We start from the raw sequence: 57,671 nt of genomic DNA, 5'->3' as shown, positions 1-57,671 counted from the left end.
TTTGAATGAAGTATAGCTATTTTTAAATTTTCCATTTCATCATTTGATAAATTGTACTTTTCTACAATTATATTTTGCCATTTCTTTGGAATATTTCTTTTTCCTGTCTCTACCATAGACAAATAGGATGTAGCAACATTCAATTTCTTTGACATATCTTCAAGAAGTTCATTATTGTCATGTCTTAATTTTCTTAAGAATATACCAAATTCTGTAACATTTGAAAGTTTCATATAGGTCATACCCCTTTCTAACTATATAATATCACTTAATAAAAAGATAATCAATATATTTCACAATATATGTGAATATATATTGTGAAAAAATAATTAATTTATACTAGGTATATATAAAGTAATCTATACTACCTGCTAATCTTGATACATATTCTTGGATTACTGTTGTAGAAATGAATATTTTTTACATAAAAAAGTAAAGTAATTTTTTATAATAACTGTTTATATAAAATAAAATTAGGGAATATATTAAAAAAATCTTATTAAATATACTAAAATAATAAATCATTTTATTGATGTAGTGTTAAAAATGATTTATTATATAATAGTATAGTTTTTATATATAGGGGGATAGATATGGAAATATTATTGTTTGATAATGATGTTAACTTTGGAATGAATTTAAAAGAAGTAGTAGATAATATCTTGATTAAAGAGAGCTTTGACTGTGACATAGTGAAGCTATATAGAAATGCAGAACTATTCTTAAGAGATATTAAAAAAGAAAATAAAATAAGAATATTTTTTATAGGTATTAATTTTGTTTATAATTTAAATAAGAATCTGTGCGATGGATTATGGTTAGCACAACAAATTAGAAATTCAGATTATGTAAGTCCTATTGTATTTCTTTCAAGTTATATAGAAATGGGTAGTAGCATTTTTGCCTACAAACTTGCACCTATGGATTTTATATCAAAACATAACATGGATACTCTTGAGGAAAGAGTAAGAACTTGTATTAAAATTGTTCACAATAGATATACGAAAAAAATAGATTATGAAGAAAACTTTTTTACTATTTATAAAGAACATGAACTTTGGAGAATTTCATTTGATAAAATAATATATTTTGAGACAAGTAGCCAATCTCATAAGATAAAAATTGTAACTGTAGATTATGAAATAGAAGTTTATGATAGTTTAAAAAATATCATAGATTTAGATCCTCGTCTATTTCGTATACATAGATCATTTATAGTTAATTGTCAATATATAAAATTGTTAAATATAAAATATAAGTATGTGGAAATGATTAATGGGGATAAATGTCCTGTAGCTGATTCGTCTTTGCAAGTAATAAAAAAACTGTTTGCTGTAAGACAGTGCTAGTTTGATACATTTTTTACAAAAAAGGGCTGTTATATAATAATTCTAAATTATTATATAACAACCCTATTATTTATAGTATTTCTAATCATATTTTCCTATTCCTGTTGGCCTCTATAATTGATTTCTTTCATTTATTACCATAAATTCTTTGTCAAAAACTCTAACCTATTCACTTTCTAATTCTTTCGAATCAAATTCAACTTTACCAAATTTTTTTGAATATTTTATAGCATTATTAATAATTTAATCTAAAATATATGCCTTCTATTTAGAATTCTTAGTGAGATAGCTTCTTTTTTACAAAAATATATAATATATAATGTATTCTGTTATTTCCTAAAAACCAAATATGTTGCCTTTAAAGCCATTTATTTTTATAAAAAACTATTTTTTATAAAAATAAATGGCTTTAAAGCAAAAAAGGGCTCAATTAAGAAATCTATTCTATATTTTGGAATTTAAATTATATAATATTATTAAAATAAAGTTTAAAAGTTATTTAAAATGATGTAAGGAGAGGTTTTATGTGAAAAATATTAGAAATACTATTTCTAAAGTATTAGTGATATGTCTTATTTTGACAAGCATTTTATTTAGTGGTGGTACTTATGCTGAAAGTTTAGCTGGATATTCAAATCAAAAGATAACTACTATTAATTATCAAGTTCCTATAGAAAGACCTGAAGATTTTCTTAAAGACAGAGACAAAGCTATAGAATGGGAAAAATCAGAGGCTGAAAGAATCGAAAAGGGATTTGGAAAAGCAGAAAAAGAATCTTTAACAGAATATAAGAAAAATTCAGGAGAGATAAGTAAATATTCTAGAGAAAGAAATTATTTTTATGATTATCAAATGGAAGCGAATCCTTTTGAAAAAGAGTATAAAGAGATTAAAAGTACAATATCAAAAAATAAATTAGATAAGCCTATGTATGTTTATTATTTTGAATCAGCTGATAAATTCGCTTTTAATGGAGAAATTAGAGGAAATTCAGAAAGTGAAATTAGTCTAGAAAATTTTAATAAATTTAAAGATACTGTACAAGATAGGTTATTTAAACAAGATGGATTTAAAGATGTATCTTTATATGAACCAAGTAAAGAAGATAGTAAACCTACACCTTTATTTGTACATTTGAAGCTTCCTAAAGGAACTGGAATGTTACCATATCAAAATAATGAATCAGTAAGTACATTAATAGAACAAGGATATAGTGTAAAGGTTGATAAAACAGTTCGTGTAGTCATAAGTGGAAAACAGTACATAAAGGTTGAAGCATCCTTAGTAAATAGTCTTGATTTTAAAGATGAAGTAGGTAAAGGAGATGCTTGGGGAAAAAGTAATTATAGTGATTGGGCAAAAGAATTAAACGCAAGTCAGATTGATGCATTACAATATTATATGGTAGCTCAAGGATATAAAGGTATTAATGATTATTTAATAAAAAATGGACCAGTAAATGATCCTAATCCACAATTAGATGCTTATATAAACAATATTGAAAGTGCATTAAAAGGTAAACCTCTTCCATCTAATTTAACTGTATACAGAAGATGTGGAGCTCCTGAGTTTGGCTTAGAAACTTCATCACCTGGATATAATTTCAACTTAGAAGCAAATGTAAATACATTTAAAGAGAAATGGGAAGGTCAAATATTAACATATCCAAATTTTATAAGCACAAGTATAGGTAGTATAAATATGAATGGATTTGCAGCTAGAAAAATAATACTACGCATAAATATGCCAAAAGGTTCTTCTGCTTCATATGTATCATCTTTTCCAGGATTAGGAGGAGAATTTGAATTTCTTTTAAATCGTGATAGTAAATTTAAGATTAATAAAGTTGATACCTATAAAGATGGTACTACGACAAAAGTAATTGTTGATGCAATATTAGTAAATTAATGTTTAACAAGTAATTAAAATAAACTTTTAATACAAGGGGGAGAAATAATGAAAGTACAAATGAAAAACAAAAAGATATTAAGTTTTTTAACACTTACAGCTATAGTTAGTCAAGCTTTAGCATATCCTGTATATGCACAAACTACTACAAATAATTATGCAAATCAAAAAAGAGAAGTAGCAAGTGAAGATACGATTCCAAGCAATGGATTAATGGGCTATTACTTTGCAGATGAGCACTTTAAAGACCTAGAATTAATGGCTCCAATACAAGATGGTAATTTAAAGTTTGAAGAAAAGAAAGTAGACAAGCTTTTGGATAAAGACAAATCAGATGTAAAATCTGTACGTTGGGTAGGAAGAATAATTCCTTCAGAAGATGGTGAATATACATTATCGACTGATAGAGATGATGTGTTAATGCAAGTAAATGCAAAAGGTGATGTGTCTAAAACACTTAAAGTCAATATGAAGAAAGGTCAAGAATATAAAGTCAGAATAGAATTACAAGATAAAAATTTAGGTTCAATTGATAACTTATCATCGCCTAAACTTTATTGGGAATCAAATGGTAGTAAAACAATTATACCACAAGAAAATCTATTCTTAAGAGACTATTCTAAAATAGAGAAAAATGACCCATTTATTCCTAATAATAATTTCTTTGACCCAAATTTAATGTCTGACTGGGAAGATGAAGACCTGGATACAGACAATGATAATATTCCAGATGCATATGAAAGAAATGGTTATACTATTAAAGATTTGATTGCTGTAAAATGGGAAGATAGTTTTGCAGAGCAGGGATATAAAAAGTATGTATCAAATTATTTAGAACCAAATACTGCTGGAGATCCATATACAGACTATGAAAAGGCTTCAGGTACATTTGATAGAGCTATAAGTAAAGAAGCAAGAGACCCATTAGTTGCAGCATATCCAATTGTCGGAGTTGGTATGGAAAAATTAATTTTATCTACAAATGATCATGTTTCTACAGATCAAGGAAAATCAGTTTCTAGATCTACTACAAACAGTAAAACTGATGCAAATACAGTTGGTGTATCTGTCACTGCTGGATATCAAAATGGATTTACAGGTAGTGTAACAGCAAATTATTCTCATACAACAGACACTTCAACTGCTGTACAAGATAGTAATGGAGAATCTTGGAATACAGGTTTACAAATAAGTAAAAGTGAATCAGCATATATAAATGCAAATGTTAGATACTATAACACTGGTACTGCACCTATGTATAAAGTAACACCAACGACAAACTTAGTTTTAGATGGAGATACACTATCAACTATTAAAGCACAAGAAAATCAAATTGGCAATAATTTATCTCCTAATGAAACATACCCTAAAAAAGGTGTATCTCCTTTAGCACTTAATACAATGGATCAATTTAGTTCTAAACTAATACCAATAAATTATGAACAACTTAAGAAATTGGATGCTGGAAAAGATATTAAACTAGAAACAACACAAGTAAGTGGAAATTTTGGTACAAAGAATAGTCATGGACAAATTGTAACAGAAGGAAATAGCTGGTCAGATTATATAAGTCAAGTAGATAGTATTTCTGCATCTCTTATATTAGACACAGGAAGCCAATCTTATGAAAGACGTGTTGCCGCTAAAGATTCATATGATCCAGAAGATAAAACTCCACAATTAACAATTGGAGAAGCAATTGAAAAAGCTTTTGGTGCTACTAAAAAAGACGGATTATTATATTTTAATGGAGTAGCAATTGATGAGAGTTGTGTCGAACTTATATTTGATGACTATACAGCTGATACAATTAAAGAGAGATTAAAAACTTTAGATGATAAAAAAATATATAATGTTAAACTTGAAAGAGGTATGAATATACTTATAAAAACACCTTCATATTTTACTAATTTTGATGGTTATAGTAATTATCCTAATGCATGGACTAATACTGATACTACAAATCAAGATGGTTTACAAGGTGCAGCTAATAAATTAAAAGGACAAACAAAGATTACAATACCAATGTCTAAGTTAAAGCCTTATAAACGTTATGTTTTCAGTGGATACTCAAAAGATCCTTCAGGTTCTAATTCAATATCTGTAAACGTAAAGGCAAAAGAACAGAAAACAGATTATTTAGTACCAGAAAAAGATTATACAAAATTCAGTTATGAATTTGAGACAGAGGGAAAAGACTCTTCAGATGTAGAGATAACATTAAATGGTAGTGGTACAACATTCTTAGATAATTTATCTATTACAGAGTTGAATAGTACACCAGAAATACTTAAAGAGCAAGATGTTAAAGTTCCAACTGATCAAGAAATAATAGATGCACATAAGACATATTATGCAGATTTTGAATGGAACACAACTACTGGACAATCTTATTTTAAAGGATATTATTTTAAACCTACTGATACTAATAAAGATGCACTTAATTATATTAATAAATACCATGTATATGCAACTCTTGAAAATGGAGTGTATAAAGATATTGGTACTAGAGATAAAGAAATGCGTAATTATGGAGGAGATGAAAATCAACCTAAAACTAATTATATAAACTTGAAAACTTATGATACAGATTTGGCAAAGATATTAACATATAAACCAATGAAGATATATGCTGTAACTCCTGATAACAGAGAGATATTAGTTTATGAATACCATAAATAAGCAAGCTTAATTTTATAAAAATATAATCCCCAACAAACACTATATTTTACCTTATAAAGCAAGCTGATTAAACAGGCTACTTTATAAGGTGTTTTTATGTAGTAAAAAATATATAATTATAAGTTTTTACTTAATGTTATTACTAGATTTTTATTATACCGACTTCATCAGCAAAAAAATAAAGTAATTTAAAACTATTTCTTGCGATTTAGTTAATGTGAAATATAATGAAAGATTAGTATTTTCAATGCTCTTGATTATATGAGATACTAGAAATTACAGTGAACTGTGAACTACCATACACTTAATTAACCTATGGCTAATTTGAAGTAGTGGCTTCTTGGTCAAGATAACTATTGCTATCAGTATCACCAAGCTAACTCCGAAGTTCCTTCGGTTGGTGTATCAACACTAATAATACCGACTTTTCTCTCGGCAAGAGTCACCCTCGTTGGATTGTGAATGAACTAAACATATAGATTTCATGGCTTGGTTTTCGCTCCATCTATATGTGGCGATTGGTTGAATATTTTATGGTACTAACCTTTTCTAGTACCAACCTTATATATTCAGTTTGAAAAGTTCTAAACGTATTATTAGTATACGACAAATCAAGGTGAAAAACAATTTATTGATTGAACTTACATCCTCCACCTCCTACGGTGAGTAAGAGGAATTTCGACTTATAGTTAAATAATCTAATCAAGATATGAATATTTTAAACTTAGAAGAAAAAATGTAAAAAGCGACTAATAATAAGTGTTCCATATCTAATAAGTTCTTACAAGATGTAAAAGGTTTGTAGTAAATAAAAATAATTTATATATTGTATTCTGTATAATTACATTTCCTGAAATAATACTTATCTTGCCTAAAAAAAATATTTAATATAAAATAACTCATTGTTTTGTAATATAGATGATTAAAGCAAATAATGGTGTTAATTGTGAAATATAACTAATATTTTTATATTTAAACTGTATAATATTATCAGAATAAAGTTTAAAAGTTATTTAAAATAATGTGAGGAGGGATTTTATATGAAAAAGATTAGAAATTATATTTCTATAGTATTAGTGTTATGTCTTATTTTGACAAACATCTTATTTAGTAGTGGTACTTATGCTGAAAGTTTAGCTGGATATTCAAAGCAAAATGCAACTACCATTAACTATAAAGCTCCTATAGAAAGACCTGAAGATTTTCTTAAAGACAGAGACAAAGCTATAGAATGGGAAAAATCAGAAGCTGAAAGAATCGAAAAAGGACTTGGAAAATTAGAAAAAGAAGCTCTAACAGAATATAAGAAAGATTCAGTAGAGATAAGTAAATACTCCAAGGAAAGAATGTATCTTTCAAGTCAAGAACTATTAGAGCATCCTTTTGAAAAAGAATATAAAGACCTTAAAAGTGCAATATCAAAAAATAAAATAGATAAACCTATGTATATTTATTATTTTGAATCTGCTGATAAATTTGCTTTTAATGGAGAAATTAGAGGAAATTCAGAAAGTGAAATTAGTCTAGAAAATTTTAATAAGTTTAAAGATACTGTACAAGATAGATTATTTTCCCAAGATGGATTTAAAGATGTATCTTTATATGAACCAAGTAAAGAAGATAGTAAGCCTACACCCCTATTTGTACATTTAAAATTACCTAAAGGAACTGGAATGCTACCATATCAAAATAATGAATCAGTAAGTACATTAATAGAACAAGGGTATAGTGTAAAGGTTGATAAAACAGTTCGTGTTGTTATAAGTGGAAAACAGTACATAAAAGTTGAAGCATCTTTAGTAAATAGTCTTGATTTTAAAGAGGAAGAAGAAAAAGGGGATGCTTGGGGAAAAGAAACTTATGCTGATTGGCAATCAAAATTGAGTAAGTCTGAAGAATTTGCTCTAGAATACTACAGAAAAAGGGGATATTCAGTAATTAATAATTATCTAATTTCAAATGGACCAGTAAATGCACCTGATCCAGTAATAGATGAAGAAGTAAGAGGTATTGAAAGTGCATTAAAAATTAAACCATTACCAAGTAACTTGACAGTATATAGAAAAGCTGGTGCTCCTGAATTTGGTTTAACAGTTACATCACCTGAATATAATTTTAATTTAGAAGCAAATGTAAATGCATTTAAAGAAAAGTGGGAGGGTAAAACTTTAACATATCCAAACTTTGTTAGTTCTGCCATAACTAGCTTAAAAAACTCTACATTTGCTTCTAGAAAATTTACTATTCGTATGCGTTTACCTAAAGGTACTAATGCAGCGTATATTTCAAATTTAAATGGTTCTCGTAGTGAGCGTGAATTACTTGTAGATCATAATAGTACATTTAAAATCAATAAAATTGATACTTATAAAAGTGGGACTACAACAAATTTAATTCTTGATATGTCATTAGTAAATTAGTTTTTTATACAATTTAAATATGTTTATTTTTAGTATGCGGTATGACATTTTAGTGTTATATCGCTTTTTATATATTATACATTGACCACTATTCTTGTCTATGAAACAGACAAGAATAGTGGTCAATGTATGAACTCATGTACAATCATATAAAATTATGAAAGCTAATGTTAAAGCGTATATTGTATAATTATTTTCTGATATATTCTCTAATGTATTTTTTTTATAAAAAGTCTTTATAAAGTTTATTCATCAATTGTATGTTTAGAGTTTTTAAGAGTCTATTAATACTCTATAATTAGCACTTAAAGAGCAACCAGTATTGTTAAAGAATTTTTCTATCTTTTCTTTTGTTTCATAGTGATAAGAAGGTTTTTAAAATAAATTTCTAGATTTAAATAATATATTTCTACTAGGATATTTATATAAACTAATTAAAGAAGTTGCAATTCATGGATATAAAGATAGGTGATATGATAGAGTAGAACTTTCTTCTGTTTTTGTAGTAGATTCAATTTAACAAGATATTTGGAAAAGTAGCATTCTAAAAATATATCTAATTAAAATTTTTATTAAATATTTTAATTAGACATATTTTTAGAATTATTAATATACAAATACCTAAACTACTTACAACTATAGAGTATTCATTTATTCATCCAGCTCCTTTACTATTTCTATAAAATGTTTAAACTTTTCTTTTTCCAATAAAATTTTCAATTTTAAAGTTTAAGTATTCTCTCTTTCTAACTACAATTTTATAATATGTGTATCTATCAATTTTTTCAGCTGATAAAAATTCTTTTTTAACCAACTCTGATAATAAGGTAAGTGTTGTAGATGTTTTCCAATTATATTTATTTTCCATGACTTCTTTAGAAATCACTTCATCATTTTTTCCCAAATAAATTTCATTACCTTTAACTCCGCTTGTGATATTATTTTAATAATAAGACACCCTCCTAGAATATATTGCAATTTTATACTTACAAAATGAAAATAAGTTATATTAATAAAAAATCTTGTCTATTAAGATAATTTTACATGAATAATTAAGAATATTCTATATAAGGTTCGATATCAGTCATTACAAAAATAATGACCTCTTAAAATCCTGTAAGAAAGGAATATTTTTTATTGCTTTATAATTTATCCTATGCTAGATTACATCGTCTTAAAATCGAAATTTATATTTAGTTATTAAATCATAAAAAATATCATAGAATTAAATATTCTATGATATTTTTTATAATATATTGATATTAATAGGTTATACTATTTATTTATTTATAAATTTCAGTTGTAACTCAGTGAAATCATATTTTTATTTAGTTTTCAATGGTATAATTAACATATAAAGTTTTTTAAGAAAGGTGATTTTTTATGACTGGTTTTATAAGAATTGTAAATAAAAAGTATATAGTCTACTTAGAATATAAGGATGAACTTACTGGAAAGAAAAAACAAAAGAATATGGGTTCTTTTACTAAAAAAAGAGAAGCTAATAAAAGGCTCGCAGAAGTAAAAGATAGTATGTATAAAAATAATATACTAATTCCAAATAATATTTTGTTTAAACATTTTTTAAAAGCATTCATAGAAGAATATAAATCTAGATGGTCAATAACTACTTATAGTAAATATATCAATATATGCAATAAATACATAATAACACATCTTGGTAAAATGAGATTACAAGATATTGATACAATACATATACAAAATTACATAAATACCTTGTCAGATACTCTAAGTTCTAAAACTTTAAAAATACATATTAATATAATGAAACTTGCATTTGAAAGTGCATTTGCTTTAAGAATAATTGATAAGAATCCAACTAAAGGAATAGATTTAATTAAATCAAAGAAGTTTAAAAATGAAATTTATAATGAAGAACAAATAATAAGATTATTAGAAGCTTGTAAAAATACTACTTTAGAGCTACATATAAATTTAGGTGTTGGTCTTGGTATGAGAATATCTGAAATATTAGGTCTTTCATGGGAAAATGTAGATTTCGAGAGAAAAATAATTTCAATAGAGAAAATTACTGCAAAAGTTAATGGAGAAGTTATACTAAAAGATACTAAAACTGAAAGTTCAATCAGAAAGATATCTACTCCAGATGAGATAATGAATCTCTTATTGAAACATAAATTAGAGCAAGAAAGAGAGTTACTAAATAGCAGTATTAAAAATAACTATAATCTATTGTTCATTAATAAGAAAGGGAATCCTATAGATGAAAGTGTTATAAGTCATAGATTTAGAAGATTCCTGGAGTATGAGCAACTTCCTCATATTAGGTTTCATGATTTAAGACATTCACATGTCACATTACTTATGAACTCACATATACCTATAAAGGTTATTTCAGAAAGAGTTGGACATTCAAATGTTAATACCACTCTTAATATATATTCTCACGTACTTGATAAAATGGATAGAGAAGCTTCTGATAAAATAGCAAGTAAATTATACAAGGATGAATCATAAGGCGGATTTTTTCAAAGCTCTACAAATCGAAAATAAAGCTTCACTTTTAAAACATTAAATTATAAATAAGATTCAAAATTATATTTAGAAAAAATATTATCTCAATATCAAGTTAAATTAAAAAAAGTATCTTAGGAGTGCATTCTAATTACATTCAGTGCCAATATTTCTTTATAACTTGAAAACTTTGTTTATAAAGTGTGAGAGTATTTCTATTTCAAGTTTAATACTATATATTTTTTATTAAAGTTTTCTATAAGAGATTTATAATTAGCATATATTATATTTTACTTTAAATATTCATTTAGACTTTCAACATAAGCCTTGCTATTAAGTAATCTTTATCTTTACGCCTAATGCTTGTTTCAATTTACTTATTTACATTATATAGTTTAAATATAAAAATATTATCATCTTTTCATGATTTATATACTTCTCTGCTTTAATTAGCCTTTTTCTGTACAAAATATACTATTTTAATAAAAATTAAGATTTATAAGCAATAAAAATAGATTTTCAGGAATTATAAATATTCAGTATATTATATACATATAATTAATAAAAAAAGAAGTATAATATATAAAATTTTATACTTCTTTTTTTATTAATTATATGATAATATTTTCTTTTATTTTAAGTAGTTTTCTTATATCTTTCAAATATTTATCAGATATAGAGCATTTATCTCCATTAGACATTTTCATAAACTTTCCTTTTATATTTAGCGAAAGTATATGCTGATTATTAACTATAAAGGATTTATGTATACGAGATAAGCAAGAATCTAAACATTCTATACTTTTCAAAGTCTTATAAACATAAATTTCATCTTTTGTGGTTACAATTCTTACTTGATGAGATTTAGAGCATGTACTAATATAGATTATCTCACTCAATGGAATTCTCCAAACTTCAAAATCTTTATGAATAGTAAAAAAATTTTCTTTATAATTTATCTCTTTAAAATACCTTTCATGAGAAGTTTTAATACAAGCTCTTATTTTTCCTTCAGCAGTATCCATATTATGTTTAGATATAAAGTCCATAGCTTCAAGCATATAATTAAAAATACTCATACCTATTTCTACATAATTTGAAAGAAATATAATAGGGCTAACATAGTCATTTTTTCTAATTTGTTGAGCCAACCATAAGCCATCACAAATATCTTCATTTAGTTTATATTCAAAATCAACTCCAATAAAAAATATTCTTACTTTATTTTTCTCATTAATATCTCTTAAAAATAAATCTGCATTACGATATAATTTTACAATATCATTATCAAATCCATCTTTGATTAGTATCTTATTTATACAATCTTTTAACTTTCTTCCAAAAGCAACATCGTTATCAAATAATAATATATCCAATATAATTCCTCCCACAACAATAAAAACTGAAAATTCAAAAAAAAGATTTTTTAAAAAATCATTATGCAGTGTTTTTTAAAATATACTACATTAATAAAGTGTTTTACTTTTATAATATATCATAAATCAAAAATATTCAACCTATTTATTAAGTATATTTAAATATTATTCTAGTTTTATCATTTAAATTAATATTTTATTAAGTATTTTTTATCTAATATTGCAACTTTATTATTTTTTATTTCATAAATGTTGTCAAATCTCTAAAAATATAATCATTATAAGTATAAAGGGAGATGATTTTATGCAAAAGTCTTTTTATGAATTAATTATTTTATCAAGAAGCAACTCAGTAGATGACTTGCAAGAAATTCTAATTATGTTTAAGCCATTAATAAAAAAACTTAGTAAATTTTTACATTATGAAGAGGGAGAAACAGACTTGATAATATTTTTTATTGATTTAATAAAAAATATTAATTTAAAAAAAATAACAAATAAAAGCGATGCTATTATAGTCAAGTATATTCATAAATCACTATTAAATAAAATGTTTCAGTTGTCTAAAAGATATTCCAAAATGAAGTTTCAATTTGTAGAATTTGATGAAAAACTACTAAATATGAAAACTGATTATCAAAATAAGTGTACTTTTGAAGAAGATATTTGCTTCATTGACTATATTTTTGGCGAATTATCTGGTATTCAAAGAAAAGTAATTTTTTATAAATATTTAAAGGGATATTCTGATAAAGAAATATCAGTGAAATTAAAAATATCAAGACAGGCTGTTAATAAAGCTAAAAATAGAGCCTTTAAAAAAATAAAAAAAGACTATGAAAATTTTTTAAATTTATAATTAATATTGATATAAAATATATTGATCCTATGCAGAAATAACTTAATTTTTATATTATAGTTACAAAAGGTTTACATATTTATCTTAAGCAACATCGTTATCTAATAGAAGAGCAAATTAATCAGATGAGCATCTTCAATTTAAAATGTTAGGAAGTGAATGTATATGAAAACTTAAATTAATATTAATATACCCTGCAGATAGAAAGAAGAATATGTAATAAACTTTCACCATTTATATCGATACAAAATATATTGATCCTATGCAGAAATAACTTAATTTTTATATTATAGTTACAAAAAGGTTTACATATTTATCTTAAACAACATCTTTATCTAGTAGAAGAGCAAATTAATCAGATGAGCATCTTCAATTTAAAATGTTAGGAAGTGAATATATATGAAAACTTAAATTAATATTAATATACTCTGCAGATAGAAGGAAGAATATGTAATAAACTTTCACCATTTATGTACTTAGTTCCAATAAAAATATAATAGTAAAGGAGAAATTTTTATGAGCTTAGTTAACAGAAAGCAGTTAGAAAAAATGGCAAATGTAAAATTTCGTACTCAAGAAGATGAATATGTAGCAATATTAGATGCTTTGGAAGAGTATCATAATATGTCAGAAAATACCGTAGTTGAAAAATATTTAAAATTAAAAGATATAAATAGTTTAACAGATGCTTATATAGATACATATAAAAAGTCTGGAAGAAATAAAGCCTTAAAAAAATTTAAAGAATACTTAACTACAGAAGTAATAGAACTGAAGAATAGTAATTTAACTCCAGTTGAGAAAAATTTACACTTCGTTTGGATTGGAGGTCAAATAAGTGATACTGCAATTAATTATATAAATCAATGGAAAGATGTAAACAGTGATTATAATACTAATGTTTTTTATGATAGTAATGCATTTTTGATAAACACATTGAAAAAAACTATAGTGGAAGCAACAACAAATGATACACTTGAATCATTTAGTGAAAATTTAAATGACCCTAGATTTGACCATAATAATTTTTATAGAAAACGTATGGAAATGATTTATGATAAACAGAAAAATTTCATAAATTACTATAAAGCTCAAAGAGAAGAGAATCCTGAACTTATAATTGATGATATTGTAAAGACGTATCTTTCAAATGAGTATTCAAAGGAGATAGATGAACTTAATGCCTATATTGAAGAATCTTTAAATAAAATTACACAGAATAGTGGAAATGATGTTAGAAACTTTGAAGAATTTAAAAATGGAGAGTCATTCAAATTATATGAACAAGAGTTGGTAGAAAGATGGAATTTAGCTGCTGCTTCTGACATATTAAGAATATCTGCATTAAAAGAAATTGGTGGTGTGTATTTAGATGTTGATATGTTACCAGGAATACAACCAGACTTATTTGAGTCTATAGAGAAACCTAGTTCAGTAACAGTGGATTTTTGGGAAATGACAAAGTTAGAAGCTATAATGAAATACAAAGAATATATACCAGGATATACTTCAGAACATTTTGATATGTTAGATGAAGAAGTTCAAAGTAGTTTTGAATCTGCTCTAGCTTCTAAGTCAGATAAATCAGAAATATTCTCATCACTTGGCGATATGGAGGCATCACCACTAGAAGTTAAAATTGCATTTAATAGTAAGGGTATTATAAATCAAGGGCTAATTTCTGTGAAAGACTCATATTGTAGCAATTTAATAGTAAAACAAATCGAGAACAGGTATAAAATATTGAATAATAGTTTAAATCCAGCTATTAGCGAGGATAATGATTTTAATACTACAACGAATACTTTTATTGATAGTATAATGGCTGAAGCTAATGCAGATAATGGTAGATTTATGATGGAACTAGGAAAGTATTTAAGAGTTGGTTTCTTCCCAGATGTTAAAACTACTATTAACTTAAGTGGCCCTGAGGCATATGCGGCAGCTTATCAAGATTTATTAATGTTTAAAGAAGACAGTATGAATATCCATTTGATAGAAGCTGACTTAAGAAACTTTGAAATCTCTAAAACTAATATTTCTCAATCAACTGAACAAGAAATGGCTAGCTTATGGTCATTTGACGATGCAAGAGCTAAAGCTCAATTTGAAGAATATAAAAGGAATTATTTTGAAGGGGCACTTGGAGAAGATGACAATCTTGACTTTTCTCAAAATACAGTAGTTGACAAGGAGTATCTTTTAGAAAAAATATCTTCATTGGCAAGAAGCTCAGAGAGAGGATATATACACTACATTGTTCAGTTACAGGGAGATAAAATTAGTTATGAAGCAGCATGTAACTTATTTGCAAAGACTCCTTATGATAGTATACTGTTTCAGAAAAATATAGAGGATTCAGAAATTGCATATTATTATAATCCTGGAGATGATGAAATACAAGAAATAGACAAGTATAGAATTCCAAGTATAATTTCTGATAGACCTAAGATTAAATTAACATTTATTGGTCATGGTAAAGATGAGTTTAATACTGATATATTTGCAGGCCTTGATGTAGATTCATTATCCACAGAAATAGAAACAGTAATAGATTTAGCTAAAGAGGATATTTCTCCTAAGGCAATAGAAATAAATTTATTAGGATGTAATATGTTTAGCTACTCTATCAATATAGAAGAGACTTATCCTGGAAAATTATTGCTTAAAGTTAAAGATAAAATATCAGAATTAATGCCATCTATAAGTCAAGACTCTATTATAGTAAGTGCAAATCAATATGAAGTTAGAATAAATAGTGAAGGAAGAAGAGAATTATTAGATCATTCTGGTGAATGGATAAATAAAGAAGAAAGTATTATAAAGGATATTTCATCAAAAGAATATATATCATTTAATTCTAAAGAAAATAAAATTATAGTAAAATCTAAAAATTTACCTGAGCTGTCTACATTATTACAAGAAATTAGAAATAATTCTAATTCAAGTGATATTGAACTAGAAGAAAAAGTAATGTTAGCAGAGTGTGAGATAAATGTTATTTCAAATATAGATACACAAATTGTTGAGGAAAGGATTGAAGAAGCTAAGAATTTAACTTCTGACTCTATTAATTATATAAAAAATGAATTTAAACTAATAGAATCTATTTCTGATGCACTATGCGACTTAAAACAACAGAATGAATTAGAAGATTCTCATTTTATATCTTTTGAGGACATATCAGAGACTGATGAGGGATTTAGTATAAGATTTATTAATAAAGAAACTGGAGAATCTATATTTGTAGAAACTGAAAAGACAATATTCTCTGAATATGCTAATCATATAACTGAAGAGATTTCTAAGGTAAAAGATACTATATTTGATACTGTAAATGGTAAGTTAGTAAAAAAAGTAAATTTAGATACTACACATGAAGTAAATACTTTAAATGCTGCATTTTTTATACAATCATTAATAGAATATAATAGTTCTAAAGAATCTCTTAGTAATTTAAGTGTAGCAATGAAAGTTCAAGTTTATGCTCAATTATTTAGTACTGGTTTAAATACTATTACAGATGCAGCCAAAGTTGTTGAATTAGTATCAACTGCATTAGATGAAACTATAGACTTACTTCCTACATTATCTGAAGGATTACCTGTAATTGCAACTATCATAGATGGTGTAAGTTTAGGTTCAGCAATCAAAGAGCTAAGTGAAACGAGTGACCCATTATTAAGACAAGAAATAGAAGCTAAGATAGGTATAATGGCAGTAAATTTAACAGCAGCTACAACTGCAATCATTACTTCAGCCCTAGGAATAGCTAGTGGATTTAGTATACTTTTAGTTCCTTTAGCAGGAATTTCAGCAGGTATACCAAGTTTGGTAAACAATGAGCTTATACTTAGAGATAAGGCAACAAAGGTTGTAGATTATTTTAAGCATATTTCATTAGCTGAAACTGAGGGAGCATTTACTTTATTAGATGATAAAATAATAATGCCACAAGACGATTTAGTAATATCAGAAATAGATTTTAATAATAATTCAATAACTCTAGGTAAATGTGAAATATGGAGAATGGAAGGAGGTTCAGGTCATACAGTAACAGACGATATAGATCACTTCTTTTCATCACCATCAATAACATATAGAGAGCCATACTTATCTATATATGATGTATTGGAAGTACAAAAAGAAGAACTTGATTTGTCAAAAGATTTAATGGTATTACCTAATGCCCCAAATAGAGTATTTGCTTGGGAAACAGGATGGACACCAGGTTTAAGAAGTTTAGAAAATGATGGTACAAAACTGTTAGACCGTATAAGAAATCACTATGAAGGTGAGTTTTATTGGAGATATTTCGCTTTTATAGCTGATGCTTTAATAACAACATTAAAACCAAGATATGAAGATACTAATATAAGAATAAATTTAGATAGTAATACTAGAAGTTTTGTAGTTCCAGTAATAACTACAGAATATATAAGAGAAAACTTATCATATTCTTTCTATGGTTCAGGAGGAACTTATGCATTGTCTCTTTCTCAATATAATATGGGTATAAATATAGAATTAAGTGAAAGTGATGTTTGGATTATAGATGTTGATAATGTTGTGAGAGATGTAACTATAGAATCTGATAAAATTAAAAAAGGTGATTTAATAGAAGGTATTTTATCTACACTAAGTATTGAAGATAATAAAATCATTTTAAATAGCCATGAACTTAATTTTTCTGGAGATGTAAATGGCAGTAATGGATTTGTTTCTTTAACATTTTCAATTTTAGAAGGAATAAATGCAATTATAGAGGTTGATTTATTATCAAAATCATATAAATTACTTCTTTCTGGCGAATTAAAAACATTAATGTCAAATTCAAATTATATTCAACAGAAAATAGATTATATAGGATTCAATAGTGAATTGCAGAAAAATATACCTTATAGCTTCGTAGATGCTGAAGGAAAAAAGAATGGTTTTATTAATGTTTCAACAAAAGAAGGTTTATTTGCATCTGAATTATCTGATGTAGTTCTTATAAGTAAGGTTTATATGGATAATAGTAAACCTTCATTTGGACATTATAGTGACATTTTGAAAGATGTTAAAGTTATAACTAAAGATGACATTAATATATTAACAGGTTATTATCTTAAGGATGATATAAAAATATCACTTTCTTTTACTCTACAGGATGAACACACTATAAAATTAAATGGAGTACATTTAGATGAAAAAGGAGTAGCTGAGATTTTAACGTTTATGAATAAAAAGGTTGGTACAAATACTTCAGATTCTTTAATGAGCTTTTTAAAAAGTATGAATATAAACAATGTTTTCAGCCACTCATTACAAGATAAGGTTAATTTAGTGTTAGAGACTAATTTTATAATAAGTGGTATGACTTCTATTGGTCAGTTCGAGTTTATTTGTGATGAAAATGATAATATACAACCATATTTCATTAAGTTTAATGCTCTAGATACTAAATATACTTTATATTTAGGAAATAGACAAAATATGATAGTAGAACCAAATTATGATTTAGATGATTCTGGAAATATATCTTCAACTGTTATTAATTTCTCTCAAAAGCATCTTTATGGAATAGACAGTTTTATTAACAAAGTTATAATTTCACCAAATTTATATACAGATGAAATAAATATAACACCTGTACATGAAACAAATAATACTTATCCAGAAGTTATTGTATTAGATGCAAATTATATAAGTGAAAAAATAAAGGTTAATATCAACGATTTATCTATACGATATATATGGAGTAATGATGGTAATGATTTTATTCTCATGTCAACTATTGGAGAAGATAAAGCATCACAAGTTAAAATAAGATTCGCTAATGTTTTTAAAGGTAATACCTTAGCAAATAAGCTATCTTTTAACTTTAGTGATAAGCAAGATGTATCTTTAAGTGAAATAATCTCAGCATTTACACCTTCAAAGTATGAGGATGGATTTAGTAGCTATAAATTGGGTCTGATTTCTTTCTATAATGAGAAATTTTATATTAATAACTTTGGAATGAAAGTATCTGGATTAATATATATTAATGATTCATTGTATTATTTCAAACCACCAGTAAATAATTTGATAACTGGATTCACGACTGTAGGTGATGATAAATACTACTTTAATCCAACTAATGGTGGAGCTGCTTCAATTGGAGATACAATAATTGATGACAAAAATTATTATTTCAACCAAATTGGAGTGTTACAAACAGGTGTATTTAGTACAGAAGATGGATTTAAATATTTTGCTCCAGCTAATACACTTGATGAAAACCTAGAAGGAGAAGCAATTGATTTTACTGGAAAATTAATTATTGACGAAAATATTTATTATTTTGAAGATAATTATAGAGGAGCTGTAGAATGGAAAGAATTAGATGGTGAAATGTACTATTTTAGCCCAGAAACAGGTAAAGCTTTTAAAGGTTTAAATCAAATAGGTGATGATAAATACTATTTCAATTCTGATGGAATTATGCAAAAAGGATTTGTTAGTATAAATGATAAGAAACACTATTTTGATGATTCTGGTGTTATGAAAGTAGGTTATACTGAAATAGATGGCAAGTATTTCTACTTTGCTGAAAACGGAGAAATGCAAATAGGAGTATTTAATACATCAGATGGATTTAAATATTTTGCTCATTATAATGAAGATTTAGGGAATGAAGAAGGTGAAGCACTTTCATATTCTGGTATATTAAATTTCAATAATAAAATTTACTATTTTGATGATTCATTTACAGCTGTAGTTGGATGGAGAAATTTAGATGATGGTTCAAAGTATTACTTTGATGAAAACACAGCAGAAGCATTTATAGGTTTTTCATTAATTAATGATGAGCAATATTACTTTAATGAAGATGGAATTATGCAAGTTGGATTTGTCACTATAAATGATAGGGTCTTTTACTTCTCTGATTCTGGAATTATAGAATCTGGAGTACAAAATATAGATGATAATTATTTCTATATAGATGAGAAGGGTATAGTTCAAATTGGTGTATTTGATACTTCAGATGGATATAAATACTTTGCGCCTCCTAATACTGTAAATGAAAATATTTATGGACAAGCAGTTGAATACAGTGGTTTAGTTAAAGTTAATGAAGATGTATATTATTTTGGAGAAACATATCTAATTGAGACTGGATGGATCTATGATATGGAAAATGAAAGTGATAAATATTATTTCGATCCAGAAACTAAAAAAGCATATAAAGGTATTAATGTAATTAATGATACAAAATATTATTTTGATGAGAATGGTATAATGAGAACAGGCCTTATATCATTTGAAAATAATCATTATTATTTTAATGAAGATGGTGTTATGCAATCTGGTTATATAAATATAGAAGATAAGATGTTCTATTTTAGTGAAGATGGAATTATGCAGATTGGAGTATTTAATACACCAGATGGATTTAAATATTTTGCACATCAAAATACTCTAGATGAGAATTTTGAAGGAGAATCAATAAACTATACTGGTTGGTTAGATTTAGATGAAAAGAGATATTATTTTACAGATGAATATATTGCAGCAACTGGTTCAGTTACTATTGATGATGAGGAGTATTATTTTGATCCTGATACAGCTGAATTAGTGGTCAGTGAATAAATGTTAAATATATCCCTCTATATTTAAATATATAAAAATAAACAAAATGATGCACTGCATAAAGTGTTCTATCTAATATTAAGATTTACCAATAAAAAGGTGAGCTACAATGAATACACAGTAGTTCACCTTTTTATATTGTAATAGTACAAAATATTTTTTTAATATAAAGTTAGGAGGCGTTATTAATATGACAATATCTTTTTTATCAGAAAATATATTTATAAAGTTAGTAATTTTAACTATATCATTTGATACATTATTAGGATGTTTAAGTGCAATAAAAAACCGTAAATTTAATTCTAGTCTTGGAATAGATGGAGGAATAAGAAAAGTAGCAATGATAGCATGTATATTTTTTTTATCTGTAGTTGACATTCTTACAAAGTTTAACTTTTTATTTATGTTCCCACAAGAATTGATTGATTTTTTAAAATTAAATCATCTTGGAATATCTGAGTTTTTTTCTATTCTGTTCATTTTATATGAAAGTGTAAGTATATTAAAAAATATGTATTTATGTGGATTACCAGTACCTAAGAAATTAAAGGATAAAATAGTATCTTTACTAGATGCAATGACAGATGAATTGAATGTTAAGGGGGGAAAATAAAAAATAATGGTAGATATAATAAAAATGCTAACAAAGAAAAAATGTTATCAAAATAAGAATAATCCTAGATTTATCGTAATCCATGAAACTGATAATGAGGATAAGGGATCAGATGCTAAGAGACATGCACATGTTATGGAACTACACTAGTATCAATATAGAAATATGTGTAAATCATGATGGAAATTATTCAAAAGCACGACAAAATACAATAGATTTAACAAAAATATTGATGAAAGATTTAAATATATCAAATGATAAAGTAATTAGACATTATGATGCTAAGAGAAAATATTGTCCTCGTAAGATGCTTGATAATCCAAAGTTATGGATAGATTTTAAGGATAAGATAAAAAATAGTGAGGGGGCAAATAAAATGATTAAACATACAGTAATTTGTTTCATCATATAATTATGCAAAAAATAAAAGTATAGATAACAGTTTTTTGAATGAACTAGCAGAGTTTTTTTCTTTACAGAAACACTTTTTATTCATAATAAAGTAAATATAAAAAAACTAGAAAATAATAAATTTAGTAGATACCCTTTATCTGAAGAACATTTAGATTCAAAACGTCTAAAATGTTTATGGAGAAATAACAAACCTGTAGCAGATGAATTTGTAAAGTATTTAGACAATCCAAATAATATAAGTAAAATATTAGAATACCTTGAAGAAGAAACTAAACAAATACCTTTATTTAAAGATCAATCTAACTTAGAAAACTATAGGCTTCTTTTTTTTAAAGACTTTATCCTAACTAAAGACCCTTATATAGCAATGATTAATGAAAAAATAGATAGTAATAAGAAAATAGGTAGAAATGAACGATGTTATTGTGGTAGTGGAAAAAAATATAAAAAATGTTGTGGAAAATGAAGTCACTAATTCAATATAACAATTAATCAAGAAATTATATAAAATAGCAACTTATATTTTTTATAAATTAATAAAAAGATATAAATTTGTATCAAAATCCACATTTTGTGGTATAATAAAAGCAAGAAGGACTATACTTTATTTGCTGTAGAGTAGAGTCCAGAAATTATTGATTATTCTTTTTGAACTTAACTTTTAGTTCAAAACTAAAGCTACTCTTTCGCACAGAGTGGCTTTTTACTTTTTTGTTTAACTTACTAATTAAGTAAATTATTACACTAGCTGCTAAACTTGCTAAAACACTAAGTAAAAACTCGTTCATACTTTCACCTCCTCCCTTTTAGGAAGTTGGTTTTTATCTTTAGTATGAACTCCACTCTTAAAATATAGTTTTAATCTTCTTGCTTCTATAATTATATCATAAAGTTTTGGAAATTAATAACTATAGTTCTTATAATACAAATCTATCTATTTATTTCAATTTCAAGCCCTATAAATACAACAAGTAATGTAATATACTTTCACAACCCAAAAGTCTTTACAATCTAATCTAAGAGCTTTTATAAATATAATGTATTTATTTAAAATCAAAATCATTAAACCCATCAAAATAAGTAATGTAAATATTTTTAGTCGTTTTTTTATCGCAACAGCTTATCATATTTTTTTATTTTGTCAAAACCAGTATAAATTTTTTTTAGCCTAAGAACATTGGCCAAAAAAAGTTTATACTTAGCAGAGCTTTTTGACAAACTAATGCAAATATGAAATCTTCAGCTCAACAAAAAAACAACTCGACTTTTTAATTCTTATAATTAATTTTTATGGAGGTAAGATGATGATAAAATTCTTAGTTGGGAAAACTTATGAAACAAGTAGTATTTGTGATAGAGATTGTAAATTCAAAATTAAAATTATAAGTAGAACAGAAAAGACACTTGTATATGAAGAGGAAGATGGAAACAGAAAAAGAACTAAAATTCACAAATTAGAAGATATAAACACTGAATTTGTAAGACTAGGCAATTATAGTATGGCTATTACATTTAAAGCTGATAGTAAATTAATTAATGATTGTATATAGCAGGGGAGGGAATAGTATGTATAATTCAAATACAAACAATAGATTAATTGAAATAAATACAAATAAATGTACTTTAAAAAATATAGAAATTGTATTAATGGAAAATTCAAAAGATTATATTAAGAATTTTAAAATAATATATTCTAAATTACTATCTCTACAATTGCAATCTGTATTATTACAATATCTTGATAACAATATTATTACAATCACTGATACATATTCAAGAACTTTAGAGTTATTAGATGAAGAACTATTAAAACAATATTTACATATAAAGCAACTTTCTAATGATAGTTTTGATTCTGAGGTATTAGAAAAATGTAAGTTTGAAAGTTATAAAATAAATAGAGATTTAATATCCAGTAAAATTTTTAGATTAATAAATAATGAAATAGATTATATATCATTAGAAAATTTTTAAAGGAGATATAAACTATTATGAAAAAAAATAAAATCAGTTTTAGACAATGGTTCAAATTTTATCTTATTGGATGTTCATGCATCTGTATAATTATAAGTTTATTTATGTTAATATATTTTGATTCAAATAGAGTTGAAACAATAGAAACTAATTCAGCATATAATTTTATAGAAAGTAAAATTCCAACTAATGCAAAATATCAAGGATACAAAAAAAATCATACTAATGCTAAAACAGTAATTTATTATAGTTATAAAGATGCAATACATACAGTAGAATTATATCATCCAAATAATATTAAAGAAGTAAATTGGAATGAAGTTACAGATATTAAATTTGATTAATATAAAATAAAATATATATGATAAAAGCCTAGAAAAATACTTCTAGGTTTTTTATTATATTCCCAGCAAAAATCAACCGATTTATTTAGCTTTTAAATACGTTCTTTTTCTTTCCATTTACGATTATACATTTTTTAATTAAAATTACTTACAACAGCCGTTAAATATCTTATAGTAGCAAATCACTTATTTTTAATGAAATATTATAATAAAATTCAAATTTAATTGGAAATAGAACCATATTAGTATAAATAAAAAATTTTGTAATCATACAAATAAAAAAAATAATATCTAAAAGATATTCTATATTAAATAGATATACAAAACTTATCTTTGTAAATAGAAAATAATTAAAAGATATTTTACATCAAATAATTATAAATAATTTATATGGTTATACAGACAAAAATAATAATATCTAAAAGATATTCTATATTAAATAGATATATAAAACTTATCTTTGTAAATAGAAAATAATTAAAAGATATTTTACATCAAATAATTATAAATAATTTATATGGTTATACAGACAAAAATAATAATATCTAAAAGATATTCTATATTAAATAGATATATAAAACTTATCTTTGTAAATAGAAAACAATTTAAAAATATCCTATTAGATAAACATATGGGAGGTGAAAGTACCATTAAGAATACTAAACAATTAGATAAGCATGTGGGAGGTAATAACATGAGTAAGAATACTAAACAATCAGATAAACATATGGGAGGTAATAACATGAGTAAGAATACTAAACAATTAGATAGTTGTAAGAAAAGTTATAAAATGAAAAATAAGCAAAATAATAAATCTAAAACAAAAAATCAGATAAATAAAATTGACTATAATAAACGTATGTTTTATTTTAGCATAATAAGCTCAATTGTTACTTGGTTGCTTATGTTCTTTAATTAAAATATTTACAAATAGGATTATAAGAAAGATGGTGAGTCGTTGTAATATTCACCATTTTTCTTGTACTTTTGAAACATTTATTTAGTATTTTTTCTATCTGCTCTTTTTATTGTTCCACCCTCATAAACTTTTATCCACTCATATAAAGTAGTTCTACCAATACCTAAAATTTTGGCTACTTCTTTTCTTTTTAAACTTCCATCCAATATTTTTAAGTAGTATTTAACAAATTCTTTGTTACTATCTAAAGATTCTTTGGTTATTGCTTGTCTACCAAACCATCTACCACTTTTTGTATTAATTTTACCAGTGATTTTCTTATCTTCTTTTAATTGGTCTATTTTTTGTTGTGTTCTTTCTTGTATTGTTTCTCTCTCCATTTCTGCAACTGCACCAAAAATTCCTAATAATAATTTATAAGTATTATTACTGGTGTCTATACCTTCTTTTAGTATTTTTACTCTTACACCTTTAGCAATTAAAACATCTATTATATCAATCAAATCTTTTAAACTTCTTCCTAATCGACTTATTGATTCACAGTATACAATATCTCCACTTCTTACACTTAATAACATTTCATTTAGAGCAGGTCTATCTTTATTTGCACCTGTCATTTTATCTCTATATACTTTATTGAATTTTATCCCTTCATTTTCTAATATACGTTCTTGTCTACTATTATTTTGTTTTTTTGTACTTACTCTTTCATATCCAACTATCATATAAATTTTACTCCTTTATTATTTTTATTATAGTTATAGTATAACATTATATTTTATGTATGGTTAAACTATTCTTTCAATTTTCCATCTACCGAACTTATTTTTATATAGTTTTTCAATTATTTCAACAATAAAATACCAAATTTTATTAAGTTTGGTTAAACATTGGTTTTTCCGAACTTAAATATTTATATAATTCTTAATATTATATAAAATACAAATATATTAAGTTTTTACTTATGCTATTTCTAAATTACTATAGTCATATAATTAATTATTTAATCTAATATTATCTATAATATTTTTCAACATGTATATAGTTTTTTATTTTATTTTTTATTTTTCTAAAGATTGAGTTTTCAAACTTCATATTATCTATATCTTGTATTAGCCAGAAATGTTTATCTCCTTCTAAACAATTATAATTATTTTCAATTTTTTCATATTCATCATCATCATTGTCATTATATTCATATGAATAGCTTATCCAGCTATCGCAATTAACACTGGTCTGATTAAAACCTACTGCAATATATTCATCATTGTTTAAAATTCTTTTTAAAATATCTGCTTGTTCTCTTAAATTTGTTTTACCTTTAAAATTTCTATATACTTCTATTACCTCTTTTAAATTTTCCTTTTTTATTAATGCCTCATCAAATGTAGAACCTAAAACAATTCTATCTTCTCTTGATAATCTCTTATCTTTATACAAATTAAACAATTCATCTACATCATTATCATTCAAGAAATTTATTTCTCGTCTCATATATTTCTTGCTTAATATTCTCCATACTGATAAAGCTCCTAAAAATGGATTTTCAACTGTATCATAACATTCAGCTATACCATTTCTTTTAAAACCTATTATTTGTATACAACTCATTTCAATCACCTCTTTCCAGTACTATAAAATTTTTTATCTTTCTAACTCTTCTCTCTTTACTACATTTTTATCTTTTTTAATTATATATGATAATTTTTCTTTACAATTTGCCAAATCAATACATCCACTAAAAAATTCTTTCTTACATGCTTTATCAAGAAATATTGATATTTTTATTTCTTCGCTGCAATTATATTTCTCTGATAATGCACTAATTAGTTCTTCTGCATCTTCAAATTTATATACATCATTTTTATTAATTTCATTAAATGATGAATTAAATTTTACATATGTATTACTTCTTAAAAATTTTCTTTCTCCTATTTCCATAGAATCTTTTACTATGCTTGTTAAATGTTCATATTCTGAATATTCACCGATTGAAGCCACTAATGAATCTCTAACATATTCTGAGTATACCTTAAATATTTCACTATCCATGTGAAATCCTTGTTCTTTTGCAAATTGTACAGAAAATGTCATTATTGTTCTAGTATTTCCTTCTCTAAAAGCATGAACCTTCCATAAATTTGAGATTTTCTTAGAAAACAACTCTGATCTTTCATCTAAATCTAATTCTTTCCACTCAATGTTTTTTAATTCTTCTATAGCCTTGTTGGCTTCTTTTTCTACTTGTGTGTAATCACAATATTCGACACTCATACCATTTAACACTTTTTCACTTTTTTCAATATTAATTTTTCTTGGTTCACCTGCCCAATCATATATATCTCCAAATATATGTTTATGAACATCTTTTATATAATCGAAGTTAAATTCTCTATTTTGCATAACTTCATCTATATTTAAAAATTTAGTATAAGTAATAAAACTTTCAAAATCCTCCAATTGGTTTTTGTCTTTTATATCAAGTTTATTTTTAAGTACAGAAGTGTTTTTATATAAATATATATCTTCCATATTAATTACCTCTTTTGCTATATCTTTTTTTATACATCTCAAGAACTTCTTTTTGTATTTCTAATATTTCTTTTTCACCTTCTACATATTTGTTTACTATCGCTTTCATTTCTTTAGTAGGTTCTTTGGAATCAATCATACATAAACCTAATGCACTAGCAGCTATTTCTTTTCTTTCTTTTTTAGTTGTATTCTTAATTGAATAATCTTTCATAAAATATCCTCCTACTTTATTTTGTCTTTTTTTATTACTATTTTACTTTTATATATGCTTTCATCTTTATATAACTGTATAGAAACGTGTGGAGACTCTATTTTTACATTCATATTTTCTAACCAATCCAAAGGTACACTAAGTTTTGGTATTATAGCCCCCTTTCCATTACTATTAAAAAGCATAAGTTTTTCTATTGATTCTAATTCAATTTCAGCATTTTTCCTAATATCATCAAATTCAATCATATTATCATTTAATATCCATATCTCATTTTCATTAGACTCATTTTCAATTAAATACAAAACAACACCTGGATTTTCTTCTGTAACTCCTATACATTCAGTCCAATTAGAAGGTATATTTAATCTACCAACACTTTTAAGAAAGTATATGGTTCTTTTTTTTTCATTTGCATATTTATAATTTTCTATATTAAGTTTTTTCATTATCTTATTTAAAATTCTTTGGGAAGGCATTTCTCCTTTTTCAATTTTAATAACAGTATTCAAGGACACATCTAAGTAGACTGCAAATTGTATTTGATTTAGTCCTAATTCATGTTTTTTATAATTTATCTGTTTAATTATATCCATTTTTTAACCACCTCTTTTTACTTTTTAGCTTTAATATCTGTATTAACCTTGTCGGCAACAGACACTTTAACTTTTTTATTTTTCTAATAGCAATAATAATTCTATATTAAAATACATTTTTATTCTAGCTATTAGAAACACTATGCTACGCATTACGTTAAATAAAAAAATCAAAGTGTAAACTTTTTTGTTATCCTTTTATATATTAAATAGTTTTCTATCAATCTATTGCTTAAAAAGATGTGTCCCTAGGGGACACACCTTTTTGTCCATCTTTTATTTTACATGTATTTTTATTGTCGATTCTAACCCTTCAAATAATCTGCGTAATGATTCTATATTTTTTAATATTTCTTCATCTGATGGTATATTTTTCATTAAAGATGTAACTCTTATAACATCTGATTTTAATTTAGTTAAAGTTATTTTTGTCTCATATATAGCTTTTTTCTCTCTATCATCAAACTCTTTATTTTCTAATTCTTTTTTTAGTTTTTCATTTTCTAATTTTATTGATTCATTTTCAGTTCTTAATTTTTTCTTTTCACTTTCAAAGTCTTTCATTATCTTTTCTGATTTTATCTTAATTTCTTCCTCAACTTGCGATATAATTTTTTCATTTTCTTTCTGTAGGTTTTCTAGTGCATTTTCTAACTCATTTTTTTCATCCTTATATTGGATTTCTAATGCTCTCTTTTCATCCTCAAATTTCTTTAATTCATCAAGATATGCCTCTTGCTCTTTTTCACTCTTTCCTTCCATTTCTTCTTTTACTTCTAGTATTTTTTTATTAATATTCTCTGTCGCATCTTTTAATTTAATATCTTTTTCTTTATTTTCATTTTCAAGTAGTTTTATCTTTTCTAAATATTCTTTCGATAAAAGTTCCTTTTCTTCTTCCACTTCTTTAAATTGTTTTTTTATTCTATTTGCTTCACTTTTAGTTATATCTATCTTATTTTTAATTAAATCATATACCAAATTTTGTTGCTCTTCTGTTAATGTAGCAAATTCACTAGCATTTGCAATAGTTAATTCTTCTGTTTCTATAAGTTCTTTCAATTTTGGTATTAGTTTCTGATTAATAGTTGTATATCTTTGAACTTGTGTAGGTTTTAATCCTATATCTTTTGCAACAAAATCTCTTAATGCCCCTTTTGTACCTTCTTTTTTCTTTTTCAGTGCATGTAATTCTGTTAATCTTTCAACTTGTTTTAACTTCTCTACCTCTGTTAACTCTCTACTTTGTGCATTTGATTGTATTAATACTATTTCACTATCTATATCATCTAAATTTTCAATCTTACAAGGAATAAAAGAATATTGCTTATGTCCTTGTTCCACTAATAATTTATGTGCTTGGTAACGTCTTTCACCACTTAAAAGCTCATATTTATCATCTTTTTGTCTAACTACAATATTATGATGTAAGCCATTCTCTTTTATATCATTTGCAAGAGTTTCTATCTCTCTAATTCCATAAAAGTTTTTTTCATTTGTAATGATGTTATCTATATGTATAGGTTCTATTTTAAACTGTTCTTGTTCTTTTAATTCAGCTTTTTGAACCTCATTTTTTATATTTTCTAATTTAGTTACTGCATTATTTTTCATAAAATTTTTAGCCATATAAAATCCTCCATTTTCCAATTATAAATTTAATTCTCTTGCTAAACTATAATAATCTTTACTTGCATTTGAATTCTTTTTATAAGATACAACTGGCATACATTCAAAAGTTGATTCTGGCACAGTTACATTTTTTCTTATACTCACATTCAAAAGAATATCTCCTAGAAATTCTTTTAATCCTTCTTTTACTTGCTTATTTACAGTTGTAGGTTCATCCCTAGTTACAAAACAACCTCTTATTGTTAAATTAGGATTAAATTCTTCTTTAATTTCATTAATTTTTTGCATTAAATCATTTACACCATCAATTGTATATCTATCAATTACGAGTGGAACTAATACTTCATCACTGGCATGTAAGACATTTGTTGTTATTAAATTCCACGCAGGAGGACAATCTATGATACAATAATCATAAATATCTCCAACTTGTTCTAAAGCTTTCTTTAATCTATCATGTTGCTTTCTTCCCATATCAAGCAATATTTCTCTTTCTGAATAAGAAAATCGTATATCTGATGGTATCAAATCAATATTATCAAACTCTGTTCTTATTATTACCTCACCAGTTGACATACCTTTTTTAGTTAGTAACTCTGCTATTGTATAATCTTTATGATTATAGTTTTCAGATGTATTTGATAGGTTAGCTTGTGGGTCTGCATCTACCATTAATACTTTATATCCCTTTTCAGCTAAAATTGCTGAAAGATTTATAGTTGTTGTAGTTTTACCTACACCACCTTTTATATTATAAACACATATAGTTTTCATTTTTAAATCTCCTTTTTATATTGATTTTTCTTAATTTTTATCTTATACTTATATTAGAATAATTAAATAAAACCGAGCAAAGTTTATTTAATTAAAATGGTGTCCTTTAAGGGCACTTTTTTATTTTTAAATTTAATCTTTTCCATTAGTAATCTATTTTCCTCCTTTTTAAATATTAATTTTACTAATTATTACTCTTCCCCCTCTCTATATTTATATTATATCATAAAATACACTTTTTAGCAATCTTTTTATTGTACTTTATGTTATAATTATATATAATAAGTATTATCCAAAAGAAAAGTAAGGGGATATTTTATGAAATTTAACTTTTATGGTATTACAGAAAATATATTAGATGAACTTAGTTATAAATCAAAGTTAGGAAAAAGTCTAAAAAATACTTTAACTATAAGGCGAAATTCCTCTTACTCACCGTAGGAGGTGGAGGATGTAAGTCCAATCAATAAATTGTTTTTCACCTTGATTTGTCGTATACTAATAATACGTTTAGAACTTTTCAAACTGAATATATAAGGTTGGTACTAGAAAAGGTTAGTACCATAAAATATTCAACCAATCGCCACATATAGATGGAGCGAAAACCAAGCCATGAAATCTATATGTTTAGTTCATTCACAATCCAACGAGGGTGACTCTTGCCGAGAGAAAAGTCGGTATTATTAGTGTTGATACACCAACCGAAGGAACTTCGGAGTTAGCTTGGTGATACTGATAACAATAGTTATCTTGACCAAGAAGCCACCACTTCAAATTAGCCATAGGTTAATTAAGTGTATGGTAGTTCACGAAAGTTTAATAAAGATGATATATTAATAAAGAAATAAGAAATATAAGTAGATACTTAAATAGTAGAAATAGATTTTAAATTTCCTGTTTCATATAGAATAAAATCTTATCATTCATGTTTGATTAAATATGATAAATATTATCCAAACATGGAATTAAATAAATGTTTTAATGATTTATTGGGAATAAGAATAATAGTAGATAGTTATTACGAATTATTTGAACAAGATTTATCTTCTTTTAGATTAGCAGATATGAGAACTGGAAAAACTAACGATGATGGATACAGAGGAATTCATCTGTATTATCAAAAATCAAATTTTCATTATCCAATCGAATTACAAATAAATACTAAAGTAGATAGACAGATAAATGATTTGTTACATATGTATATCTATAAACATACAAAAAATAATTCAATTGGAAAAGAAGTTAGGAGATTATTTGATGAAGGTAACTTTAAAAATACACAAGAATTTAAGGGAGTGATAGAAGATGTGTTACGTAATAGCGAAGAAATTTAATAACATAGGTTGTCTAGCTTTAAGAACTGAACAAGGAGACAAACTTGGTGCATTAACAGAGTACTTATCACTTGCTACATTAGAAAAAAATGTACAAATAGTGGTTCTAGGCGATATAAGGTCATATAGAGAATATGAACCATATAGACTTTTAGATGATGAGGGCGATTTTATATCTCAGGTTCTTAAAATGTAACTAAATTTAATATGATAAAACAGACTCAATAAGTCTGTTTTATTGTATTTAGGAGATGATGATTTGATAGAAAAACAATTATTTTATAATAATACTAATAAAAAAATTCAAATGTATTATGATTTAAATTATAAGTTTTATAACAGTCTTGATGATATGCGTTATAAAAAAAACATAAGTATTGAAAAAGTCAGAATTAAGACATATTTAGCACAATTAGAATATAGCTTTAAAATAATTAAATATGCTTTAATTTCATTTTATATAAGTTATATATGTTCTATATGTTTTATTTCTATAATGTATAGTAATTTTAATTTATTATATAATATTTTATTTATTTTAGCGACATTAGCTATATTTTGTATATATATAACTAAATTACATAATAAAAATATTTTTTATCTAACTGCTCTTGAAGCATTAGAAAATATTAACAACAGAAAACTCTATAGAGTAAAGTAATTATTGAAAGATTAAAATAGTGATAAATAAAAAATAATTTAATTTAAAAACAAAGATTCTATTCAAATACATAATAGTAATCTTTGTTTTTTTGTTATTCATTTCTAATATCAAAGTAAAGAATTTACTTTTAAGTAATGTATTACCCTATTGTTTTTGCCACCTCAGCTTATCATATTTTTTTAGTATGTCAAAACCAGTGTAAAATTTTTTTAGCCTAAAAACATTGGCCAAAAAAATTTTACACTTAGCAAAGCTTTTTGACAAACTAACTCAAATATGAAATCTTCAGCTCAACAAAAACAACTCACGAGTTGATATTTAGGAGGTTCTTAATATGGAAAAAGTTGAAATTGTAAAGGTAAAACTTGTTAAGGAAAAAGATTTATTTGTAAACAATATACACATAAAAGAACCAAAAGATTCTTATAAAGTAATATCAAATTTTTTAGATAATCCTGACAGAGAACATTTTATAATATTGGGATTAAGTACTAATAATAAAATTTGCGTTATATCTACTATATCAATTGGTACATTAAATTCTAGTTTAGTTCATCCAAGAGAAGTATTTAAAATAGCAATTTTAAGTAATTGTAGCAAAATTATAATTTCACATAATCATCCATCAGGCGATTGTACACCATCACCAGATGATGAAATCATAACAAATCGTTTAATACATGCAGGTGATTTATTAGGTATACATATACTAGACCATATTATTGTTTCAAATAAATCTTATTTTTCATTTCAAGAAAATAAACTTCTATTTTAAAATTGTTATTAAAAACCTAATCTAAAGTGGCTATTATAGTCTCTTTAGATATAAAACTTAAAAATCTTAATTAATAAGGTGGTAATTAAAAATGAACAGTATTGTAAACTATAAAGATAGAGGTAGCTTTGGCAAAAACAATTACAGAGGTAATACAAGTGGAAAAATTATTTTAGACTTACATAAAGTATATAAATTTAATGAAATTAGTGATTATATGTCTGGTTCTTTTACAACAAAAGATGTAGCAAATTATTTAAATATATCATCAAATTGTTATGATTTAAATATTGGATTTGATTTAATTGACAATGACATTAAAGAAAGAAATGAATTCATTTTTTGGCATCCTCCATATTGGGATATAGTAAAATTTTCAGGAAATGTGTATGGAAATCAAATACTAAAAAATGATTTATCTCATATAAAAGATTATTATGAATTTATAAAAAAATTGAATTTTTGCTTAACAAAACAATTTAATACGCTTGAAAGAGGTGGAAGAATAGCTATTTTAATGGCAGATGTTAAAAAAAACAAGAAACTTTACTCTATGCTATTAGATATAAATAAGCTTGGTACTACAGAACAAATTATTATAAAACAGCAAAACAATTGTATGAGTGATAATAGAATATATTCAAATAACAATTTCATTAAAATATGTCATGAATACATTTTGATATTAAGAAAAGATAATCCTCTTATAATTCAATTTAGTATAACTAAATCTGATTATTTTGACATAAGAAATAGTCTCAAAATCACATGGAAAGATTTAGTTGCTAATGTTCTAGAAAGTCTAGATAAAAAAGCGTATTTAAATGAAATATACACTAAAATAGAGGGACATAAAAAATGTGATTCAAACAAAAACTGGAAAGAAAAAATTAGACAGACGCTTCAAGAAAATGAAATATTTTATAGAATTGATAGAGGTTTATGGGGTCTAACATAGTAATTAAAAAAGTGTCCCCTGGGGACATAAAAATATATATATTAAAAATTCAATGCTTCCTTTACAACCTATAATATGTAATTCGTATAATTACTATCCATTAGGGAACACTCCTAGTATACATAGCATATTATTAAAAGAAAACATTCTTTATAAATAACGTAAATTTTATGATGTGTATAGGAAGGTGCATAATGGATTTAGATAAAATATATATTATAATTGGAAAGAGAATAAAAAATTTTAGAAAAAAATTAGGCTATAGTCAAAAAACATTAGCTGAAAAAGTTGGCGTAGCTTATACATATATCGGTCAAATTGAACGTGGAGAAAAAAAGGCATCTTTTCATAGTCTTTTGAAAATAGCAAATGCTTTAGAAATGCCACTAGAAATTTTACTTGAAAATATTATATTAAACGATGAAGAAGTTGAAACAGTATCTTCTGAGTGCTATGAATTGATTGATGCTTTACCATTGAAAGAACAAAAAATTATGCTTAAATTAATAAAAGAAATAATTGAATATGGAGAAGTATCAAAATAGAAATTTAATAAAAAAAAGATGTCATTAGATTAATTTAGACATCTTTTTTTATTTTATGATAAAATATATATAGTATATATTTTATAAACTTACTATCTGTAGGTAGTATAAAAGGAGTTTAATATGATAAAAATAGAAGCTAAAAATGGTAAGAAAGTTATAAAAAAAAAATAGAAGTTGAATACATAGATTTCAATGTAAATAAAAATGGGGAGTGGATAAAGGAGAATGTATCAGCTTATAAGCTAAAACAGTTATTATCTGATGATAATATTGAGTCTTTATATTATCTACATCAAAAAGGCAAAAAATTTGAGCTTTTCATAGAAAAACATTTACCTTTATCTATTAGAAACTCTACATTTTATATTTATGCTTTTTGTCCAGATTTATTTATATTTGATAAGAAACATTTATTAGAACTAATCAGTAAAGCAAATATAAAAATTTCTCCTAGTTTAATTTGCTTTGAAAGTGCAAGAAAAATAATAAAAATTCAAAAATTTTTATTTCCTAGACATTGGACAAATTACATGAAATTAGTATGGTTAAAAAATAATAATTATCTACATCTAGTTAATACAAGAGTTACATTTATGAAAAATGTAGTTATATGTAAATACTACATAAATAAACATAAAAATTATATATATAACTACTAACTTTAAAGTATAGTTCTAGAAGAAAGGATTACAATTATATGTCTATACAAAAAATACCAGAATCCGAACTTAAAGTAATAAAGTTTATTTGGGAAATAAATGATATAGTTACATCTAAAATAGTAACTGAAACTATGAGAAAGAAATATAACTGGAAAACAACAACTACACTTACTCTTTTAAAAAAGCTTGTTGAAAAGCATTTTTTAGATGCAGAAAGAATAAATAGATTGACACATTATAGAATATTAATAACTAAAGAAGAATATATAAAATTTGCGACAAGAAAATTTTTAGATGATATACATGACGGCTCAATAGAAAGTTTAATTAAAACTTTGCTTGTTATATCTTAAAACTCAAAAAAATAAGAAAAAGGGTGTCTCAAAATGAAATTTTTAATTCATGAGGTACTCTTTTTTGTATAAAATCAAATATATTTTCATCATTTCAACAATGAAAAATAGGCTTATATCTATTTTGAAACAGCTCCTTCTTTAACTATAAGGCGAAATTCCTCTTACTCACCGTAGGAGGTGGAGGATGTAAGTCCAATCAATAAATTGTTTTTCACCTTGATTTGTCGTATACTAATAATACGTTTAGAACTTTTCAAACTGAATATATAAGGTTGGTACTAGAAAAGGTTAGTACCATAAAATATTCAACCAATCGCCACATATAAGATGGAGCGAAAACCAAGCTAAGTGTATGGTAGTTCACTTAACATAAATTTAATATTAAGTTACATATTATTCTTCATATATAAGATATCTGCTACTTTCTTCAATTTTTATAATATGTTTTAAAAATTCTTTAATTTCATTTTGATTTACACCTACAAATTCGTGTGTGATTAAACATTTTTCAATGTGCGTAGAATATTTTTCTATTAATTTGTATAAAAATGGTCTAATATATGCACTAAGGTCATTTGTTTCATTTTTTCCACTTAAACTATTTATATATATTAAAATATTTTTTATATTTTCTATATTTTCTTTTTTTCTTTTATTATCCATCGGGTAATCAAGTACAAATTTCAAAGTTACTTCTATATTTGAAGTTATTCCATTACATGTAGAACTCCATATGTCAAAATACAAACTAGAGCCGATTATTTCTTTATGTAAAACTGCATAACCATTTGCGTGATCTGCAAAACTTATACCTAACATGCCATCGTTAATTTTTTCAACTTCATTTTCTATCATTTCAACATTTTTTTTATTAACTTTTAAATCTAATATTGTACTAAATTTTATATCCATTTTTCAAGCCTCCATTTATTTCTTATATACTTTAATTATAACAGTTATTTATGTGCTTCTTTAAAAAAGTTTTTCATCTTTACTTACTCCCTTAGTTTTCACTAAACTTAGGGAGTATAGTCAAAACTTGTTATTTTCAAAACTCAAAAAAAAATAAAAAAGGGTCTATCACACTAAAAAATAGTGCGACAGCCCTTTTTCTGTAGAAATAATGTAATGTCAAAAAGCTATGTAAAGATATTTTTTATTATAAGTAAAATACTTCACTATGTTTTTTTTCGCAACAGCATAGACTATATTTTTTTTATTGTCAAAACCGACTAAAAAAATATTAATATAAACAACATCTTAATATTTTTTAGTCTAGTAAACTTTTTGACAAACAAAAAATATAGTCTATTTAATGCTCAACAAAAAAACAACTCACGTTTGTATATCATAAATTATTAGTTTTTGAAATTTAAGGGGGAAAATAATATGATTATAAGAGGATTAATAGGTTACAGAACTACAAAAGAGAGAGATACTAAAAATAAGGTGTTTGGAATTTATAATCAGTATGATAGTCATTTTACTGGTATAGGATTAGACATCTTAGAAATATACAACAATAACTCTAAAGAAAATTTTATTGATATGTTTAAATCAAAATTAGTTTAAATAACGAAAACTTGTTGAACTATTCAGATTTTTTATTAGATGGAATTTGTGAATATGCTTATCTTTATAATATACAAACTGATGAATTAGAAGTTTATGAATCTATAGCAAATAAGCCTTATTTTAAAAATCAACCAAAGGATGATACAGATTGTTATTTAAATTTAGTTTTTATAGTGAATAGAAAAAATGTTTTTTTCATTTTAAACTTATTTTATCTTTCTTTAGATTTAGGTAATGATATGCTAATTGAAATGTATATGAACGAATCGAAAGGTATAATAAATGGCATGAAATAACCTACCTTTATAGCAATATCTAACTGAAATATAATTTATATTTCAGTTAGATAAATAAAATAATTTAATAGGAGAATAAGAATGATAAATCCATCTGAATATTATATAGAAATAAATGATATTGAAAAATACACTGTTCCAACTATATTCACATTTACCTGGTAAAGAAGTGTATTATAATCATTACATTCAAGATGAAAAGGAATCTAATTCTTTACAAAATTTATGTGATATAAAAAATAAATTTTAAAAAATACGTACTAAATTTAAAGCACAAATGCGAGAAGAAAATTTACTATAATATTAATTTTGGAGGATAAAATGATACCTCATAATAAAAAGATTGAAACTTATTTCATTGATGGAATTGAATATTATAAAAGCAATCATAGGATGGTGTATAATAAAGAATTTCATAGCAGACATGGAAAAACTTGGAGCATGGAGGAATTAAGCTATTTATGTAAAATGCGACCTTCTATGAACTGGAAAGATTTGAGTATGGCACTTGAAAGAACTCAAAGTACTTGCATGAGTAAATATAATGAATTGAAAAAATTTAATAAAATAGATTTTTACAAAAATATATAAATATGCGAAATCTAAATTTAATAAATTAAATATTTTAGGAGGTATTAATAATGGAAGTATATATTGTATCTGAAACTTTTGGAGAACACTCTATTGAAACTAATGTTATTGGAATAGCTTCATCAAAAGAAGAATTGAATAAATGCATTATAAAAATGGAAAAAGAAAATATAATTAATACAAATTTAGAAATAAATCTTAAATCAAATATAGATATAGATATATTAAATAAAAATATAGACTTTATTAAAATAGAAAAAGTAGAGTTAAATATATTTAACTGCTAATAATAAATATACATAGCTCTAATATTATTAAATAAAACACATTAAATTTTAACTATAAGGCGAAATTCTTCTTACTCACCGTAGGAGGTGGAGGATGTAAGTCCAATCAATAAATTGTTTTTCACCTTGATTTGTCGTATACTAATAATACGTTTAGAACTTTTCAAACTGAATATATAAGGTTGGTACTAGAAAAGGTTAGTACCATAAAATATTCAACCAATCGCCACATATAGATGGAGCGAAAACCAAGCCATGAAATCTATATGTTTAGTTCATTCACAATCCAACGAGGGTGACTTTTGCCGAGAGAAAAGTCGGTATTATTAGTGTTGATACACCAACCGAAGGAACTTCGGAGTTAGCTTGGTGATACTGATAACAATAGTTATCTTGACCAAGAAGCCACCATTTCAAATGTTAATTAAGTATATGGTTAGTTCACATGATGTAATTATGATATAAGGAGTGATATTATGGCTACAGCAAGAAATATTATAAATGAATTCTATGATTTAGATGAAAATGAAAAGGAAGAAGTAATAAAAGAACTTTTAAATTTTAATGCAAAAAAAAATCTTGATAAAATGATGGATGATACAATAGATGATAATATTGAAGCTCTAAGAAAGTTGGCTGAATAATGTATATTTCATTAACATTAGATGAAATTTTAAAATATCATCAAAGAATAATAATTAAAAGTGGTGGCTCTCAAGGTGTTAAAGATATAAAATTATTAGATAGTGCTCTTAATAGGGCAAATGCAACTTTTTCTGGAGTTGACCTATATAAAACAATTGAAGAAAAAATATCAGTTACAACACATAGTTTAATAAGTAACCATTGTTTTATTGACGGGAATAAAAGAATTGGTATTTCTACAATGGTTTTATTATGTAAATTAAATGAAATTTCAATAGAATATTCTCAAAGTGAACTTGTTACATTAGGATTAGAAATTGCTTCTAACATTGCTGATGAAACACATATTCTTGATTGGATAAAAAAACATAAACAATAAAAAAAGATGTCCCCTGGGGACATCTTTTTTTATTCATATTATTTCTTTTTATTTCTTTTCTTATTTAAGAATAAGTATACTGTTAAAGAAGTAATAAAGATAGTGATAGATGCTATTATTCCTCTATCTCCTGTACTTGGGTTATTTCTCAGTTCAGATTTTTGTTCTTCTTTTCTATCTTTTTCATTTTTTATATTTGTTACATTATGCTTGTCAACTTCATTATCTTTATTAGTGTTATTATGCTTATTTTCTTCTTCTCCTTTATCTTCTTTAATAACAATAGTTCCATCTGGCTTGATAATAGCACCATTTTCAGGTATCTGAACAGTTCCATCTGGCTTGATAATTATGCCCCCAGGGGGCACTATTATATTTCCTTCTTCATCCACTTTTGGATTTTCTCCATCTTCACTAGGTTTTACTATTACACCATCTGGAGTTTCTATTTCTCCATCTGGCTTAACAATATTTCCATTTTTATCTATAAATATATCATCTTGTTTATCATTATTTCCATCCTTATCCACATCTGGTAAATTTGATGGTGGCAAATCATCTTCTCCTTGATTTGGTTGGTCTGGTTTTGCTGGTATATTCCCACCATCATTTTCTCCATCATCATTTCCACCCCAATCTGGGTCTGGTTTTGGTTTAGTTCCACCATCATTTACCCAATTCCCTTCAAATACATACACTGATCTACCACGAATTGATGTGTTTCCACTTGAATTTGTAACTTTATATGTAAGATTATAAACAGCAGGTTTTAAAGTATTTACATATCCACTGACTTTTACTTTAGATGTAATATCTCCATCTATGACATCTTTTGCATATACATTGTTACGTACATTGAAATCGTCACCTACTTTTACATAGTCACTCTCTGTATAAAGTTCTGGAAATATAGCCCCTTCTGGAACATCATCAGAAGGATTTGTAGGTATGTCTATGCCTTTTGGAACAACATGTACTATTCTATTCCATTTTAATCTGTTATCTGCACTATCTCTTACAGAATAAGATACTATATAGTCTCCAACCACATCTGTATCTAAATTAGTAGTATATGTTATTTTATTTGTCAAATCTCCATCTTCTTTGTCTATTACATTAATACCATTCATAACATTATATTTTTCTCCAACAGTTATATATACTTCTTCTCCATACATCTTTAATATTGGATACTCGTCTACTTTTTCTGGCTTTTTAGGTGGCAAATTTTCATTGTAATCTATGACTCTTACATCACATGCTTTGATAGTAGATTGACCTTTAAAATCCATTACAGAATAAATTAATTTGTACATACCAACTTTATTTATATTTACAAAACCTTTTACCTTTATAAACTCTGTTAAATCTTCACCTTTGTAATCATATGCTGTAATTCCTTTTAATACATCAAATTTACTATCTATAAGTATTTCTTTATCTCCTGCTCCTTCGATTATTGGTGGAGTAATAGTTTCACCTATTCCTATTTCACCTAGTTCATAGTGTACAATTTGACCCAAGTTCCCATATCCATCAACAGGCATAAAATGTATATATTTATAATCTTTTGGGTCAAATTCAATCGTATCTGATGAAATAGTTGTCTTTATATCCCCATCTTCTAAATTATCATTTCTCTTGTTACTTAATTTATATCTATAATATTTGATTGTACTACTAAATGAATTTCCTACACCCCAATCATTTCCTCTTTCATCCATCATATCTCTTATAATTAGATTATCTTCTTTCAAGCGAGTCCTAACTTGATATTTTTCTGATACACCTATATCTTTTGCGTTTATTGTTAATCTTAAATACTCATTTTTATTTTTTTCTTTTTCTGTACTTGTATTTTCTACAGTTGTAAATAACTCACTATCTTTAACACTTTTATCTTCTTTACTATATTTTTCATTTTGCTGTTCATTTTCTTTTTCTTCAATATTATTATTTTGAGTATTTTGACTTTCTTCTTCATTAAAATTTTCTTCTATTTCATCTTCCAATTTATTTTCAGATACACCCATTACAGATGGTCCAAATATATCTTTTGCGTCTTTATCAATAAAATTAAAATCTTCTGTGTATCCTATAGTAGTATAATCTCCTTCTAAGTTGTTCCATTTACGAACTTCATAAAATACATCATCACCCAAGACATTTTTATCCCAACTTATAGTCATGTTATTGTTTTCTAAGTTTGGTGTTACTTTAATTTCCATATCTCCATGTACAAGTACATATCTTCTTACCTCTCTTTTATTGCCTTGAGAATCTTTTACTTTATAAGTTAGCATATATTTTCCATTTCTATTTACATCTACTTCCCCATCAATTTCTATTTTAGAAGTTATATCACCATCCTCAACATCATAAGCTGTAATTCCCTTTAATGCATCAAATTTTTCTCCTTCTTGTACTCTTGTTGTATAAACTCCCTTAATTACAGGAACATAGTTTGTATCATATTTCCCATTTATAAGATGGTGTATTGTTTTACTTACATTTCCATTTTTATCTATTGCTTTTAAATGTATAAATTTAAACTTAGATTTACTTATATCTATATCATCTACATCTTTTACATTTACAACATTCAGAGGTTCTGTATCCTCTTTATCATTAATTATATAACTATATCCAGCTACCCCCACATTAACTTTTTCATTTTTAACTTCACTTGAATTTATAACTTGCTCATTTTCGTCAAGTGCTTCTATAAAGTATCTATAAGTAGAGCCTAAATCTTTGCAAACTATTTTTAATTTAGTTTTTTCATTAGAATCTTCTAGTGTTGCATTTTTTAAGTTATCAACTATCTTATTAGATATTTCTTTACTTATGGATACCAATTTTTCTTTTCCTTCTGCATCCTCTACCTTTATTTCTTTAAAATAAGATATTACAGGAGAATTTTCATCCGTAGCTTTATTATCACTATACTCTAAAGTATTTTCATCAAATACACCTACTTCTTCAAAGTCATACCCGTCTGCTTTAGTTTTATATAATTTATATTTTCTAGCATTTTTAACAGATTTCCATGTAATATCTAACTTATTATCACCTTGTTTTATATCAAGTTTCATATCTCCAGTTACATGTACTTTTACAATAGTTTCTGCCTTTAATCCTTTTGAATCCAATACAGTATATTTTAATTCATATACACCTTTTATATTACTATTAACTTCACCTTCTACACTTATCTTATCAGTCAAATACCCATCTTCAAAATCATATGCACTTATATTTTTAAATTTATCAAAATTATCACCAATAGAAATGACTTGATTTATTGCTGGTACTTTTATACGAGGTTTATTATTATAACTATCATCTGCAAGTCTTATATGCTTTGTTTCAGTTGCATTACCTTCATTATCTATTGCACAAATATGTAGATATGTATTATCAGTCACATGCTCGAACTTAAACTTACCATTTTTATTATTAACTTCTTTATTTAATTCTGTATTTGGTTTTTCATCTATAATATAACTATATCCTTTAAATCCAGATTTTCGAATCACTTTTGCTATATTAGAATATGCAGTCTGATAGTTGTCATTGTCATAACTCTCAACTTTATATTCATACTCTGTTCCCATATCTTCTGTATTAAATTCTAGTTCTGCTGTCATTTCTTTACTTAGTTTCAATGAAAATTCCATTTCTGGTACTGTAACATCTTTACTATCAATATCTTTTAATTCATTCTTTAGTACTTTCTTAACTGTTTGAGTACCTTTTTCAATTTCTGTTTTTATAACATTATAATATTTAGCATCTTGAATTTCACTCCAAGATAAATTTACTTCACTATCATTTGTAGCACTCAATACTATATCTTGTTTAGAAAACATATTATCTATTTGTACACTATCTTCATATTTATATGTTCCACCAGTGCTTTCATCTTTTTCTTTTTCATATTCAACAACAAAGCCTTCTATATCTGTCCAATATGGGTCAGTACTATTAGTAGTATCATTCCAAAAACCATTTGAGTTTTTAATGGAATACATATAATCTTCAACCCCTCCAAAATTATTTGGTTCTCCAGGACACCAATTTGTATATTCAAAAGGTTCTCCTGTTATCCATTTCCAAGTGCCTTCTTTTTCTTCATCTGTACCCCCTAACCATACAGTTTTTGTGGTTAAGCTATTGAATATATCTAATTCATCTTTAGATGTAATAGTTACTAAATGCCCTTTTAAACCTCTATATTCCATTTTTTCTGCTTCTAATTTTGCATTTTTCCAACTTATTCTTTTTGCAGCTACAAATTGATAGTAGTTTCCATTAGTTGGATTATATACTATATCGTCTACTTTATTATTTTGTAGTCTTATATTAAATCTAAAGCTTGTACTATTATCATGTTCTATTTTTATAGATTTAATTATATTTGTTACTTCTTCTGTAGTATATTTACCTGTCAATATTAATTGTTGACCTTTTACAGACTTTTCTACTCCTTTTTCACTATACTTAATTGTTATACTATTATTAAATCCTTCACTTATATATAATTTAAGACCATCTATTAATTCATTACTATTATTTATAATTTGTACATTAGGAAAAGTAACTAAAAATCTTTTTCTATTAGGTTCACCTAAATTGATAGTTAAATAGTCAAAGTTTTCTTTTACAGTTACAGATTTTTTAGCACTACTCTCTTGACCTTTACTATCAGATACAATGTACTCTAAAGTCCATTTACCTAAAACAGTAGTATCAAAACTTTGAACTATTTTATTTGAAGGATTTTTTATTATAACACTAACCTTGCTAGTTAAATCTCCATCATAATCATCCGTAGCATTAATATCTTTCATAATATCAAACACTTTACCTTGTTCTATAGAAGTATTTCCTCCAATACTTAAAACTGGAGGTAAATCTTCAAACATTCCACCAATTGGAAGTGTAAGCACTTCACTTTTATTTCCTGCTTTATCTACTGATACTATATGCACATATAACTTACTTGCTAATTCTTTAGCAGATATAAAACCATCTGTACTATTTACAACATCACCTAAAGAGATTGATGGTACAGAACTATTACTTACTTCATAGCTAAACCCTTTAAATCCAGATTTTATTTCCACCTTTTCTTTATTTGATATATGTGTTATATCCCCATATTCAGAAATTCCTTTAATATAGTATTCATAAACAGAAGAAATATCTTCTGAATTAAAATTAATTCCCTGTTTTATTCCAGAGTTAAATAATTCATATGTTGGTGCTGTAGGTTTATTTATGTCTTTTTTATCTTCTTCAAAGTAAGTATCTTTTTGTTCTTTAATTATTTTAAAATCTTCTTCTTTTTCTTTAATTATTTTAAAATCTTCTTCTTTTTCTTTTAATAAAATCTTATAATGGTCTATATCTTTGATATTGTTCCAATCAAGCATAACCTTATTTTTATTCTTTTCAAAGAAAGCATGTAAAACAATATCTTGTTTACATTCAATTGGTTTAATAGTTGCAGTATCCTCATACTTAAATTTATCTAAAGTATTAGGATAAGGTAGTTTTTCATCTAAGCCGAATTCTACAATATATCCATCTATTTTTCCCCCACTTGCTACATTAAAATCATCATCCCATAATCTTTGGTTATCATTGTAGGAAATAATGTAGTGTTGTTGACCTAAATAATTGTCAGGTCTACCAGAATACCAGTTTGTATATTCAAAAGGTTCTCCTGTAACCCATTCCCAGTTACCTTCTTCTTCTTCATCAGTTCCCCCAAGCCATATACAGTTAGCAGTTAAATTATGTACTACTTCCTGTTCGTTAGCCGAAGTTATTGTTGCTAAATATCCTCGAGCTCCTACAAATTCTTGTTTTTCTGCATCTACTTTTGCTTCTTTCCAAGTTATACCTGGTGCAGAAATAAACTTATAGTAATGGTTATTTTCGTAGTTGTACACCATGTCATCAACTTCATTTTTCCCTAATCGTACTGTAAATTTAAATTCTGTGTTATTTTTATGTTCAATTTTTATAGATTTTACTAATTCTTCTACTTCATTGAGACTAAGTTCTGTATTTATTTCTATTCTTTGATCTGTGGATACTTTCTCTACTCCATTTAGAGTGTAGTATACTTTAAACGTATTTTTATCAAAAAAACTAGGGAAATACATTTTTAACCCATCTATTTTTTGTTGTTCATTATCAGAACTTATTTTTGCATTAGGAAATTTTACATACTTACTTGTAACAAACTCTTTTCCTAAATCTATACTAACATTAAAATCTTTAACTACTCTTAATGTTCTTAAATAGCTTGTAGTATTATCCACACTATCTTTTACACTATATTTAATTGTCCATTTCCCAAGTATATTTGTATTTAACTCAGAAACACTTTCTCCATCTGGATTCACTATCTCAACAGTTATTTTATCTGTTAAATCCCCATCTATAACATCAGTTGCAGTTACTCCCTTCATAATATCAAACTTGTTACTTTGTAAAATGTCTATATTAGCACCTACTTTTAAAGTAGGTGCTTCATCTTTAAATATTTCTAATTTAACATTTTTGCTTATATTACTATATCTAAGATACAAATTTCTTATATCTAAAGTGGATGAGCTAACAAACTTAATCTCATCATAGTAATCAGCAACTAAATTAATCATTTCAGCTTCGTTTGAGGAATGTTTTCCTATGTCTGTCCAAACTCCATTCTTTAAACCTTTTATCATGACAATACTATTTCCATTTAAAAAAGATGCTCCATTTATATAAAGTTCTTTTGTATTTTTTAAAACTAACTGGTTATCTGCTCCAGATATAAAATATCCATTGCTTCCACTAAATACATTTTCTGCTGTATACTTATCAGATAAGGAATTTCCTTGTGCTAATACTCCCATTGGGACACCTTCTATAAAAGAAAAGGTATCTGGCAATAATGTTATTTTTACATTATTCTCAACACTATTGTCATGGTAAATTTTCAAACTTCTAATTATTTCATTTAATTCAGACTCACTGCTTGTAGTAATTTCACTATCCCCTTCTTTTTGATTATATTTACCATTTTGGGTGTAAGAGATTTTATTTTTATTACTGCTATTTTCAAAATCAATTAAAAGTTTTGTATTATTCCCTTTTAAGGATGCTTCTTTAAAAGAGATACTACCATCATTATTAATACTCTTTTCCCCTAAATTAAGACTATATTCTGAACGATTGTAATTTATTTTTTCTCTATTACTTTCTTTATTAAATTCTAATTCACTTATCGTACAAGAGTCTATACCAGTGTGGGTTTGTTCAATTCGGATTCCTTCATACTCTCCAACTGTTACACTTACTATTTTTTTACTTTCATTTTCCCCAAACTCTGGAGTACCCTCTCCTATCTTTATCCAACTACCATTTTTTAGTCCTTTTATAATAAATTTTTTATTTGCTTTAATAAGCACATTTTCTATATACGTTTCATCTTCAAATAAAATAGTAAATGTGCTGTTATTTTTATTTATTGCTCCATAAAAACTATCGCTATTCCCATCTATAGCTCTTTCAGCTTTATATAGGCGAGAGGGTGCTCCTTCTACACTCTTATAAAGTGGCAACCCTCCTAATATAACGTCAAATTCTAACTTTTTATTTCCTTTTGTATCTATTTTTAAAGTTCTTAAAACCTCATTCAATTCATTTTGTGTTTTAACAGGTATTTTCATATTTTTACCAGTTAAAAGATTTTCTACTGAATTTAAACTATAAGTAATTGTTACATCTTCATATGCATTTCTATTAAAATCAAATCTTAAATATGTTGGATTATTTACTATTCCTTGTGCTTTTGGAAAACTTAAAATTCCATTTGTATCTATATACTTCCCCATATCAAGTGAGAAATTTTCATTTAAATTATTTTTGTAAACTTGTTTGCTATCAGCAAAAACATTTATATTGCTAGGTGTAATACCTAAACTAGTTGAACTTGCAATTATTGTAGATAATAATATAGAAGTTACCTTCTTGTTATACATAGACACCATCCTCTCATTTTTCTATAAAAAATAGTCCTTAAAAAGGGACTATATATTGTTTATCTATTTTTTTCACAGGAACATAAACATTAGATACATAACACTTGAAATCACTAAACTCTACACAAAACAATCAATTATCCTTTTCTCATTTTTATCTATCTTTCCATTAAAAAAACTTTTAAGGTCGCCTTTTTCTTCTTCACTATTTATTTTATTACTAGCAATATGGTGTAGTTTTTTTAATTCATAACTGTTTTGTAACTCTTGTAACAATATTTTTTGTTTCAAGTTTTCATCTGAAAATTTTATTTTCATTATTTTCCTCCCATAAAAAAAGCCCCTTGGGGACATTTTATATGCATCTATCCAATCTTTCATTTGATTGTCTAACCTTAGCAATAGAATTAAATTTATTTAAAATATTTTCTTTTAAAGAAGTTTCCTTTATATTCATTTCACCATTTTTTACTGCTGCTGATATACGCTCCCATAAATCTCTTGCTTTTCCATCACCTATACTAAATTTTAACTCTGAAGAAAGTAACTGTTTACATTTCTCATTTTTATAAATTTTAATTTTAATTTCATGTTTACTTTCATCTATATTACATTTCTTCTCCATCATTTCAATAAGTTCATTGGCTATATTAAATTCCCAACTATCACCTTTTTCAATTTCTTTAGCTGTGCTACTAGTAAACTTTACATATGTATTTTCCAGTTTTAATCCTTCATCTTTTATATCATTTTCTTTTTCCTTATTATTGTCTAATTCATTGTTATTAGCTTTAGTAAGTGCTCGTTCTTTTTCTAAAGTCAATTCAAGTATTTCTATATATTCTTTAACAGTATCAGACACCTCTTTAAGCAAATCCTTTTTGTGACGTATATCAGTATCTTTAGTCCAATTTTTTATATAATCTAATGAGTATTCACTTGTATCTATTTTTAAATAACTACATGTTGTATATGCCACCATTTCAGCTTGAAATTCTCTTTCTTCTATTGTGTAGTTCTCATGTTTTTTACCTCCATGAAGTTTTGCATGTGCAAGTTCATGTAATAAAGTTTTTACATTTTGAAGTTGAGAATTTCTAGGATTTAATGCAATTTCTTTATTTCCATATGTAACACCTTTTGCTACTCCAAGTTCTTCATATGGCTCTACAATCTTAGCACCTATTTTTTCAGCGATATTCTCCATACCTTTATACATTAGACTATAGTTACTTATATCTCCCTCTAACCATCTGTTAGGAAAAATCTTCGGTAAATCACTAGTTTTAGCAGTAGTTTGACTTATATCAAATACATTTCCTTCCATGTAATAACATAATTTTTTCTTTGTTTTTATTTCTCCTATTTTAACTTTTTCTAACTCTTCTTTTGATGCATACTTTAGTGCTTTTGATTCTCCATTTTCATATATTAAATATTTGTTAAAACAAGGCACAAGAATTTTTATACCTTTTTCACCCCTCTTTACAGCGAACCCTTTTTCCTGCCAAAATTTAAACGCTCCTACTGCTTCTGCACCCATAAATTGATTCTCAATTAAGATTTGATTACCACTCGAATAATCATAAAATTTTGCCATAAATTTAAGATAGCTTTCTAGTTCTTCTTTTGTGTTCATGTGTAGATTTAATTTTTTATCAACTAATTTTAAATGACCATCTATTTTAGCTTTTAATTTTTCTATGTCTTTTTCATTATATTTTTTCAATTTTATTCACCTCATTATTTTTTAAAAATATTAATTGTCTTTTTCTAAAAGTATCATTATTATAAAAATCATCTTTGTTGTTTTTTATTACTTTTGTAACACATATTAAACCACAAAATGCTTTTTTTATTTCTTCACTTGCATCACAAATAAATACACTAAGAACCTCTAATGTATTACAAATAGCAAATACTTCATTTAATTTTTTTTCAAAATCCACTCTATTTAATTCATTTAAAGTACATATATCCTCTAGTATACTCAATCCTTTATTAAAATCTTTAATTACTAGTTTTTCATCTAGTTCTATAAAATCACATCCTAAAAAAGTCCCCTGGGGACATTTTTTTGAAATTACTAAACTCTATTTATACAAAACCTAATATATTTATATGTTCTAAAATTATTTTTTAATAATCTATCAGGATTTATTATGAACTCTTCAAAACATTGTGCAAAATATTCATCAGGGTTTTTTATATAATAGTCTATATCTTTATCAGAATTTAACTTTAAATAGTTTTTTTCATTTGCATATATATCTAAAAAAACACTATCACTTGTATCATTATATAAGTCACTAATAAAATGACCCATTTCATGTATCAAAGATTGTTCGGACCAATTTTCTTTATCACTTAGATAAATTTTTTTATCAAAATAAACTCCTGCTAATGCATATTCACTAATAAATCTATCTTGTAGAGAATCATGTGTTAAAACAATCTTCCCTCCAACTTCTGCAAATTCATTTATAATATTATTTGGTATTAAACTCATATATTTATAAAGTTTTAATGCTTTCTCATTATTATCAGAATCAACCTCAACCAATGATTCATACTCGTATACTAATTCTTCAATTTGATTATAGTGAGGTTTTAAATTATCTATCTCATTATCTCTATATGCCTCTATTTTGACTGTATATATAAATATAAAAAATAGACTCATCATTACAAGTTTAGCTTTAAATATATGTTTATTTAAAATCATAGATATACTCCTTTTACAATTAAAAAGATGTCCCCTGGGGACATCTTCTTCTAATTTATATCTTCTTGTATTAATATCTTTTTACATTTATCATATTCCACTAAACAACCAATTTCTATTTCACTTTCTTCAACAAATCCTCTTTCCATAATTATTTCTGTAACATCATTACTTTCTATATCTTCTATAGTTAAAATATCTCCATGTACATTAGTAACTATCCCCTTATTATTATCTGACATTATAAAATCCATTCAAATCACTCCTTTTATATTATTTAATAATTTACATATTATATTCTTTTTCTTCTTGCAATCTATCATAGTAACTTTGATTTTTCAGACTATCAAATTCATCATTTAAAGACTTTTCTAACTTCTTTAAATGAGAACCATATATTTTCAAACTAATCTTTTTATTCCTTTTTTCTCTTAACTTCTTATCTTTAATTTTTAATAATTCTTTTTCCCTTAATTCCTCCATTCTTATATGTTCCTTGATTTCATTCAATATTCTATTTCCACATCTTGTATATAAATCTTGTATCTTATTATCTTTATAATATTTATATTTTTCGTTTTTACCTTTTCCATAAACGTCTTTCAATATATGTTCTTGCTTATCCAATTCTTTAATTAATAAAGTCCAATCATTAGATTTATTTTCATTTATATAAAGTGAAGTTATCTCATCTAAATAGACTCTAGCATCTGACATTGTATTATAATGCCATTGTCGTCTATCCTTTGGTAAATTTTCTATTACGTTCTTATATAAATTCTTTAATTTATTTTTACTATAATCAATTGAACTTATATCACTTACAATGTTTTCTCTTATTATATCATTTATTTTTTTATAACTTTCTCTTTCATTACATAAACTATTTACAAATTTACTTTTCATATTTTCAAGTGTTTTTAATGTTCTTTTTCCACGTTGTTTTAATGGATTAAGTTCACATGTAGCAATATGTATATGTATATTATCTGTATTGTAATGTATAGCTGCACTCCATATTGCACTACCATCAAGTCCATCTTCTTCAAACCAATATTTCATAGAAGCCCTTACAGCATTTTTTATTTTTTCTTCATCAATATCTTTTGTTCTCCTATCATAAAAACCAACCTTTTCTAACCATGCATTATCAAAACTGAATACATCTTGCCACATTATACTTTTTTTTGATTGTGCTATTGAAAATAAATCTTTTACTTTTTCCTTATCTTCCTCTCTTAAAAAATTCCTATCTTGTGTAAAAAGAGCACTTGTTTTTTCAGGATTACCCATGTAATCATTGTAGGCTGAATATCTACTATAAGCATTATTTCTTATTGCTTCATCCCTATCTACATAATCAATATAATTTTTAAATTCTTCTGAAGTAGATATAACAAATCTTGATTTATGTATCACACCTGGAGTAGACATTAATATAATTTTCCTTCCTTTTTATATTTATTTAATATCTGTCTCTCTTTAACTATTTTCTTTGATGAATCTAAAGCTTTAGAAGAAATTACATCAGTTGAAACTACATCAACATATTCTTCTTTAAGATAAATTCCATTTATTAATTCTATTAATATTTGAACATTTTCATCTATAATATTTGTTGTCTTTTTAGTACTATATAAGTATATTTTCATTCTATCTAATAGTTTATCAGCTATAATATCAAATATCTCATATTCATTCATATTATTCATATATTCTCTTATTATATCTGATATAATTTTGCTTCTATTAGAGTTTTTTTCTTTCTTTAAAGTTTCTATAAATTCAAAACTTTTCTCATCCAAACTCACATGTATTTTATGCATATCCATCTCCTAATTTTCCTCTAAAGAGATTACATTTTCTTCCATAAATAAATTCAGTACTTCCCTATTTTTTTGAATCTCTTCTGAATTTTGTTCAAGTACTATTAAAAACTTTTCTAAAAGTAATTTATATTTATCTTCAATTTTAAATATCTCTTCTGATTCTACTAAATTTTCTAAATGTTTTCTTAAAAAAGGTTCTCTTTTCATGCCATTTTTCTTTGCCATTATATCTATTTTTTCTATAACAAAATCTGGTAAATTTCTAATTTTTATTTCTCCCAATATCGTTCACCTTCTTTTGTTTTTTATAGTCACTTATTGATACAATTTTTTTAGTTTGACTATTTTCATTAATATTTTTTTCTAACTCAACGCTTTGTAAAGTAATATTATATTTTTTTATAAAGCGTTTTAAAAAGATTTCTAAGTCTGTATTTATCATAGTTATATCTCCACACTTTTATATACATCTTTATTTCTCAAAATCTATTATTGGTAGTTTTTTTTACTCGTTTCTCCTAAAAAAAAGAGCATAAGGAGTTTTTGTCCCCATATTCCATAAATTTCATTTATTCCATAACATGGGGAGCTAGGCAAAGCCTAGCAAAACTCTTTAATTAAGGTCAAAATACTATTTATTTTATAGGTCATTTTCTCTGGGGTCAGAAAATCACTCAAAAATACACATTTAGACCACTCTTAGACCACCAAAAACACATGTTTTTTTGGTTTTTTTGTATAGATTTAATGATTTTTTCTTGCATAATCTTTTACTTTTAATCTTAGTTTACTAATTTTTTCTCTATATTCTTTAATCTGATTATTATACAACTCTACGTTTTCTTTAGAACCTTTTTTTGTACTCTCTAAGGAACTTATTTCATATTTAGTATCCTCTTTTTCTTTATCTGTTCTATATCTTTCATCACTTCTTATTTTATTAATTTCATATATCAACTTGTCTTGTTTTTCTTTTTCAGCATCTATTAATTTATTTTGCTTACCTATTTCTCCTTCTATAAATTCAATTTTCTTATTTGTTAATTGAATTAAATACTCATATTTATTCTTTTCTTTCATTTTATAATCTTTTTCTATCTTTCTTGAATCTGTATAAATTCTTACTTTATTATTATCTTTAGATGTAGTCTGTTTATCTAAATTATTAATATTATTTATATAGTCTGTTTCTTTTTTTACAGAATCAATAGCATCCAAATAATCTTTTGTTTCATCAACAATAGATAAAGATAATACCTCCCAATTTTTAGGAATTTTTGCTATAATAACATAGTTATCTTCATCCAATCTCTTACTTTCTAGTGGTATTGAAATAGTAGGATTCTTCTTTTCTCTTAGTTCAAATTTCAGATTACTTTCCTTTAATTTATCTTGTTGCTCTCCAGATATTATAAACTCTACTTTTTTATCTATAGGATTATATCTTCTATTCATTAAAGCTATATTTGTACTTCCTAGTGTTTGTTCAACGTACAATGGTGTGCTATTTATATCCTCTTTAGATGAAAAAATAGTTTTTGAATTAAAAAAAATGAAAATCCTAGAATCATGCATACTGGAATAACATAATATATAAAGGCTTTATTTTGACTTATTTTTTTATATACTATATTTAGTTTTTGAGGTAATGTATTCAAAAATTTTCTTACCTTTTCTTTTATTTTATCCATATAAAATGTTCCCTTTCTCTTCTTTATCTTTTAATCTTTTTACTATCAAATTGTAAACTAAAATTGACCCATTTTCCTTTTGAGTCCATATTTACTATCGCATCATAAGAACAAGACCCATCTTTTTTCTTAAATCCTTTAACTTTAACCTTTCCATCTTTTAGTAGATTCTTAACCATTGTCTTTGTTAGTTTTTTTCCTCTAGTTTGAAAAAAGTTATCTTCTTTAGATATATAAAAAGTACACTTGTTTACATCTTTATAGCCCTCACAATAAAAACTTTTAGGACCTTCAAATATATTTTTTCTACACTTAGGACATACACCTATAACCTCTTTTTCTTTCACATTAGAGTCTATTTTTTTTACTTCAATAGCCTTGCTATTGTTTATTATATTAACTAAATCATTTGAATATAGTTCAATAGCCTTATCAAATTCTATTTCTTTTCTGTATACTTGTTTTAATATTTTTGATAATTCAACAGTTTTATTTTTATCCATATTAATGTTTAATTCACCAAGAGATTCGATTAATATTCTCCCTAATTCTTTTATGAAAAATGTACCTTTCTTTTCTTCGATATATTCTAACTTTTTAGCTTTATTTATTATTTCTGCTCTAGTAGCAACAGTTCCTATCTCAACCCCTTTTAACATTAAATTGTATTCTTCATCTTCTGTCATTTCATCATTTTTAAATGGATTTTTTAGATAATTATTTAAATCTTCAAGAGATAAATGTTTAGGTGGTTGAGTTTTTTTCTTTACAGTTTCTATGTTAAAATCTAATTTTTCTCCTTGAGAAAATTTAGGAACTGCCTTCTCGCTCAAGTCGCTTTCATATGCTAAATATCCTAATTTTTTTATAACTGTTCCTTTAAATTTTATTTCATGTTCACCAAATTCTAAAGTTGTAATAGTTTCTTCTAAAAGAGTTTGTTCTTTTAAAAAATTACATATAAATCTGTTTTTTATAATATTGTATACACTAGTTTCAATACTATCTAAATCATCTTTTGGTAATTTTTCGGTTGGTATTATAGCACTATGGCTTTCAATCTTCGTATCATCAAATATACTCTTTTTATCTTTCATTTCTAATATTCTACTTTCAGAATCATGTATATTTATAATTTTTTTTATCTTTTCTTTTTCTGATTCAGCAAGATATTCTGTATTTGTACGAGGGTAAGTAACATATCCTTTTTCATATAAATTTTGTATAATCTTTAATGATTCATCAGCACTTAATTTTAAATTTTTTGATAATTTATTTTGAAGTTTATCAAGTGAAAACAATTTTTTAGGACTCTTTTTGACCTCTTTTATGTCTATATTTTTAACTACTAAATTATACTCTTTTTGTTTCAGTACTTCTGAATCGCAATTACTTTTTGAATCAAATTTCAAGTCATTTACATTACACCTTATTTCTTCTCCATTTTTTAATATAGTTAATTCAGGCTGAAAATAATCTTTAGATACAAATTTTTCTATTTCTAAATCTCTTTTATAAATAACATCTACAATTGGAATTATTACTCTTCCCACTGAGAAAGTTTTATTCTTTTTTAATGTTACAAATCTGGTTAGATTTATACCATAAAGCCAATCTACATGGGTTCTTAATAGACCTTCTGAATACAGATTATCGTATTTATTAATATCTTTTAAATCATTCAATGCGTTTAATATATCATTTTCTGTTTGTGCTGGTAGCCATAATCGTTTTACTCTTTTATCTACTTTTATTTCATTTAAGATTAACCTTATGATTACTTCGCCTTCTCTATCTGCATCACCACAACTTATTATTTCATTTACATCTGATCTATTTACAAGTTCTTTTATTGTATCAAATTGTTTCTTAACACCATCATCAGATTTTAATTTAAACTTAAATTCTTTTGGAACAAAAGGTATATCATCAATATTCCAATAGGTTTTTTCTCTATTTAAATAATCATCTATATCGAATAATTCAAATAGATGTCCAAAAGCATATGTAACTATATAATCATTATTTTCGTAATAACCATTTTTCTTACTAAAACCTTCTTTTATTGCACCTACTATCGTACGAGATAAACTAGGTTTTTCTGCTATAATAACACTTTTCATATCTTTTCCTCCAATTAAAAAAAAGTCCCTAGGGGACATCTTTTTCTTTATATTTCATCTAATATTTAAAATTTAAATGGTATTTCATCGTCATCTGTAATTGGCTCTGGAGTATATTTTAGTTCATTATCATTACTCTTATTTTCTACACTTTTACTTGTTAAATATTCTATGTAACTAGTAGAAACACTAAAATATCTTTTTTCCTTGTTAGCACCATAGTTTTTGCTATTTATCTTTCCACTCAAAGCTATTTTATGCCCCTTCTCTAATTCAGTAGAATATTTCTCAATTAATATCCCATGAACTTCTATTGGTATAAAATCTGTACTTTTCAGACTATCTACAGCCAAATTAAAATAAAGAACATATTTACCATTTGCTTTACATTTTAATTCTGGAGAACTTGTTAATCTTCCAATTAAATTCACATCATTCATAAAATAATCTCCTTATCATTTTTTTATATAAATTGTTTTTTATCCTTCATACTCTTCTTCTGACAAAACACAAAAACTATTTAATATTTCTTTTGATAAGTTCTTTATATCAGTATTTCGTCTAATAATATGTCTACATATATAATCAATGTTTGTATCAGTATATATTGCCTTTTTTATCACATTTCTAGGATAATAAATTCCTTCTGTTAAGATATATGGAACTGCATCATTTTCATATACACAAAAATCTAAATTATTTTTATCATTACAAAAACTCATCATTATTAATTCTTCATCTTCATATGGAACATCAACCAATTTCCACCCATTAAGAGAAAAGTTTTCTGCCATACACCTCTCTATAATCAATTCTAACCTTTTATTTTCTTCCTCATTTAAGGAATTATCATAACCATCCAACATTTCTTTTGCTAGTTTTTCTATAGTTTTATCCATGTAATTAAATCCCCCATCATTAGCAATATTATTTATACTTTTATAGTTTCTAACAACTTACTCTTATCATCAAATCAATCCAGTTTATGTATCTTATTTATATTGATTCTTAAAGAATATTCATAATAAAAGTCTTTTAAATTGGATTTTAATTCTTTTACTATTAGTGTTCTCATTATCTCTGTCTTTATATTTTTCAGATATATTTTCCATAGAGTCAATGCCATCCCCTTAATTTGTTCAAAATAAATATTAGATTTTTCTAAACTTATAACATCATCAGAATCTAATATTTTTTCTATTTCTTTAAATATTTTATATTCATCACTGTATTTGTTTTTTTGTCTTACAAATCCATATAATGCACCTAGAAGTATTGCTCCACTTTTAGCATATACAATTTTTCTATCTAAAATATTCTCAGATAAATTCGAGTTGACAGCAAACTTTTTATATAAAAATCTTATTTCATCTACTTCTTCATTAAAACATTCAATATAATATTCTCCCATAATATGTTTTAAACTCCTTCTCTGTATGTCCCCTGGGGACACCTTTTTTGGATTCAATTT

At 25.4% G+C, this 57,671-nt stretch carries 54 protein-coding genes and 1 pseudogene (1 of these 55 running past the window's edge); 28 read left to right on the top strand and 27 right to left on the bottom strand.

The window, feature by feature from the left end:
• Positions 1-233 carry the 5' portion of a helix-turn-helix domain-containing protein gene (locus KGF52_RS05225; protein WP_227839379.1) on the bottom strand. It extends 145 nt beyond the left edge of the window, so only the first 233 of its 378 coding nucleotides appear in the window; its start codon is at positions 231-233; the stop codon falls past the left edge of the window.
• A gap of 360 nt (positions 234-593) precedes the next feature.
• Here KGF52_RS05225 and KGF52_RS05220 point away from each other — a divergent pair, with 360 nt between their 5' ends.
• The 4 genes from KGF52_RS05220 to KGF52_RS05205 all read left to right on the top strand — a co-directional run bounded on the left by KGF52_RS05220 (position 594) and on the right by KGF52_RS05205 (position 8,360).
• Complete coding sequence (locus KGF52_RS05220; protein WP_227839378.1) at positions 594-1,349, top strand: response regulator transcription factor; 756 nt, start codon at positions 594-596, stop codon at positions 1,347-1,349.
• A 526-nt stretch (positions 1,350-1,875) separates the two neighbouring features.
• On the top strand, positions 1,876-3,258 hold the full coding sequence (locus tag KGF52_RS05215; RefSeq protein WP_227839377.1) for an ADP-ribosyltransferase: 1,383 nt from the start codon (positions 1,876-1,878) through the stop codon (positions 3,256-3,258).
• Between the two features lie 48 nt (positions 3,259-3,306).
• Positions 3,307-5,940: a binary toxin-like calcium binding domain-containing protein gene (locus KGF52_RS05210; RefSeq protein WP_227839376.1), complete on the top strand. Its 2,634-nt coding sequence runs from the start codon at positions 3,307-3,309 to the stop codon at positions 5,938-5,940.
• 1,040 nt (positions 5,941-6,980) lie between these two features.
• Positions 6,981-8,360 (top strand): ADP-ribosyltransferase, encoded by a 1,380-nt coding sequence (locus KGF52_RS05205; protein WP_227839375.1) that lies wholly within the window; start codon positions 6,981-6,983, stop codon positions 8,358-8,360.
• Positions 8,361-9,048: 688 nt separating this feature from the next.
• On the opposite strand, the gene KGF52_RS05200 is transcribed toward KGF52_RS05205, so the two are convergent.
• Positions 9,049-9,264 carry a BlaI/MecI/CopY family transcriptional regulator gene (locus tag KGF52_RS05200; RefSeq protein WP_227839374.1) on the bottom strand — a complete coding sequence of 72 codons (216 nt, stop codon included), beginning with the start codon at positions 9,262-9,264 and terminating at the stop codon, positions 9,049-9,051.
• A gap of 479 nt (positions 9,265-9,743) precedes the next feature.
• Between KGF52_RS05200 and KGF52_RS05195 the strand changes: the two genes are divergently transcribed.
• The gene (locus KGF52_RS05195; RefSeq protein WP_227839373.1) at positions 9,744-10,859 is read left to right on the top strand and encodes a tyrosine-type recombinase/integrase; all 1,116 of its coding nucleotides are present in this window, start codon (positions 9,744-9,746) and stop codon (positions 10,857-10,859) included.
• Between the two features lie 608 nt (positions 10,860-11,467).
• Here KGF52_RS05195 and KGF52_RS05190 read toward each other — a convergent pair.
• Positions 11,468-12,232, bottom strand: coding sequence for a response regulator transcription factor (locus KGF52_RS05190; protein WP_227839372.1), 765 nt, complete (start codon positions 12,230-12,232; stop codon positions 11,468-11,470).
• A gap of 304 nt (positions 12,233-12,536) precedes the next feature.
• Between KGF52_RS05190 and KGF52_RS05185 the strand changes: the two genes are divergently transcribed.
• The 6 genes and pseudogenes from KGF52_RS05185 to KGF52_RS21595 all read left to right on the top strand — a co-directional run bounded on the left by KGF52_RS05185 (position 12,537) and on the right by KGF52_RS21595 (position 22,201).
• Positions 12,537-13,091 (top strand): sigma factor-like helix-turn-helix DNA-binding protein, encoded by a 555-nt coding sequence (locus tag KGF52_RS05185; protein ID WP_227839371.1) that lies wholly within the window; start codon positions 12,537-12,539, stop codon positions 13,089-13,091.
• Positions 13,092-13,607: 516 nt separating this feature from the next.
• Entirely contained in the window at positions 13,608-20,708 is a 7,101-nt protein-coding gene (tcdB, locus tag KGF52_RS05180) for a glycosylating toxin TcdB (protein WP_227839370.1), read from the top strand.
• Positions 20,709-20,821: 113 nt separating this feature from the next.
• Positions 20,822-21,321: pseudogene (locus KGF52_RS05175) on the top strand (phage holin family protein).
• 24 nt (positions 21,322-21,345) lie between these two features.
• Complete coding sequence (locus KGF52_RS21375) at positions 21,346-21,471, top strand: hypothetical protein (RefSeq protein WP_255646293.1); 126 nt, start codon at positions 21,346-21,348, stop codon at positions 21,469-21,471.
• On the top strand, positions 21,452-21,733 hold the full coding sequence (locus tag KGF52_RS05170) for an N-acetylmuramoyl-L-alanine amidase (protein ID WP_255646292.1): 282 nt from the start codon (positions 21,452-21,454) through the stop codon (positions 21,731-21,733). Before KGF52_RS21375 ends, KGF52_RS05170 begins: the two co-directional genes overlap by 20 nt.
• A gap of 369 nt (positions 21,734-22,102) precedes the next feature.
• Positions 22,103-22,201 carry an SEC-C metal-binding domain-containing protein gene (locus KGF52_RS21595; RefSeq protein WP_227839368.1) on the top strand — a complete coding sequence of 33 codons (99 nt, stop codon included), beginning with the start codon at positions 22,103-22,105 and terminating at the stop codon, positions 22,199-22,201.
• Between the two features lie 166 nt (positions 22,202-22,367).
• Here KGF52_RS21595 and KGF52_RS05160 read toward each other — a convergent pair whose 3' ends face one another.
• Positions 22,368-22,523, bottom strand: a complete 156-nt coding sequence (locus KGF52_RS05160; RefSeq protein WP_032512355.1) for a type I toxin-antitoxin system toxin — start codon at positions 22,521-22,523, stop codon at positions 22,368-22,370.
• Between the two features lie 516 nt (positions 22,524-23,039).
• Here KGF52_RS05160 and KGF52_RS05155 point away from each other — a divergent pair.
• The 4 genes from KGF52_RS05155 (at position 23,040) to KGF52_RS05140 (ending at position 24,972) form a co-directional block, all read left to right on the top strand.
• Entirely contained in the window at positions 23,040-23,285 is a 246-nt protein-coding gene (locus KGF52_RS05155; RefSeq protein WP_227839367.1) for a hypothetical protein, read from the top strand.
• A 16-nt stretch (positions 23,286-23,301) separates the two neighbouring features.
• Positions 23,302-23,709, top strand: coding sequence for a hypothetical protein (locus KGF52_RS05150; protein WP_227839366.1), 408 nt, complete (start codon positions 23,302-23,304; stop codon positions 23,707-23,709).
• Between the two features lie 17 nt (positions 23,710-23,726).
• Positions 23,727-24,053 (top strand): hypothetical protein, encoded by a 327-nt coding sequence (locus KGF52_RS05145; protein ID WP_227839365.1) that lies wholly within the window; start codon positions 23,727-23,729, stop codon positions 24,051-24,053.
• Positions 24,054-24,747: 694 nt separating this feature from the next.
• On the top strand, positions 24,748-24,972 hold the full coding sequence (locus KGF52_RS05140) for a hypothetical protein (RefSeq protein WP_227839364.1): 225 nt from the start codon (positions 24,748-24,750) through the stop codon (positions 24,970-24,972).
• A 77-nt stretch (positions 24,973-25,049) separates the two neighbouring features.
• Here KGF52_RS05140 and KGF52_RS05135 read toward each other — a convergent pair whose 3' ends face one another.
• The 7 genes from KGF52_RS05135 to KGF52_RS05105 form a co-directional block, all read right to left on the bottom strand.
• Positions 25,050-25,697 carry a recombinase family protein gene (locus KGF52_RS05135; protein ID WP_227839363.1) on the bottom strand — a complete coding sequence of 216 codons (648 nt, stop codon included), beginning with the start codon at positions 25,695-25,697 and terminating at the stop codon, positions 25,050-25,052.
• A 289-nt stretch (positions 25,698-25,986) separates the two neighbouring features.
• Positions 25,987-26,583 (bottom strand): hypothetical protein, encoded by a 597-nt coding sequence (locus KGF52_RS05130; RefSeq protein ID WP_227839362.1) that lies wholly within the window; start codon positions 26,581-26,583, stop codon positions 25,987-25,989.
• A 33-nt stretch (positions 26,584-26,616) separates the two neighbouring features.
• Positions 26,617-27,504 carry a Fic family protein gene (locus KGF52_RS05125; RefSeq protein ID WP_227839361.1) on the bottom strand — a complete coding sequence of 296 codons (888 nt, stop codon included), beginning with the start codon at positions 27,502-27,504 and terminating at the stop codon, positions 26,617-26,619.
• A 1-nt stretch (position 27,505) separates the two neighbouring features.
• Positions 27,506-27,718, bottom strand: coding sequence for an antitoxin VbhA family protein (locus tag KGF52_RS05120; protein ID WP_227839360.1), 213 nt, complete (start codon positions 27,716-27,718; stop codon positions 27,506-27,508).
• An 11-nt stretch (positions 27,719-27,729) separates the two neighbouring features.
• A complete protein-coding gene (locus KGF52_RS05115) occupies positions 27,730-28,314 on the bottom strand; it encodes a helix-turn-helix domain-containing protein (protein ID WP_227839359.1) in 585 nt (194 codons plus the stop codon).
• 276 nt (positions 28,315-28,590) lie between these two features.
• On the bottom strand, positions 28,591-29,943 hold the full coding sequence (locus tag KGF52_RS05110) for a ParB N-terminal domain-containing protein (protein WP_227839358.1): 1,353 nt from the start codon (positions 29,941-29,943) through the stop codon (positions 28,591-28,593).
• Between the two features lie 21 nt (positions 29,944-29,964).
• Positions 29,965-30,720: a ParA family protein gene (locus KGF52_RS05105; RefSeq protein WP_227839357.1), complete on the bottom strand. Its 756-nt coding sequence runs from the start codon at positions 30,718-30,720 to the stop codon at positions 29,965-29,967.
• Between the two features lie 318 nt (positions 30,721-31,038).
• Between KGF52_RS05105 and KGF52_RS21370 the strand changes: the two genes are divergently transcribed.
• The 7 genes from KGF52_RS21370 to KGF52_RS05075 all read left to right on the top strand — a co-directional run bounded on the left by KGF52_RS21370 (position 31,039) and on the right by KGF52_RS05075 (position 36,014).
• On the top strand, positions 31,039-31,161 hold the full coding sequence (locus KGF52_RS21370) for a hypothetical protein (protein WP_255646291.1): 123 nt from the start codon (positions 31,039-31,041) through the stop codon (positions 31,159-31,161).
• A gap of 428 nt (positions 31,162-31,589) precedes the next feature.
• Entirely contained in the window at positions 31,590-32,054 is a 465-nt protein-coding gene (locus tag KGF52_RS05100) for a hypothetical protein (RefSeq protein ID WP_413927386.1), read from the top strand.
• Positions 32,026-32,250 carry a DUF6718 family protein gene (locus KGF52_RS05095; protein ID WP_066024798.1) on the top strand — a complete coding sequence of 75 codons (225 nt, stop codon included), beginning with the start codon at positions 32,026-32,028 and terminating at the stop codon, positions 32,248-32,250. Before KGF52_RS05100 ends, KGF52_RS05095 begins: the two co-directional genes overlap by 29 nt.
• An 802-nt stretch (positions 32,251-33,052) precedes the next feature.
• Positions 33,053-33,493, top strand: coding sequence for a JAB domain-containing protein (locus KGF52_RS05090; RefSeq protein WP_227839356.1), 441 nt, complete (start codon positions 33,053-33,055; stop codon positions 33,491-33,493).
• Positions 33,494-33,584: 91 nt separating this feature from the next.
• Positions 33,585-34,451, top strand: coding sequence for a forkhead box transcription factor (locus KGF52_RS05085; RefSeq protein ID WP_227839355.1), 867 nt, complete (start codon positions 33,585-33,587; stop codon positions 34,449-34,451).
• 194 nt (positions 34,452-34,645) lie between these two features.
• Positions 34,646-34,996 carry a helix-turn-helix domain-containing protein gene (locus KGF52_RS05080; RefSeq protein ID WP_227839354.1) on the top strand — a complete coding sequence of 117 codons (351 nt, stop codon included), beginning with the start codon at positions 34,646-34,648 and terminating at the stop codon, positions 34,994-34,996.
• 700 nt (positions 34,997-35,696) lie between these two features.
• Positions 35,697-36,014 (top strand): BlaI/MecI/CopY family transcriptional regulator, encoded by a 318-nt coding sequence (locus tag KGF52_RS05075; protein WP_227839353.1) that lies wholly within the window; start codon positions 35,697-35,699, stop codon positions 36,012-36,014.
• Positions 36,015-36,410: 396 nt separating this feature from the next.
• Here the strand turns inward: KGF52_RS05075 and KGF52_RS05070 are convergent, their stop codons facing one another.
• Positions 36,411-36,929: a hypothetical protein gene (locus KGF52_RS05070; protein WP_227839352.1), complete on the bottom strand. Its 519-nt coding sequence runs from the start codon at positions 36,927-36,929 to the stop codon at positions 36,411-36,413.
• A 477-nt stretch (positions 36,930-37,406) separates the two neighbouring features.
• Here KGF52_RS05070 and KGF52_RS05065 point away from each other — a divergent pair, with 477 nt between their 5' ends.
• The 6 genes from KGF52_RS05065 to KGF52_RS05040 all read left to right on the top strand — a co-directional run bounded on the left by KGF52_RS05065 (position 37,407) and on the right by KGF52_RS05040 (position 39,790).
• Positions 37,407-37,589 (top strand): hypothetical protein, encoded by a 183-nt coding sequence (locus KGF52_RS05065; protein ID WP_227839351.1) that lies wholly within the window; start codon positions 37,407-37,409, stop codon positions 37,587-37,589.
• A 14-nt stretch (positions 37,590-37,603) separates the two neighbouring features.
• Entirely contained in the window at positions 37,604-37,888 is a 285-nt protein-coding gene (locus KGF52_RS05060; RefSeq protein ID WP_227839350.1) for a hypothetical protein, read from the top strand.
• Between the two features lie 321 nt (positions 37,889-38,209).
• A complete protein-coding gene (locus KGF52_RS05055) occupies positions 38,210-38,479 on the top strand; it encodes a hypothetical protein (protein WP_227839349.1) in 270 nt (89 codons plus the stop codon).
• Positions 38,480-38,529: 50 nt separating this feature from the next.
• Positions 38,530-38,766 (top strand): hypothetical protein, encoded by a 237-nt coding sequence (locus KGF52_RS05050; protein ID WP_227839348.1) that lies wholly within the window; start codon positions 38,530-38,532, stop codon positions 38,764-38,766.
• Between the two features lie 476 nt (positions 38,767-39,242).
• Positions 39,243-39,410, top strand: a complete 168-nt coding sequence (locus KGF52_RS05045; RefSeq protein WP_227839347.1) for a hypothetical protein — start codon at positions 39,243-39,245, stop codon at positions 39,408-39,410.
• On the top strand, positions 39,410-39,790 hold the full coding sequence (locus KGF52_RS05040) for a type II toxin-antitoxin system death-on-curing family toxin (protein ID WP_227839346.1): 381 nt from the start codon (positions 39,410-39,412) through the stop codon (positions 39,788-39,790). The genes KGF52_RS05045 and KGF52_RS05040 overlap by 1 nt, the downstream gene beginning before the upstream one ends.
• Positions 39,791-39,828: 38 nt before the next feature.
• On the opposite strand, the gene KGF52_RS05035 is transcribed toward KGF52_RS05040, so the two are convergent.
• The 15 genes from KGF52_RS05035 to KGF52_RS04965 all read right to left on the bottom strand — a co-directional run.
• Positions 39,829-47,832, bottom strand: coding sequence for an immunoglobulin-like domain-containing protein (locus KGF52_RS05035; RefSeq protein WP_227839345.1), 8,004 nt, complete (start codon positions 47,830-47,832; stop codon positions 39,829-39,831).
• Between the two features lie 120 nt (positions 47,833-47,952).
• Positions 47,953-48,150: a hypothetical protein gene (locus tag KGF52_RS05030; RefSeq protein ID WP_227839344.1), complete on the bottom strand. Its 198-nt coding sequence runs from the start codon at positions 48,148-48,150 to the stop codon at positions 47,953-47,955.
• A gap of 37 nt (positions 48,151-48,187) precedes the next feature.
• A complete protein-coding gene (locus KGF52_RS05025) occupies positions 48,188-49,561 on the bottom strand; it encodes an ImmA/IrrE family metallo-endopeptidase (protein WP_227839343.1) in 1,374 nt (457 codons plus the stop codon).
• Complete coding sequence (locus KGF52_RS05020) at positions 49,548-49,826, bottom strand: hypothetical protein (RefSeq protein ID WP_227839342.1); 279 nt, start codon at positions 49,824-49,826, stop codon at positions 49,548-49,550. Before KGF52_RS05020 ends, KGF52_RS05025 begins: the two co-directional genes overlap by 14 nt.
• Positions 49,827-49,918: 92 nt before the next feature.
• Positions 49,919-50,557 (bottom strand): anthrax toxin lethal factor-related metalloendopeptidase, encoded by a 639-nt coding sequence (locus tag KGF52_RS05015; RefSeq protein ID WP_227839341.1) that lies wholly within the window; start codon positions 50,555-50,557, stop codon positions 49,919-49,921.
• A gap of 50 nt (positions 50,558-50,607) precedes the next feature.
• Positions 50,608-50,811, bottom strand: a complete 204-nt coding sequence (locus KGF52_RS05010) for a hypothetical protein (protein ID WP_227839340.1) — start codon at positions 50,809-50,811, stop codon at positions 50,608-50,610.
• A gap of 31 nt (positions 50,812-50,842) precedes the next feature.
• Positions 50,843-51,991, bottom strand: coding sequence for a MobP2 family relaxase (gene mobP2, locus KGF52_RS05005; protein ID WP_227839339.1), 1,149 nt, complete (start codon positions 51,989-51,991; stop codon positions 50,843-50,845).
• Positions 51,991-52,383: a hypothetical protein gene (locus KGF52_RS05000; RefSeq protein ID WP_227839338.1), complete on the bottom strand. Its 393-nt coding sequence runs from the start codon at positions 52,381-52,383 to the stop codon at positions 51,991-51,993. The genes mobP2 and KGF52_RS05000 overlap by 1 nt, the downstream gene beginning before the upstream one ends.
• A 9-nt stretch (positions 52,384-52,392) precedes the next feature.
• Entirely contained in the window at positions 52,393-52,668 is a 276-nt protein-coding gene (locus KGF52_RS04995) for a hypothetical protein (RefSeq protein WP_227839337.1), read from the bottom strand.
• Entirely contained in the window at positions 52,649-52,828 is a 180-nt protein-coding gene (locus tag KGF52_RS04990; RefSeq protein WP_227839336.1) for a hypothetical protein, read from the bottom strand. The genes KGF52_RS04995 and KGF52_RS04990 overlap by 20 nt, the downstream gene beginning before the upstream one ends.
• Before the next feature lie 302 nt (positions 52,829-53,130).
• Positions 53,131-53,883, bottom strand: a complete 753-nt coding sequence (locus KGF52_RS04985; RefSeq protein ID WP_227839335.1) for a hypothetical protein — start codon at positions 53,881-53,883, stop codon at positions 53,131-53,133.
• A 217-nt stretch (positions 53,884-54,100) separates the two neighbouring features.
• Positions 54,101-56,200, bottom strand: coding sequence for a DNA topoisomerase (locus KGF52_RS04980; RefSeq protein WP_227839334.1), 2,100 nt, complete (start codon positions 56,198-56,200; stop codon positions 54,101-54,103).
• A gap of 65 nt (positions 56,201-56,265) precedes the next feature.
• On the bottom strand, positions 56,266-56,640 hold the full coding sequence (locus KGF52_RS04975; RefSeq protein WP_227839333.1) for a single-stranded DNA-binding protein: 375 nt from the start codon (positions 56,638-56,640) through the stop codon (positions 56,266-56,268).
• 39 nt (positions 56,641-56,679) lie between these two features.
• Entirely contained in the window at positions 56,680-57,099 is a 420-nt protein-coding gene (locus tag KGF52_RS04970; RefSeq protein ID WP_227839332.1) for a hypothetical protein, read from the bottom strand.
• Positions 57,100-57,173: 74 nt separating this feature from the next.
• Positions 57,174-57,671 (bottom strand): hypothetical protein (locus KGF52_RS04965; RefSeq protein WP_227839331.1); only part of this gene is annotated, 498 nt, incomplete at its 5' end.

It is taken from the genome of Clostridioides sp. ZZV15-6597, from assembly GCF_020657815.1.
GTDB lineage: Bacteria > Bacillota > Clostridia > Peptostreptococcales > Peptostreptococcaceae > Clostridioides.
This window is presented reverse-complemented; position numbering and strand designations above follow the sequence as displayed.

Excerpts from the sequence above, each read along its gene's own strand:
- KGF52_RS05000 (WP_227839338.1), bottom strand. The coding sequence starts at position 52,383 with ATGCATAAAATACATGTGAGTTTGGATGAGAAAAGTTTTGAATTTATA.
- tcdB (WP_227839370.1), top strand. The coding sequence starts at position 13,608 with ATGAGCTTAGTTAACAGAAAGCAGTTAGAAAAAATGGCAAATGTAAAA.
- KGF52_RS05115 (WP_227839359.1), bottom strand. The coding sequence starts at position 28,314 with ATGGATATAATTAAACAGATAAATTATAAAAAACATGAATTAGGACTA.
- KGF52_RS05030 (WP_227839344.1), bottom strand. The coding sequence starts at position 48,150 with ATGAAAATAAAATTTTCAGATGAAAACTTGAAACAAAAAATATTGTTA.
- KGF52_RS05185 (WP_227839371.1), top strand. The coding sequence starts at position 12,537 with ATGCAAAAGTCTTTTTATGAATTAATTATTTTATCAAGAAGCAACTCA.
- KGF52_RS05170 (WP_255646292.1), top strand. The coding sequence starts at position 21,452 with ATGTTATGGAACTACACTAGTATCAATATAGAAATATGTGTAAATCAT.
- KGF52_RS05095 (WP_066024798.1), top strand. The coding sequence starts at position 32,026 with ATGTGTTACGTAATAGCGAAGAAATTTAATAACATAGGTTGTCTAGCT.
- KGF52_RS21595 (WP_227839368.1), top strand. The coding sequence starts at position 22,103 with ATGATTAATGAAAAAATAGATAGTAATAAGAAAATAGGTAGAAATGAA.
- KGF52_RS21375 (WP_255646293.1), top strand. The coding sequence starts at position 21,346 with ATGCTAACAAAGAAAAAATGTTATCAAAATAAGAATAATCCTAGATTT.
- KGF52_RS05105 (WP_227839357.1), bottom strand. The coding sequence starts at position 30,720 with ATGAAAACTATATGTGTTTATAATATAAAAGGTGGTGTAGGTAAAACT.
- KGF52_RS05085 (WP_227839355.1), top strand. The coding sequence starts at position 33,585 with ATGAACAGTATTGTAAACTATAAAGATAGAGGTAGCTTTGGCAAAAAC.
- KGF52_RS05015 (WP_227839341.1), bottom strand. The coding sequence starts at position 50,557 with ATGATTTTAAATAAACATATATTTAAAGCTAAACTTGTAATGATGAGT.
- KGF52_RS05065 (WP_227839351.1), top strand. The coding sequence starts at position 37,407 with ATGATTATAAGAGGATTAATAGGTTACAGAACTACAAAAGAGAGAGAT.
- KGF52_RS05220 (WP_227839378.1), top strand. The coding sequence starts at position 594 with ATGGAAATATTATTGTTTGATAATGATGTTAACTTTGGAATGAATTTA.
- KGF52_RS05155 (WP_227839367.1), top strand. The coding sequence starts at position 23,040 with ATGATAAAATTCTTAGTTGGGAAAACTTATGAAACAAGTAGTATTTGT.
- KGF52_RS05110 (WP_227839358.1), bottom strand. The coding sequence starts at position 29,943 with ATGGCTAAAAATTTTATGAAAAATAATGCAGTAACTAAATTAGAAAAT.
- KGF52_RS05090 (WP_227839356.1), top strand. The coding sequence starts at position 33,053 with ATGGAAAAAGTTGAAATTGTAAAGGTAAAACTTGTTAAGGAAAAAGAT.
- KGF52_RS05205 (WP_227839375.1), top strand. The coding sequence starts at position 6,981 with ATGAAAAAGATTAGAAATTATATTTCTATAGTATTAGTGTTATGTCTT.
- KGF52_RS21370 (WP_255646291.1), top strand. The coding sequence starts at position 31,039 with ATGAAATTTAACTTTTATGGTATTACAGAAAATATATTAGATGAACTT.
- KGF52_RS05120 (WP_227839360.1), bottom strand. The coding sequence starts at position 27,718 with ATGAAAGATTATTCAATTAAGAATACAACTAAAAAAGAAAGAAAAGAA.
- KGF52_RS05140 (WP_227839364.1), top strand. The coding sequence starts at position 24,748 with ATGAGTAAGAATACTAAACAATCAGATAAACATATGGGAGGTAATAAC.
- KGF52_RS05130 (WP_227839362.1), bottom strand. The coding sequence starts at position 26,583 with ATGAGTTGTATACAAATAATAGGTTTTAAAAGAAATGGTATAGCTGAA.
- KGF52_RS04980 (WP_227839334.1), bottom strand. The coding sequence starts at position 56,200 with ATGAAAAGTGTTATTATAGCAGAAAAACCTAGTTTATCTCGTACGATA.
- KGF52_RS05070 (WP_227839352.1), bottom strand. The coding sequence starts at position 36,929 with ATGGATATAAAATTTAGTACAATATTAGATTTAAAAGTTAATAAAAAA.
- KGF52_RS05160 (WP_032512355.1), bottom strand. The coding sequence starts at position 22,523 with ATGAACGAGTTTTTACTTAGTGTTTTAGCAAGTTTAGCAGCTAGTGTA.
- KGF52_RS05080 (WP_227839354.1), top strand. The coding sequence starts at position 34,646 with ATGGATTTAGATAAAATATATATTATAATTGGAAAGAGAATAAAAAAT.
- KGF52_RS05145 (WP_227839365.1), top strand. The coding sequence starts at position 23,727 with ATGAAAAAAAATAAAATCAGTTTTAGACAATGGTTCAAATTTTATCTT.
- KGF52_RS04970 (WP_227839332.1), bottom strand. The coding sequence starts at position 57,099 with ATGGATAAAACTATAGAAAAACTAGCAAAAGAAATGTTGGATGGTTAT.
- KGF52_RS05055 (WP_227839349.1), top strand. The coding sequence starts at position 38,210 with ATGATACCTCATAATAAAAAGATTGAAACTTATTTCATTGATGGAATT.
- KGF52_RS05040 (WP_227839346.1), top strand. The coding sequence starts at position 39,410 with ATGTATATTTCATTAACATTAGATGAAATTTTAAAATATCATCAAAGA.
- KGF52_RS05210 (WP_227839376.1), top strand. The coding sequence starts at position 3,307 with ATGAAAGTACAAATGAAAAACAAAAAGATATTAAGTTTTTTAACACTT.
- KGF52_RS04990 (WP_227839336.1), bottom strand. The coding sequence starts at position 52,828 with ATGATAAATACAGACTTAGAAATCTTTTTAAAACGCTTTATAAAAAAA.
- KGF52_RS05125 (WP_227839361.1), bottom strand. The coding sequence starts at position 27,504 with ATGGAAGATATATATTTATATAAAAACACTTCTGTACTTAAAAATAAA.
- KGF52_RS05050 (WP_227839348.1), top strand. The coding sequence starts at position 38,530 with ATGGAAGTATATATTGTATCTGAAACTTTTGGAGAACACTCTATTGAA.
- KGF52_RS05010 (WP_227839340.1), bottom strand. The coding sequence starts at position 50,811 with ATGGATTTTATAATGTCAGATAATAATAAGGGGATAGTTACTAATGTA.
- KGF52_RS05035 (WP_227839345.1), bottom strand. The coding sequence starts at position 47,832 with ATGTATAACAAGAAGGTAACTTCTATATTATTATCTACAATAATTGCA.
- KGF52_RS05135 (WP_227839363.1), bottom strand. The coding sequence starts at position 25,697 with ATGATAGTTGGATATGAAAGAGTAAGTACAAAAAAACAAAATAATAGT.
- KGF52_RS05150 (WP_227839366.1), top strand. The coding sequence starts at position 23,302 with ATGTATAATTCAAATACAAACAATAGATTAATTGAAATAAATACAAAT.
- KGF52_RS05195 (WP_227839373.1), top strand. The coding sequence starts at position 9,744 with ATGACTGGTTTTATAAGAATTGTAAATAAAAAGTATATAGTCTACTTA.
- mobP2 (WP_227839339.1), bottom strand. The coding sequence starts at position 51,991 with ATGTCTACTCCAGGTGTGATACATAAATCAAGATTTGTTATATCTACT.
- KGF52_RS05045 (WP_227839347.1), top strand. The coding sequence starts at position 39,243 with ATGGCTACAGCAAGAAATATTATAAATGAATTCTATGATTTAGATGAA.
- KGF52_RS05075 (WP_227839353.1), top strand. The coding sequence starts at position 35,697 with ATGTCTATACAAAAAATACCAGAATCCGAACTTAAAGTAATAAAGTTT.
- KGF52_RS04975 (WP_227839333.1), bottom strand. The coding sequence starts at position 56,640 with ATGAATGATGTGAATTTAATTGGAAGATTAACAAGTTCTCCAGAATTA.